The sequence below is a fragment of the Flavobacterium cheonanense genome (genome assembly GCF_039539185.1).
GTDB classification, from domain to species: Bacteria; Bacteroidota; Bacteroidia; order Flavobacteriales; family Flavobacteriaceae; genus Flavobacterium; species Flavobacterium cheonanense.
The window spans coordinates 519,043-576,713 of record NZ_BAABCT010000002.1; the positions used below are offsets into that span (position 1 = coordinate 519,043).

The window sequence follows — 57,671 nt, forward strand, 5'->3', positions numbered from 1 at the left end:
GTGATAAAATCATTATCAAAAATCTACTTTTTAAAGGTAGTTTAACGATTTTTGAAAATCCAGAAGAAGCAATAATCGAACTTGATAAAATTGTAACTTATCTAAATGAAAATCCCAACACAACTATCGAAATTCAAGGTCATGTTTGTTGCATAGGAAGCGCTCATAGCGATGCTCACGACCGATTTTCTGGCAAAAATAATTTATCGCATACAAGAGCTAAAAAAGTATTTGACTATCTAATTGAAAAAGGAATCTCGCCTAACCGAATGACTCACATGGGCTACGGAAGAAAGTTTCCTATTCCAGGCGGAATAGAATCTGATAATAAACGTGTGGAGATTTTAATTACAAAGATTTAATGCTCTCTTTTCATTTCAATATGCGGAATATCGTCTTCTAGATACATTTCGCTTGTTTGAACAAAATCATGGCTTTCGTAGAATTTCTTTAAATACAATTGTGCCGAAATAGTAATTTTGGTTTCGTTAAAATGAATTTTAATTCCTTCAATGGCTTGTTGCATCATTTCGTGTCCAAACTTTTTATCGCGCGCTTCCGGATGAACAATAACTCTTCCGATAGAAGCATTATCGAAATAGTCTCCTGCTTTAAACAATCTTGCGTAGGCTACAATTTTGCCTTGTAACTCGCCAAGTAAGTGTAATGCTTTTTCATCTTTACCATCAATGTCTTGATAAACGCAATTTTGCTCCACTACAAAGACAAGAGAGCGAAGTTGCAGTAAAGAATATAGTTCTTGAAGAGATAGTTCGTTAAATCGCTTTATTTTCCATTTTATACTTTCTGCCATTTTATTTCTTTTTTAAAAACTGAACCGATTTAATAATGGATTCCAATTCAAACATTAAATCTCTTTTTTGTTTTGATGGTGCGTAGCAAAATCCTTCAATTATTAAAATTCTGTTGTTGGTTTTGTCAATAATAGCATAATTGATGAATGGTCCGTTCATTGATTCGTGAAGTAATTCCCAATTTCCTTTGGTTTCAAATGTTTCTCTATTGAAAATTTTGGTTTTTGAAAAATAAGGAGAAAATGCTGGTTCTGTTATCATTCTAGTTTTTGGAACAGCTCCGTGAATATAAATTCTACCAATAGAATCACGAATTTGAATTATTCTGTTGACAGCTTTACCATTGTCTTTAATGCTATTAAGTGGTACTTGATAAAAAACCAAACTCATGTTACCACTTGTAATGTCTTTTTTGAACCAAATAAACTTTTTTCCATGCATTACCATTCGGTATTTGGAAGGAATGTTAATCTTGATGTTGAATTTCTCTACTACTTTTTTGAAATCTAAAACAGAGTCTTTTTTTATTCTATCTTGAAAAACTTTAATTTCTGAAGTTTTTATTCTGCTAATAATAAGCGAATCATTTGCTTGAATGGTATCTAAAATCTCTTGAACCGTTTTACCTGAAACATGAACAACTACTTGAGGATTAGCATATTCATTATTTTCAATTCTAAACTGACTTTTAGCTTCTTTTTTAACCACAATAATATTTCTACTATTGCTCATAAAACCTTCAAGTAGTTTTACTGGATATTGATTCAATGTAAAAATAGGTTCTTCTTGAGGCAAACCTACAACTGGAGAGGCAAATTTATTTCGCACGCTATCACCAATTTCTCCATTCCAAAGTTGGTCGTCGATAATAACGGCAACTTCGTTGGTTTTTCGAGAAGTTTCACTAGTATTTTTAACCTCTTTAGAATCGCAAGAAGTTAGAAAAATAGCTACAATAGAAAATAAAAAAAGGGCTTTATTCATGATTAGAAATAAAGCCCAAATTTATGTAAGATTTTTGTATTATCCGTTAATTTTTAATTTCATTCCAGGTTGGATACTTTCACCTTTGATATTATTCCATTTTTTAATGTCTGAAATGGTAACTCCAGGGAATTTTTGAGAAATACTAAATAAAGAATCTCCTTTTCTTACTTGGTACATTTTCTCTTTAGCTTTCTTCTGATTGGATGCATAATCGTTCTTCTTAGCTTTTTTATCTGCTATAGAAGCGATTTCTTCTTTACCAACTATTAGTTTGTCACCTTCTTTGATATTTGTGTCTGAAAGCGAATTTAATTCTAATAAATCATTAACTGTTGTATTATATTTTCTAGCAATAGTTCCAAGATATTCGCCTTTACCAACTACGTGTTCAATATTTTTTAGTTCAGCTTTAGAAGTTGGTTCTTCTTTGGCTTCTGCTAAACTTTCACCTGAAATAATTAACTGCGTTCCTACTTTTACATTGGTATCAATTAAATTATTCCATTCTTTAATGTTTTGAACTGTAATATTATTTTTTCTTGCAATAGCGCTCAGATTATCACCTTTAGCTACAACATAATAGTTTTCAGATTTTGAAGTTGTATCAACTTTTTCTTCTTTTTTCGCTTTAGAAATTTTTGGTTCAGCTGCAGCTATTTCTTCTTTTTTAGATGCAAAAGGTTGTTTAACTTCTTTCTTAACGGTTGTAACTACTTTCTCGTTTTTGATAATTTTTAGGTTATCGCCTAGACCAATATTGCTTCCTTTTATTTTGTTCCATTTCTTAATGTCGGCAACAGAAACTTCATATTTATCGGCAATTTCACCAAGTACATCACCTTTTTTAACTTTATGATATTTAGTAACATCTTTGTAAGTTACTACTTTTTCTGTCTTGAAAACTTTTTCAGCTTTTACTTCATTTGAAGCAATGCTGATGTTTTCATTAGAAATTACTTTAGGCAATTTGGTTGCAACTGAATCGGCTTTTGAATCTTTTTTGTCTTTGTAAGCTATTCTTTCTGTAGAGACAATTTTAAGATTTCTTCCCAAAGGTGCTTTGTTACTTCTTAATCCATTCCACTTTTTAATATCACCAATTGAAACTTGATATTTATCTGCAATTTCGCTAAGATTATCTCCTTTCCTTACTTTATGATATTTGGTTCTAGTGGTAAATTCTCTCTCGGCAAAAGCAACATTAGTAGAATCATTTTGTTTAACAGATGCTAGACGCTCATATGGACGTTCTCTTTTGTCTGCTTGATATTTTACATAGGCATAAACCTTGTCTTCGTTGGAAGCAAAAATTGCAATCTTATCTTTTGGTAATCTCAAGAAGTTTTTTTCACCAGAAATTGCTGGAATTTCATTTCTCTTAAAAGAAGGATTGAAAAACTGGATTTCAGCCACTGGAACATCTAACAAATCTGAAATTTGTTTAAAAGTCATGTGCTTTTTAATCAAAATTGTGTCAGTTGCAAAATGATTGGCAACAGCTTTATTCGGAACTATTCCGTGTTCTTTATGATATTCAAAAATATACATTGTTGCTAAAAAAGCCGGAAGATATCCTTGAGTTTCCTTTGGAAGATTTTTTCTAATGTTCCAATAGTTTTGTTGACCTCCTGAACGACGAATAGCTTTGGCAACATTTCCAGGACCAGAATTGTAAGACGCTAAAACTAAATCCCAATCACCAAAAATTTTGTACATATTGGTCATGTATTGGGTTGCCGCTTGACTTGCTCGTAAAGGATCGCTTCTTTCATCAACATAAGAAGTAATGTTCAAACCATATTGTTTTCCTGTTTGATACATAAATTGCCACAAACCTGTCGCGCCAACTCTAGAAACCGCTCTCGGATTTAAAGCAGATTCGACAACAGCAAGATATTTAATTTCTAATGGGATGTTTTGAACCGCTAAAGCTTCTTCAAATATTGGAAAATAAAACTGAGATATTCCCATCAAACGTTCAAATCCTTTTTTTCTGTTTTTTAAGAATGACTTAATAACATTTTCTAAACCAATGTTGTACTCAATATTGAAAGGTGATTTTTCGTCTAATATCTTTAAACGTTCTTTCAATAATTCTGTTGGCAATTCATAATCAACAGGTTTATCGATATCAATATTTTTTATATCTTCTAGAAGAGTGCTGTAAACGTCTAAAGAGGTTAATTCTTTCATCCAAAGACTATCAATACATGAAGCCATTTCGTCATTAACGAAAGTCGCTTTTATTGAATCTAAGTAGGAAATTTTGGTCTCTTTTTTTACAATCGAATCTTGTTGTGTTGCAACTTCTTGTCCGAAAACAACTGAAGAAGCTACCAAAAGAAACGCTGTTAATTTATTTTTTATAATCATATTTTGTATTCTCAAAAATTTGTTAATCAGCATTTTATGCTAAAATGCAAAGTTACTAACTATAACGCAACAATATGTTTAATTATTGTTAAAGTCTTTTTTTAGTCTAAAATTGCCTGAATACCTGGTAAAACTCTTCCTTCAAGCATTTCTAACATAGCTCCACCACCAGTAGAAACGTAACTCATTTTGTCTTCTAACCCGAACTGTTTTACGGCTGAAACAGAGTCGCCACCACCAACTAGTGAAAAAGCACCATTGGCAGTTGATTCTGCAATATATTCTCCTAAAGTAATGGTTCCGTGAGCAAATTTTTCCATTTCAAAAACACCTAACGGACCATTCCAAAGAATTGTTTTTGAATCCATTATAATTTTTTTGAAATTTTCTAATGATTTTGGTCCTGCATCAAGTCCTTGCCATCCGTCAGGAATTTCACGAACATCAACAATTTGTGTTGCTGCATCATTTGAAAAAGCATTGGCAGCTACAACATCAACTGGAATATGAATGTGAACACCTTTTTCTTTGGCTTTATGTAAAATTTCGATAGCTAAATCTAGTTTATCGTCTTCACAAATAGAATCTCCTACTTTTCCACCTAAAGCTTTGATGAATGTAAAAGTCATTCCACCACCAATAATCATGTGGTCTACCTTATCTAAAATATTTTCAATAACGGTAATTTTTGAAGAAACTTTAGAGCCGCCAAGAATAGCGGTAACTGGTTTGACAGAATTTTTTAAAACTCTATTCAAACTATCTATTTCTTTTGCCAAAAGCAAACCGAAACATTTTTGATTTGGGAAAAATTGTGCCACAATTGTTGTAGAAGCATGTGCTCTGTGGGCAGTTCCAAAAGCATCATTTACATAGATATCTCCAAGTTGAGAAAGTTCTCTAGCAAAATCTACATCTCCAGCTTCTTCTTCTGCATAAAAACGTAAATTTTCTAGTAGTAAAACTTGACCTGGTTTTAAATTTGCAGCAGTATTAAAAGCAAATTCACCTCTGCAATCTGAAGCAAATTCTACATTTGTTCCAAGAACTTCTGAAACTGTTTTAACGATATGTTTTAAAGAATATTTTTCTTCTTTTCCTTTTGGTCTTCCTAAATGCGACATTAGAATTACACTTCCGCCGTCTGCAAGAATTTTATCAATTGTTGGCTTTGCAGCTTCAATTCTGTTGGTATCTGTAACATTAAAATTTTCGTCTAACGGAACATTAAAATCTACTCTGATTAAAGCTTTTTTATCTTTGAAATTGAAATCGTTTAAGGTTTTCATTTGAATTGCAGTGTTAATTGATATTAATCTGCAAATATAAGTATTTTGTTTTTTATTGAAAATGAGAAATATCAGGTCTATTCATCATCTGATTCTTCGTCACGCACAGAGTGTATTTTTACTCCTTCTCGCCCGAAAATACTACATTTAAAATCAATTTCTTCAATAATTTTTGGAAACATATTTTTCTTTTCTACAATTGATTTATAGATTCCGTATATAAGTATATTAATCGTCATTGTCTGTAATTAGTGCGTTGTTATTGTTTACTGATAAAATCCAAAGTTTACCTTGATAGGTGTTGTTTATTTTAGAAAGATACAATGCTTGTGCTTCTTGTTCGTTATCGACCTTTTTTAAATAAACATATTTATAATTATTCATTGGATTAATTAACACCTTTGGTGTCAATCCTTTAGCTTTTAATGAATTAAAAAAGTTAACCGAATTTTCTGATACTGAAAACACATTGGCAACTATGTAATATCCTCTTGGTTCATTTGGTATAGAGACAATCTGAACATCAAAAAGTTCTTTTTTATTTGGTTCTTTTATTGCAACTTCTTGTTTGCTAGGCAGCTCTTTTTTACTTGCATCGGCAATCAAATCATTGTTGTTTTTGTTGATTGCCAAAATCTGAATTCTATCTTCGTAAGTATCGTCTAGTTTTGAAAGATATAGATCGACTATTTCATTTAAATCATTGTTTTTCTTAAGATAAACATATCGATAATTATTTAAAACATTAGTGAAAAAGTCGGCTTCGATATCTTTTGATTTTAGAAAAGTTACAAATTCTATTGCGCTTTGTTCTGTTTTAAAAATATTAGCAATAATATAATAACCTGAAGTTGCTGATGAGATTGATGCCGTTTGAACCTCAATAATATTGTTTTTACTATCAATAAAAGTGTTTTTTCTATTTCTGTTAATAGATGAACTTGTTCTATAATCTTCAATTAAAAAATCTTTGTTGGCTGGTATAAATTTTATCATATTATTTTTTGAAGCGACTTTCAATGGTTTATCATCTGTTGATGCATAATTAATTTCACCTGTTGATGGCGTTACTTCTACTCCAAATGCGGTAAAAAACATGAAACATCTATCGCCTACTGATTTTAATCTTAAAGTAGCTTCTTTGATATTATTTCCAATGATTGTATTATTCGGATTTGGTATTGTAAACAAACATGTGTCGTAACCTAGTGTGTTTTTACTATCAGGATATCTATTAATGAAATTCTGATTTTCTATAGTTATCGAACTATTAAAAAAGTTGTTGTCTTTTCTAATGTTTGTGCTTAATGGTGTAAAAAGTTTACTTTCGTTTGAACTAAAAAGTAATTGATCTCCCAAAAGGTTGTTATCACCTTCTAAAGCGGCACAAGCAATTTTTGCTCTAACATTTCCTTCTGGTAAAGTTTGAAATCCATTAAATACAATATCTGTTGACTTGTCTGTAACACCAGCGAAACCATCATAACTTGATACAAACTTTCCACTCATATTTTGGTCTTCATAGACAATAAAAATAGTCCATCCTGCAGAAACGCCACCTTCGATTATTCCTTGAGTTGCTTTTACATTAGCAACTGAATAAACACCCGAAGCATTTGATAATTCTTTTAAATAATCTGTGATATTAGAGTAAACTGCATAGGGAGCAATTTCATCAAACTCATTTTTGCCAGCTCCATCAAATATAACTTGACCCGAAACATCTATGTATTTCTCTTTATTAGGTAATTTTAATTTTACACTAGAAAAAGTTCCTCTTGAAGCGTCTGATGGAATAAACTTTTTTTCTGATTTTTGAATTCCTGCATTATAACGATAAGTTCCTGACCAATAAAGTCCTGCGTAAACTATCTTTTTTCTGTTAGAATTCTCAAGATATAACTCAGCACTACTTGAAGAAAAAGTAGATTCATCTTCATCAATATCAATATAAGCCATATCAAATTCATCATTCAATTTGGCATAAGAAGTAAGATTATAGTAAGGTTCGTTTGGACCGCTTGTAAAGTCAACTCTGTTTACGCTATTATTGGCAATTATAGTCATATCGCCTTTTACAAATCCTTGGTAACGAATTTTAAACGGAACCGAAAGTTGAGCATAATTGGTTGTGCTAACTATAAGCATAGTTAAAAAAACTATTTTTCGAAGAGTAATTTTAGCATTCATGATTCTAAGTTTTTTAGATTGGGGTCTTTAAAACATTTGAAATAATGGTTATTAACAATTCAAAATTATAAAAAATATCGATTAAATGCATTATTTAACCGATTAAATGCTGTTTTCTATTATTTTTGAATACTTTTTCCTGCTTATTAATTAAATTTATATGTTTTTTCTTACGTGTTTTTTAAAGTTATCAACATAATAAATACTATTTTTTATTATCTTTGCTTATGCAGTTTTCAGAAATTTTAGGTCAAGAACATATTAAGAACCACTTAATTAGAAGTGCAAGCCTTGGAAGAATTCCACATGCGCAACTATTTGTTGGTCAAGAAGGATGTGGAACTTTAGCAATGGCAATTGCCTATGCACAATATATCGTTTGCCAAAATTCTGGAAATGAAAATATTGGACAAAATGAAGCTTGTAACCTAAAATTCAATCACTTACAACATCCTGATTTACATTTTATATATCCTACAGTTTCTACAGAAGATATAAAAACAAAACCTAAAAGTTTAGATTTTATTCAAGAATGGCGCCAATTCATTACTGAAAATGTTTATGGTGGATTGTTTGATTGGTACAAAATATTAGGAGTTCAGAATAAGCAAGGGATGATTCGTGTTGAAGATGCCTCTGAAATATTAAAATCATTAGCACTGAAATCGCACGAAGGAGGATACAAAATAATGATTATTTGGATGGCAGATAAAATGAATTTAGAAGCGTCTAATAAACTTTTAAAACTACTTGAAGAACCAACAGACAAGACGGTTTTTATTTTAATTTCTGAAAATGAAGAAGATATAATTCAAACCATTCGTTCGCGTTGTCAAGTATTGCATTTTAACGGATTACCAGAAAATGTGATTTCTGAAGCTTTGGTTTCACGTGAAAAAATTGATGAAAAATTAGCATTCAAAATTGCGCATCAAGCTCAAGGAAATTATAACAAAGCAATGCACTTTTTAAAAGAAGACCATGAAGAATTGCCTTTTGAAAAATGGTTTGTCGACTGGATTCGAGCTGCATTTAGAGCCAAAGGAAATGCCGCAGCTATTCAAGATTTAATTGCTTGGAGTGATCAAATTGCAAGTTTAGGTCGTGAAGCACAGAAGAAATTTTTAAATTATTGTATCGATATGTTCCGCCAAGCATTATTGCTGAATTATCAAGCTGAAAAATTGGTTTATATGGAACCAACAGTTGATAAATTTAAACTAGAGAATTTTGCTCCTTTTGTAACAGGAAACAATATTACAGAAATTTTTAAAGAACTATCCGATGCATCTTACCACATTGAACGCAACGGAAATGCAAAAATTATATTGACCGATTTATCAATAAAACTTACTCGTTTAATTCACAAAAAATAAGCTATGAACAATACAGCATCAGTTTTGGTTTTGGTTTTTCTAACAATAACTTTCATAATGTCGGCGCACGATAAGCTTTTTCATTGGAATGATAATATGGCTTGGATGAAACCTCATTTTGAAAAAACTATTCTAAAAAACTTTGTTCCTCAAGCTCTTGGAGTTTTGGTCTTTTTTGAATTGATTGCCGGAATTTCTTGCGTTGTAGGAATCATAGAACTTTACATTAATGGTGGCAGAATGTTTGGTTTTTATGGTGCCGTTTTTTCTTGTATCTCACTACTAATGATGTTATTTGGTCAACGATTGGCAAAAGATTTTGACGGCGCTAGAACCATAGCCATTTACTTTGTTATAGCTATTTTAGGAGTTTTTTGGTTGAGTTAAACATTTAAACTCGCCTTAAACATTCTTAATTCTTCCCAAGAAAAATCGTCGCCTAATTGTTCTTTCATAGGTGTTAGGGACTCTTCTTTGTAGCCATAAAACGCTTTCGTTAAAATTTCAATTTTATCTTCTGGCATAATATCGTTGATGCTAACGGCTTTATCTTGAATAAGTTTTGTAAAATGTGATAAAATTGTTGCAACAGTAAGCTTTCTCAAATTGGCAATTTCTTCTATCGAATTTCTTTCTACCCAAAGTTCATAAGTGATTTGAGACGTTGGTTTTTTTGGCGTTTTTTCCGACTTCTTTTTCTTTGGCTCGTAATAACTAACGTCTTCTTTATCTTCTATCAAATTAAGGTTGTTTCGTTTGAAATCTTCAACAACTCTCTCAATTTTGTTTAATTTGTAATTCTTTATTTCTGAAGAATTTAAACTTTCTTTGCTAATGGTTTTTCTATTCATAATCGTTTCCATCAACAATTTGGCTTTCATTAATCTTAATACGGCCTTAGTTTGCAAATCTTCTAAATCTAGCAATTCGTCGTAAAATTGTTTGACTTGTTTGACTCTTTTTATTTCTTCAATTTTGTATAAAATTTCATATTCTAGCTTGTCTAATTTGTCAAAAAAATAACCGTAAGCTGCTTGAATTCTATCGTTAATAAACTGATAATCTGTAGTTTCTTGAGAAAATAATTTATTCAATTGAGAAATAAATTTCCTAGATGGATCAATAATTGAATCGCAAAGTTCTAATTGTTGCGCAGCCCAATTGGCAGATTTAGACTTTACAGATTTATCACTATCAAGATAACTAAATTTATGATTACGCCATTCTTGAGCAAGTTCAGTCCAATCAAAACTATTTATTAAATAATTATGAATAAAGTTCTTAGTTTCATTTTGTAAAGCACTTTCTAAGTGATCTTCAGATGCTTTATTCAAAGAATAATCCATTACATCTTGATCGTTAGAAATTCCGTTCATTCTTAACGGAGAAAGCAAAATTAAGCCGTTTAAAGAACGTAAACGAGAAAGTGCAACATACGCTTGTCCTGGAAGAAAAACTTGCGAAACATCAAGCGCTGCTTTGTCAAAAGTTAATCCTTGACTTTTATGAACGGTTATTGCCCAAGCTAATTTAATTGGATAATGAACAAATGTGCCCAAAACCTCTTCTTGAACCTCTTTTGTGTTCTCGTCTATGGAATATCTAATATTTTGCCATTCGTATTTTTCAACCTCAATGGTTTTATTTTCATCAGGAAAATGAATCATTATTTCTTTCTCAGAAATAGATTTTACAAAACCCATTTTACCATTAAAGAACTTCTTTTCAAAAGACAAATCATTTTTAATAAACATGATTTGAGCACCAACTTTAAGTTCTAGTTTTTCTTCAATTGGATAAATCTTATCTGGAAAATCACCTGTTATTTCTGCATAATAAGTTTTTGATCTTCCTTCCAAATCCTGGAGAGATTCTGAATTTATTGTATCTGCTTTTACGTTATGTGTTGTAAGTGTTATGTAACCTTTATTTGTTTTTAAATCAAAATCTGGTTTAACAAATTCATTTAAAATTTGGATGTCATTTTGCGTTATTCGATTGTTTCTCAAATTATTAAGCACCGAAATAAAACGATCATCGGTTTGTCTAAAGATTTTCGAAAGTTCAATATACAATGGCGGAAATTGTTCAATTACATGAGAATGAAAGAAGAATTTTCCTCGATAATATTGCTTTAAAGTTCGCCATTCTTCATCACGAATTACTGGCGGAAGCTGAAGTAAATCGCCAATAAAAAGTACTTGTACTCCACCAAATGGTTGTGTTTTTTTACGAACTGATTGCAGCATAAAATCCATAGCATCCAATAAATCGGAACGTAACATACTGACTTCGTCGATAATCAGTAACTCCATGTTTTTAATAACGGCTTTTTTTAATCCGCTCATTTTGAAGTGTCTACGAAGTGTAGCGCGGCTTTCAAACTTAGAATTATCTGCAAATTGTGGTGTAGAATTATCTGGAATAAATCCGCCAAAAGGCAGTTGAAACATAGAATGAATTGTTACGCCTCCTGAATTTAAAGCAGCAATTCCTGTGGGTGCAACAACTATACAATTCTTGTGAGTGGTTCTAATAATTTCTTTGAGAAGAGTGGTTTTTCCGGTTCCTGCTTTTCCTGTAAGGAATACAGAACGGTTGGTTTGGTTGATAAATTGCAAAACATATTTTGCTTCTGCTGATACAAATTCCATGGCTTATATTTTAAAAAGCAAATATAAAAGTTTGTTAATCAATATACAAAGAAAAAACGCCTTCTTTTGAAAGGCGTTTATCTAAAATTAAAAACTAAAATTATTTCTTAGCTTCTTCTTTTTTATCTGCAGGTTTTTCTTCTTTTTTACCCTCAGACTTGTATTTATCATTCACCAATTTGATTAATTCTTTAGTGATATCGTAACTGTCTTTAGCATACAATACGGTAGCAGCTTCACCTGTTCCAAAAACATAGTCGTATCCTTTGTCTTTTCCGTATTCTTTGAAAATTTTCTTGTATTTAGTTACTAAAGAATCCATTTCTTTTCCGCTTTCTGTTTGCAATTGTTGCAACATTCCTTGTTGAGCATATTGTAATTCTTGTTCTCTTTGTTGCAATTCTGCTCCTTTTTGTTGCGCCCAAGCTTGACCATTAGCCATAGCATTTTGTTTGAAACTAGCTGCTTCACTTTGAAATTTTTCTGCAGCGACTTTCAATCTTGAATCCATTACATCAGCTTTGGCTTTGTATTTTTCTTCAATATCTTTTTTCTCTATAGATTCATCCAAAAGTTTATTGGTATCAACATAAGCTGTTTTAAATTCTTTTGCGTCTGTAGTTTTGTTACATGATACAATTGCAACTGCCATTGCAAGACATACTATAATTTTTTTCATTTTAAAAGTGTTATTTTTTTCTATTTGCCAAAAGTATAAAATTTTAATCGTAAAAGATAAAAAGTTATAAAATTGGCCAAATTTTAATAATATAAGTGTTTGTTATTGTTTTATAAACTTAAATAGTAATCCTCTATTGAAAACGAGTCGAAATAAAGCCGTTTAAGAAACCTTCTCTTTTTTGATAACCAAAGTGATTGTTGTGTTGAAAATGATTAAAATTTCGCTTTTATTTTAGTTTTTAGCGTTTTTTATCACATAAATATGCGAAGAATACTCGGAATTTTGACTTCCTTTCCAATTTGATTTCAATCCGACGAAAAATGCTTTGATGAAATTCATTTTTCCAGATTTATATTTTTCAGATAAAAGACTAACATAAAAACTATCAAATTTCATTGGAAGCACTTTTACTAATTCTAAATTTTCTTTAGCAAATAATTTTTTAATTGCTGTTTTAGAAAAATGCCATAAATGAATTGGCACATCGTAAGCAGCCCAAAAAACTCCATAATGTTTTGCGTCAAATGATTTAAAATTTGGAACAGCTATTATAATCGTTCCGTTTGGTTTGATTAATCTTTTTAATTCTTTAATCTGGTGTTCTAAATCAGGAACGTGTTCTAATACATGCCACATTGTGATTACATCAAATGAATTACTTTCTAGTTCTGAAAGATGTTCTACGAATGAAACTCCTTTTTTGATTGCAATTGTTTTAGCTTTATCGCTTGGTTCAATTCCAATTGTTTCCCAACCATCATTTTTACAAACCGATAAAAAATCACCAACTCCTGCTCCAATATCTAAAATTCTTCCTTTTGCAGATTCTGTATTTATTAACTTTAATTTATTTTTTAAAGCAATTCCTTTTACAAACTGATACATTTTTTCAAACAACGATTTGTTTCCATCAGTGTGAGAAATGTAATCTACACTTTCATAATAACTAGGAAGTTTTTCTAAAGAAGGTTGTGGATGCGTAATCAACATATCCAAATCTTCTTCATAAAGCAATTCAAAAGTTTCTTTTGATACCGAATGATCTTTTACGTTTAAAAAATGTTTTGTCTTTTCAATATTCATTAAATTCTCTTTATTTATAGGTTTTAACAAAGTTAGTTTCACGTGGAACATTTCTAAGTTAAAAGTTAGAAATACAAAATACGAAGGTTAAAATTCAATATTTATTTTACGTCGTGTTCTAAACTTTATTAATCTTGTTTTGAATTATCTTCCCATGTAAATTAGCAATACTGAAATATCACTTGGAGAAACTCCGCTTATTCTTGAAGCTTGTGAAATTGTTACAGGACGAATTTTACTTAACTTTTGTCGTGCTTCAATTGACATCGATTTTATTTTATTGTAGTCGAAATCCTCCGGAATTTTCATATCCTCCAAACGTGTAAGTTTGTCGGCATTGTTTCTTTCTTTCTCAATATAGCCCGAATACTTAACATTGATTTCTGCTTGTTCGATAATTTCTTTATCTAAATTATTATCCTCAATGTATTGCTTTACTTTATCAAACTTAATAAAATCGTCTAAATCAATTTGTGGACGAGAAAAAACTTTAAACATTTTATCCGATTGAACCATTGGCGAACTTCCTTTGGCTTCTAAAACAGGATTTGCTTCTTCGATAGTTACACTGGTTTCTTTAAAGAAATTTACCATAGCATCACTTTTCGCAAACTTCTCTTCCATTCTACGCATTCTCTTTTCTGAAGCCAAACCAATCTCAAATGATTTAGGAGTTAAACGCGAATCGGCATTATCTTGTCTCAAAAGTGTTCTAAACTCAGCTCGAGAAGTAAACATTCTATAAGGCTCTTCTGTTCCTTTAGTGATTAAATCGTCTATTAAAACTCCAATATAAGCTTCATCTCTTTTAAGAATCATTGGCTCTTGCTCTTTTACTTTAAGAGCAGCATTAATACCAGCCATCATTCCTTGAGAAGCAGCTTCTTCATAACCTGTTGTTCCGTTTATTTGACCAGCAAAATATAAACCATTAACTAATTTAGTTTCTAATGTGTGCTTTAATTGTGTTGGTGGAAAATAATCATATTCTATGGCATATCCTGGTCTAAAGAATTTTACTTTTTCAAAACCTGCAACAGAACGTAAAGCTTTAAACTGAACATCTTCTGGTAAAGATGTTGAAAAGCCATTTACATAAACTTCGACTGTATCCCAACCTTCTGGTTCAACAAAAAGCTGATGTCTTTCTTTATCTGCAAAACGATTAATTTTATCTTCAATAGACGGACAATATCTTGGTCCGAGTGATTTAATTCTTCCATTAAACATTGGTGACCTATCAAAACCTTCTCTCAAAATATCATGAACTTCAAGTGAAGTATACGTCATGTGACAAGATCTTTGATGTATTAATGGTTTGGTTTCATCTGAATAAGAAAACTTATCTGGATTTACATCTCCAGCTTCTTCTTGCATTTTAGAATAATCTAATGAACGACCATCAACTCTTGGTGGAGTTCCGGTTTTCATTCTTCCTGATTCAAAACCTACTTTTAATAAATCTTCTGTTATTCCATAAGCAGCACTTTCACCAGCTCTTCCTCCTCCAAATTGTTTATCACCTATATGAATCAAACCATTTAGAAAAGTACCATTTGTTAGAACAACTGTTTTAGCTTTAATTTCAATTCCCAAAGAAGTTTTTATTCCTTCAATTTTTCCGTTTTTGATCATTAAACATGAAACCATTTCCTGATAAAAATCAACATTAGGAGTTCGCTCAAGCATTAATCGCCATTCTTCAGCAAAACGCATTCGATCTGATTGAACTCTTGGCGACCACATTGCTGGACCTTTTGATTTATTAAGCATCTTGAACTGAATTGCAGTTTTATCGGAAACAATCCCTGAATACCCACCTAGCGCATCAATTTCACGAACAATTTGTCCTTTAGCAATTCCGCCCATAGCAGGGTTGCAAGACATTTGAGCAATGTTCTGCAAACTCATTGTAACCAACAAGGTTGAACAGCCTAAATTGGCAGCGGCAGCAGCAGCTTCACAACCAGCATGACCAGCACCAACAACAATAACATCGTATTTTTCTAAAAACATTTTATTTTGATTCGAGACAACTATATGCTCGATTTATTTATTGTTCCACGTGGAACGTTTGTAAATTCAATTTATAAAAAACCAATTAATGTTCCACGTGAAACATTTTGATTTTCTCATCTTCTTTAGAGCGCATTAACAACTCTTCTTCTTCTGTTTTATCTTTATAACCACAATAGTGTAAAACACCATGAGCAAGAACCCTTTTAAGTTCTTCATCAAAAGTAACCTCAAATTCTAAGGCGTTTTCACGAACTCTTTCTATAGAAACAAAAATATCGCCGTGTAATTCGTTTCCTACAGAATAATCAAAGCTTATAATATCTGTATAATAGTCGTGATCTAAGTATTGCTTGTTAATTTCAAGGATGTATTCGTCATCACAAAAGATATAATTAATATCACCTTCTTTTTTATTTTCAGATGAAATAACATTTGAAATCCATGAAGAATATTGTTCTTCGTTTTCAAGTTGAAACTCTAATTCGTAATTGAAACTAATCATTTGTTTTGAAATATTCTTGAACCTTTTGGTTAAAATTGGAGCGCAAAGGTAAGGTTTGTCGGTTTAAAATTTCAACGCTATTCAAATATTCTTGCAAACGTTTAGGTAAAGCATTCGTTGAATTAGTAAATTCTTTTTTATTAGTCTCTGACTGACGTTTCTTTTCTTCGCCTTGTTGTTGAATTGCTTTTTCTAATTTGAGCATTTCATATTTTAGATTAAGCATCTTTTGAAGCACTTCATTATTAAAACCTTTGTTTAATAATTGTTTCTCTATTTGCTTCATTTGATTTAAAGCATTTTGACCTTGACCGCCTAAACCTTGTTTGTTAAGTTCATTTTGTAAAGCTTCTCTTAACTGTTGTTGCTCTTTATAAATCTCCATGATTGCTTTTGCATTACCTTCTCCATCTTCGCCGTTTTCTCCATCAGAATCACCTTGACTGTTTCCGCTACCGCCACTTTTTCCGTCTTTTCCAGATTTTCCTTTACCATCTTTACCTTCCTTCTGACCTTCTTTACCACTTCCTTGTTCACCTTCTTTTCCGTCTTTACCTTCACCAGGCTTTTGACCAGGTTTCATACCTTTCTTCATTTTTTCACCAAGACCTTCTTGCTTTTTAATTATGTCAGGTAATTGCATTCCGCTACCTTCACCAGGTTTTGGTTTTCCTTTTCCTGATCCAGACATTGACATAGACATCTGCATATTATTCATGGTGTCTGCTAACATGTCTGCCAATTTATTAGCCGAACTTGTAGCAAATTGTTGGTGAGAAATTCCTTTTGGTACATTTGCATCTGCTAAAGTTTCTAAAGATTTGTCAACGTTGTATTGAACATTACCAACCTCAGTAGTTACCTCTTCTGCAATTTTAGGATTACGTAATGAAAGCGCAAATAAACTATCATCTACATGTTTAAACTGTTGTTTTAAATCTTGTTGGATTTTAAGGTTTTTATTAAAACTCAAAGAACCTCTTTTTAAACCTCTAAACTCTTTCATAACGTTTTCTTGAGAAAAAGAATAAGCTAATAGATTATCAAGAATTTGGCGTAGCATTGCAATGTCTTCATCCATTTGTTCCATCTCGCCAGATTCCATACTTGCTTGCATGTCTTGACTCATTTGCTTCATTTTCTTTGAAGCACTTTTTTGTTTTGGTTTTGCAGCTGACTTAGAATCTTTCTTTAATTCATCTGAAGCTTTCTTTAAATCTTCATCAATACTTTTCTCTTTTGGAGCTGTATCTGGAAGTTCAACAGGCGTTTTTAATTCTTTATTTTCTTTTTCTAATTCATTAAGTTCTTCTTGAATTTTATCGAACTCTTTGTTTATTTCTTCTTGCTTTTCTGTAGAATTTTCCTTGTCATTATCTGATAATTTTTCTTGCTTTTCTGAAAGCTTGTCTAATTTATTTGCGATTTGTTCTGCTTTCTTTTCTACATAATATTTCTTAGTCAATTCAACTAATTGTTGAAGACTCTTTGTTTGATTTTTACTCTGCTGTTTGAGCTTATCCATCTTTTCAAACAACTCTTCTTTTTGAAGTTTTTCATTTAACTTTTGAAGTTCATCTAAAAGCTTTTTATTTTTTTCTAAATCTTTTTCAACTTTATCTAGACGTTCTTTTAAAACCTCTTTTACTTCATCTTTCTTTTCGGTTTTAACTTTGTCTAAATTCTCTTTCATCTTTTCAGCAAAATTTTTCATCAATTCATCTTGCTGCTTTTGTTTGTTCAAGAAATCATTAACCTTCTGTTGTTCTTTAAATTCAAGATTGTCTTTCTCTTTACCCATTTTTTGCAACTTCTCCATTTCGTTCAATTGCTTATCTTGAGTTTTTAAAGACTTTTCTAAAGAATTAATATTATCATTTTGCTGTTGTAAAACTTGGTCTTCCTTTTCAGATTCTGTAGCAATTCTGTTTGAAAAAACAGAAGACTTTGCGCTCTTAAAATTGTGTAAAGCATCATTATCAAAAATCTCGAAATAATATTCATACGAAACGCCTTCTTCTACTGCTAAATTACTTGGGAAAGCAAAAACAAATTGGTCATAAACATCTCTCTTTACAGCAATTGTTCCACGTTTGGCAAAATTTGGTTTATCTTTTGGATAATAAACTACTTGTAATTTTGAAAGTCCGTAATCATCAGAAACTTGCCCTAAAACATAGTTTTTTTCGATTTTAAGACTGTCTGGCGCATTTCCTACAGTAATTGTTGGAAATTGATCTTTAATCACGGAAATCTGATAATTCAACTTTTCGTAGTTTTGAACCTTATTATTTGAAGTAACAATTTGGTAATCTGTATTTTGAACAATATTTTTTGATAATAAAAATTGATTTTCTTGTTTTGTAAAAGCATACTTAGCTGAAGCATCCAACCATTCCACTTTTTGAGTAGCTAAGGTATTCATTCTCCAAGTTACACGAGTTCCTTCTGGAATGACAGCATTTCCTGTTCCTTTAATTACTTCTGCTTTTTTATTCAAATACCCAGGAAAATTCAAAACCATTTCGAAGTTTGCAATCGATGGAACTGTCACAACATTCAATTCATAATCATTAGACGAAACCTCATTTGCCTCAATATGAAATTCTAAATTCTCTTTTGGTTTAGGAATAACAAACTGAAATTCTCCTGGCTTAGTACTTTCCATAAAATAGCTTTCCTCACCAATAAAAATCATAGCATTTTCTGGAACTATTTTTCCGACTGTTTTAACTTTCAAAAGAAAATCTTGGTTTTGTTCGGTTTGTAAAGACTTATTCAAAAGTTGAAATTCAAATGGAGCTGGCGGTAAAAATTGTTGTTTGTAATTAACCACACGATTCAAACTTTGAGAAATAAAACTACTATTTCCTGACAAATAGAAAAACGCAAAAAACAAAATTGGAATAATTGCTAACGGTAAAAATTTCTTATTACTTCCAAAGTTAATTGCATTTCCAAAAGGAATGGGTTGTAGTGTATTCGCTTTCTGTTCGATTGAAGCAACTAATAATTCTGATTTGTTTTTATCTTGAGATAATTGTAAAAAATTGGTAAGCTTGTCACCTACTTCACTAAAATGATTTCCAATAATTTTGGAAGCGTCGTCATAATTAATTCCTTTTTGAAGTTTGAATAATTTAAAGAGAGGAAATAAAATGAAACGCAACAACAAGAAAAGTTCTACTGCGATGAATGTCCAAAATAAAATGGTTCTCGCTGTAGGTTTTAGCCAAAGAAAATATTCAACAAAAAGCGTAAAAAGAAAATAAAGCAAACCTATTCCGACGAAGAAAATGGTTCCACGTAGTAATTCGTTTGTGTAAAACTTCTTAATAAACTGTTCGAGTTTATCGAATATAATGTTTTGATGTTCCAAAATTGTTGATACTATGTTTATAACCGATAAAAATACAAATTTATACTTACGATAAAAGTTAAATCTTTGTAAAAAGGAATGTATATTAAGATTTGAGTATTAAGTATTAAGATTTTTTGAAGTTGATGTTGATTTTTGAAGTTGATTCTTGAAAACGTATCTTTGCATCAAATTATAACAAGATGTCTAAACAAGTTCGTGTGCGTTTTGCACCAAGTCCAACTGGACCTTTGCATATTGGCGGAGTAAGAACCGCTTTATTTAATTATTTATTTGCTAAAAAACATGGCGGTGTTTTCTATTTAAGAATTGAAGATACCGACCAAAACCGATTTGTTCCAGGAGCAGAAGAATACATAATGGAAGCTCTGGAATGGTTAGGAATTGCACCAAGTGAAACCGTTGGGAAAAACGAAAAATTTGGACCTTATCGTCAGTCTGAAAGAAAAGATTTATACAAACAATATGCTGACCAATTAATTAATTCGGGTTGGGCTTATTATGCTTTTGACACAGCAGAAGCTTTGGATGCGCATAGAAAACAGCACGAAGCAGAAGGAAAAACCTTTATTTACAACTGGCATAATCGTGAAAAATTAGATACTTCATTAGTAATTTCTAAAGAAGAAACTGATAAGCGAATTGCATCAGGTGCTGATTATGTTATCCGATTTAAAACTCCTGTGAATGAAACGTTGCAATTACATGACATCATTCGTGGCGACATAAAATTTGAAACTAATTTGCTAGATGATAAAGTATTATTCAAATCTGACGGAATGCCAACTTATCATTTAGCTAATATTGTTGATGATCATTTAATGGAAACATCTCACGTTATTCGTGGTGAAGAATGGTTACCAAGTATGCCATTACACGTTTTATTATACAAAGCGTTTGGTTGGGAAGCTCCAGAATTTGCACATTTACCATTGATTTTAAAACCAATTGGAAACGGAAAATTATCAAAACGTGATGGCGATAAAATGGGATTTCCTGTATTTCCTTTAGAATGGAAAACCGAAGAAGGAATTTCATCTGGATATAGAGAAAAAGGATTCTTTCCTGAAGCCGTAATTAACTTTTTAGCGCTTTTAGGTTGGAATGACGGAACAGATCAAGAATTGTTTTCATTAGAAGAATTGGCTGAAAAATTTGATTTAAATAGAGTTCATAAAGCTGGAGCCAAGTTTGATCCTGAGAAAAATAAATGGTTCAATCATCAGTATTTGCAAAAGCAAAGTGATGAAAGTTTGGCTAAAAATTTTAGAAAAGAATTAGAAAAAAACAGCACTTCGACTGCGCTCAGTGTGACAGACGATAAGTTGATAAAGATAGTTTCGTTAATAAAAGAACGAGCCAATTTTGTTTCTGAATTTTTGGAAATGAGTGACTTCTTTTTTGTTGCACCAACATCTTACGATGAAAAAGCAGCTAAAAACTGGAAAGAAGAAACACCAAATTTAATGCAACAATTAATTTCTGTTTTAGAAAATATTGGCGATTTCACTTCAGTAAATATAGAAACGATTGTAAAAGATTGGATGACAAAAAACGAAATTGGTATGGGTAAAGTGATGCAACCTTTCCGATTGAGTTTGGTTGGTGCTTTAAAAGGGCCGCATCTTTTTGATATTGTAGAGTTGATTGGAAAAGACGAAACAATCAAACGATTAGAAAAAGCAATTGCTATATTATAGAAAAAGAAAAGCCCTGAAATTCAGGGCTTTTCTTTTATAAGTTATTGTTTGATTTTTAATAATATAGAATTATTTTCTATTATAAAACCTATAACTCAAAGTCAAACTTAGACTACTTATTTTTCCTGAATAAGGTTTATCATCATTACCTGAGCCCGGCGTAGACACTTGACTTATTGCGCCTAAAACATTTGATAATCCTAAATTATAACGCATATTTATTCTAAACCTATTATAACCGCCTGTTAAACCAAAACCTGTACCATAATTAAATTCTCTTGTATTAGTTAAATCAATACCACTTAATCCACTAGGTGCAAAAAACTCTTGATTGTCAAAACCTTCTTTAGAAGTTGTAGATCCATAAGATGTATACAATCCAAATTGTGGTCCAAAATAAAATTTATCCTCATTTGGTTTTATTAAATAATAGTTTAAATACACTCCAAATTGAATAACGCCTCCCAGTCCAAACTTTTTATTATTCAATTGTGTGTTTTTTAAATTGATATTGTTTTGAACATAAGCAAGTTCAATCTGATAGTTATAAGTTTCATGGTAGCCAGCATTATATCCAACACCTAAAAAAACACCCATTCCTCCTTTTGACGCAATAAAGTCGTTAGTTTTAAAGTCTGCTGAGTTTGTTCCAACTAAAAAGTTCCAACCTTGTGGTTCCTGTGCAAAACAACTCTGTAAAGAGGTAAAAAATAAGATTCCTAAAATAATTTTCTTCATAAATTTTAATTTTAATTTTGATTTATTAGTTAATTTTCATCACATTTTGTGAAAATTGGATTATAGAAAAATCCAGTTATTGAAATAAGGTTGTTTTCACTTGGAGAATCATATTGATTTAAAATCTCCAATAGTTTTGGACAATCTGAAAAGTGATTTCTAATCATGGGCGCCAATTTAACTCTATCGTCAACCTCTCCATCTTTTATTTTAGAGGTAAAACCTACACTCTCAATAATATTATCATCATTATCTATAACGTGCATTTGGTAAAAAGTTCTAGAAAGTGTAATATTATAAGCGGTTGATGTAACAGTCCAAGAGAGACCAATTAATTTTTTATCTTTTTTTTCAGCAAAAACATAATAAATTTCAGGTTTTTTTTTGTTATTTAATTTGAAAGCCTTTAGTGTTGTATTTCCTATACGAGCATAATCTAAATCTTCAAATTTTATATATTTTTCCCATGTCTTTCCAACAAGTGTGTATGAAATTCTTTTATCAATTAAAATTATTTCTGCATTATCATCTCTAATAATAGTTTTATTTCCTTTCTTATCAACTATAAAATTTGTTTGAGAATATGTTGATACAGAAAATAATAATAATAATAAATAAAAACTTTTATTAGTTAAAAAAGAATACTTCATAACGTTTTTGTGTTTAACATAAAAAATTTCCCAAATATTTTATATTTGGGAAATTTTTTACATTTTTTTTTAGTTTTTTTACAAATTAAAAATTATCTGTCCATTAATTGTTCCCAGATTTCCTTTAATACTTTGGTTTCCTGTTAGTATTTTAAAATCATCATTCTTATTCAATTTACTGAAGATATTAGTAAATCCGTATTCATAAAAAATCACTGCACGAACTACTTTACCTCCAGCTGAAAAGCCAGCATAAAAATTTCCGTTGATAGTAGAAACTTCTTCTATTTGTTTTGCTGTAAGTGCTGTACCGTTTAAAATATTATTTTGATCTCTTTCGTTAACAGAAAGCTTGCCATTTATTTGTAAAACAGGACCAAAATCAAAAGACACATGGTTTTCAACAACATTATAACTTAACAATAATCGAACTTGAACGCCTTGTAAATTGAATTCTGTTTCTTTAGCTAATGAAGTTAACGAAGTTGATTCAAGACTAAAATTATTGCTGAAAAATTGCATTCCGTAAATCATGCTCCAATTATTGTAATAATTTCCTCTAACAGAAAGTCCACCTGCAAAACCCATTCCTGGTTTGGCATCAAAATCTGATGTAAATAAACTCGTTTGAGAAACTCCGGCCGACAACCCTATTCTATTTCCATCTCTATTTCTATATTGAGAGAAAGCTAAATTTGTGAAAGCACAAAAAATAAGGATAAAAAATAATTTCTTCATTATTAAAATATTTATTTGTAACAAACATACATTATTCTCGTATAATAACTGTATTAACAAACTAAATATTACACATGGGACCATTTTTGATTGTTTTAGTAGTCTTCGGATTAATTATTTTATTTTCTTCTTTCTTTACAGTAAAGCAACAAACGGCAGTAGTTATTGAACGTTTTGGAAAATTTACAAGTATTAGAAACTCAGGTTTACAACTTAAAATTCCAATTATTGACAGAGTTGCTGGAAGAGTAAACTTAAGAATTCAACAACTTGATGTATTAATTGAAACCAAAACTAAAGATAACGTGTTTATCAAAATGAAAGTTTCGGTTCAGTTTAAAGTAATTCAAGATAAGGTTTATGAAGCATTTTATAAATTAGAATATCCTCACGATCAGATTACGGCTTATGTTTTTGACGTAGTTCGTGCTGAAGTTCCTAAATTAATTTTGGACGACGTTTTCGTTAGAAAAGATGATATTGCTATTGCTGTAAAACGTGAATTGAACGAAGCAATGACAACTTACGGATATGATATTATCAATACATTGGTAACCGATATTGATCCAGATATTCAAGTAAAAAATGCGATGAACAGAATCAACGCTGCAGATAGAGAAAAAACAGCTGCAGAATTTGAATCGGAAGCACAAAGAATTAGAATTGTGGCTAAAGCAAAAGCTGAAGCTGAAAGTAAAAAATTGCAAGGTCAAGGTATTGCTGACCAAAGAAGAGAAATTGCTCGTGGATTGGTAGAAAGTGTTGAAGTGTTAAATTCTGTTGGAATTAACTCACAAGAAGCTTCGGCATTGATTGTGGTTACACAACATTATGATACTTTACAAGCTATTGGTGCTGATACTAACTCTAATTTGATTTTATTACCAAATTCACCACAAGCTGGAAGTGACATGTTAAACAATATGGTAGCAAGTTTTTCTGCTAGTAACCAAATTGGTGAAACAATGAAAAACCAACCAAAACGTGTGAAAACAAAAAATGATCACACTTCAACAGATTTTAATCCAAGTGATACTTCAAATCCAACTGACGAAGTTTAATGAAATTATTCAGATAAAAAAAGAGGCTTAATCGCCTCTTTTTCTGTTTATATACCAATTAATAATATATGGAATTGCTATTTTTAAAAGCGTTCCGTAAGTTCCTGAAAATACCTTTTGATACAGATTTCCAATAAAAGAAACTGATTTTGAAGGTAGAATACTTTCTTTAGTTTTTTCAACGCTTAAAAGCATCTTTTGATAATAGAGTTCTTTTTCAACCTTCAGAATTTCTAACTCTTGCTCAATTTCGGCATAGGACGAATATTTCTTATTTTCCATAATCTAGTCGTTAAAAAATATTTCTGAAAATTTCTCTAAAATTGGTCCTTCTACAATTTTATCTTTTACTAAAAATAATAACAAAGCCAAAATCAAATAGATTCCTGCAACAGCAAGAAATCCTAGTGGATAACTTTGAAATAATTGTCCTAAGGCCATTGCTCCGGCAATAGAAACAAAAAGTAAAACAATCATTAAACACAATGCTATCAAGAAAAACTTGAGCATTAGAGTTGTTGATTTCATAGCCACTTTGAAACCCCAAAGTTTGTAGTAAGCTAAACTGCTTTCTACATAAGCTTTGGCATTTTCTTGAATTGCTTCAGTATTTTCTTTTAATTCTTCAAAAGCCATTATTTCTGAAGTTTTGCGTTTTGCTTTTTTAACTCAGCCAATTTTTCTTCAAGAAAAGTAATTGCTTCTTCTGCTTTGTAACTTGAACTAGAAAGTAAATCCTCAACGGTTTCTTTTAACTCATCTTTAGTTTTAGAAAATTTCTCTTTGGTGTCTTCTTCAAGTGCATCCCATTTTGTTTTGGCTTCTCCTTTTAAGTCATCAAAACCTTCTTTTATTTTTTCTCTAGTTTTTGAACCTTTGTCTGGTGCAAATAAAATTCCTAATCCAACTCCGATTGCAGCACCTGCTAAAATTGCTAAAATGCTATTTCCATTTTTACTTGACATAACTTTTAAATTTTGTTAATAATAAAGTTACGAAATTTTATCGTGTCGTAGTGTTAAATCGTCGTTAAAGAAGTAAAAACCATTTTAAAGCCAAATAACCAACGTTTATTGATGGTTTGGTGAATTATGTTGGTGAATTTTTAAAAATTGATTAAAATTAAAATATAAAAGCCGATTTTGATAGTAAAAAAATATACTTTTTGTTTTATGATAAGTTTTTTCAATAATAGAAAAACCCAACATTTCTATTGGGTTTTATAATAAAAAACTATTTTATTTTTAAAATAGTTTTTGAGATTTAGCTTCGCTGAACTTACGTTTCTCCTTTGTCGAAAAGACAAAATTGGATTATTCTTTACTTTCAACTTTTGCCCAAGTATCTCTTAAGCCAACTGTTTTGTTAAAAACTAATTTTTCTGAAGAAGAATCTTTATCAACACAATAATATCCTAAACGTTGAAATTGAAATCGGTCTCCATCTTTTGCAGAAGCCAAACTTGGTTCAAGATATCCTGTAATAACTTCTAAAGAGTTTGGATTAATGTATTCTTTAAAATCTACTTCTTTATCACCATCAGGATTTTCATGTGTAAAAAGTCTGTCATATAATCGAACTTCAGCTTCAATAGCGTGATTAATTGAAACCCAATGAATCGTTCCTTTTACTTTTCTTTGGCTTGCTTCTGTCCCACTTCCACTTCTAGAATCTTCATCATAAGTACAATGAATTTCAGTAATATTTCCTTCCGAATCTTTTACAACTGATTCACCTTTAATGATATAAGCGTTTTTAAGACGAACTTCTGTTCCTAAAGTTAAACGGAAAAATTTCTTATTAGCTTCCTCTTGAAAATCTTCTCTTTCAATATATAATTCTCTAGAAAAAGGTACTTGACGAAAACCTAAACTTGCATCTTCTTGACTATTTTCTGCTTCTAAACTTTCTTCTTTTCCTTCTGGATAATTAGTAATTACTAATTTCACAGGATTTAAAACCGCCATAACTCTTGGAGCAGTTTTATTTAAATCTTCTCTAACACAGAATTCTAAAAGCGAAACATCAATTAAATTTGTACGCTTTGCAATTCCAATAGTATTAGCAAAATTTCTTATCGATGCTGGCGTATAACCACGTCTTCTCATTCCTGAAATAGTACTCATTCTTGGATCATCCCAAGCGGTAACATGCCTTTCTTGAACTAATTGCAATAATTTTCTTTTAGAAACAACCGTATGCGAAAGATTTCTACGAGCAAATTCACGTTGTTTTGGACGTACTTTAGTACTATCATAAATTTGGTCTAAAAACCAATCATACAATTCTCTGTGAGGTAAAAATTCAAGTGTACAAAACGAATGAGAAATTTGTTCTAAATAATCACTTTCACCATGTGCCCAATCATACATTGGATAAATACACCAATCATTTCCTGTTCTATGATGGTGTTTTTTTAGAATTCGATACATAATTGGATCGCGCATCAACATATTATTAGAAGCCATGTCAATTTTGGCTCTTAAAATATGAGAACCTTCTTCAAATTCGCCATTTTTCATTCGTTCGAATAAATCTAAATTTTCTTCAACTGAACGATTTCTGTATGGAGAATCGGTTCCTGGAGTTGTTGGAGTTCCTTTTTGTTTGGCCATTTCTTCAGACGTTTGGCTGTCTACATACGCTTTTCCATCTTTTATAAACTGAACTGCCCAATCATATAATTCTTGAAAATAATCAGAGGCATAACATTCTTTATCCCATTTAAATCCAAGCCATTCGACATCTCTTTTGATTGCGTCAACAAATTCCTGTTCTTCTTTGGCAGGATTAGTATCATCAAAACGCAAATTAACTGGCGCTTGATAATCAATTCCTAAACCAAAATTTAAACAAATAGCACTCGCATGACCAACGTGTAAATAACCATTTGGCTCAGGCGGAAAACGAAAACGAAGTTTATCTTGTGATAATCCGTTTTTTAAATCTTCTTCTATGATTTGTTCAATAAAATTCAGAGACTTTTCTTCTGTTGACATAATTATTTCGTAATTTTAGCAAAGATAAAAAAGTTTACAGTTTTCGGTTTACAGTTTACAGATTTCTTTTAGAAACTTGTAAATGCGACTGAAAACTGCGACTGAAAACTAAAAAAAATGGGAACAATTAAATTACAGAATATTAGAACTTTTTCCTTTCATGGATGTCTTGAAGAAGAGGGAAAAATTGGTTCAGATTATAGAGTTGACCTCGAAATCAAAACTGATTTACGAAAATCTTCACTAACTGATGAATTGAAAGATACTGTTGATTACGTGCTTTTAAATCAAATTGTAGTGGAAGAAATGGATATTAGAGCCAAACTTTTAGAACATGTAGCGCACAGAATCATCACAAGAATCTTTAAAGAAATCCCTTCTGTTTCTAGAATTGTGTTAGCAGTTTCTAAACTAAACCCTCCTATTGGTGGTGATGTTGAAGCTGTTACTATTGAAATGGAAGAATACAGAAATTAGAAATTCCAATAGTAGAAATTCCAAATTCCAAGTATAAGAAGTATATTTTTTTATTTGGAATTTGGAATTTGCTTTTTGGGATTTTTGTTTTATATTTGCAATCCAATAAATAATTGGCGTCGTGGCCGAGCGGCTAGGCTGGGCTCTGCAAAAGCTCCTACTCCGGTTCGAATCCGGACGATGCCTCAAGAAGAGATACAGAAATGTGTCTCTTTTTTTTATTTTAAATTTTTAGAAAAAATTAATTAAAGTTGTGTTCGAATCCAGACGATGCCACTGAAACCTCCAAGTTTCCTTGAAGGTTTTTTTATTGTAAATTTTTAGAAAAATTAATAAATCTCAATTATTATTGGATTAATTTTACAAATGTTTGCATTAATATTTGCAGTAAATCTTATATCACTTATAACAATTTCATCACCTATCTTAACTCTATTAATTATTTTATTATAATCAATCTCTTTAATACTATTTCCATCAATATGCATTGAACTATATCCTGGTATTTTTAGCTGAAAACTTTTAATACTTAGCCTGATACCAATATTTTTATCTGGAAAACCTAATTTAATATGCATTTAAAAGATTGTTTTTTTGCATTCTGACTTCAAATCCATCAAGATTATTAATTCTTGCTTCGACATTAGTCACATTACGAATTTCAAAAATATGTTTTTCATAAAACTTTTTACCACTTTTTAAAATACCTTTAATACTGATTACAAGTTCTTTACCAGATGAAGGATTAATACTGTAAATATTTTTCTCTTTTTTTATAACACCAATTCCTTCAACTTCAAAAGATTTTGAATTTGGAACATCAATAAAAACTTCATTAAAAATACCTCTGTAAACTAATTTTTTGGTTTTTGGAATAACAAAATCATTATCTGTATGATATATAACTGAAATCGTATCATTTTGACTATAAAATGAAAGTGTGAAAAGGAGAAAAATTACATTAATTATACTTTTCATTTACAACTGGTTCTTTGATTCCGAACTTCTCTTTTATCATTTCTTTTTCTTTTGGGAAGAAACCTTGCGCCATTAAGAAACCACCAAAAATCATTAGAATAATACTTATAACTCTTTTTATCTTGTAAATATTGTGCGGTGTCATTCTTGATTTTAGTTGTTTGGCAACCATAATTTTTATGATATCAACAGCGAAATAAGTAAGGATAATACAAGCTATAAAAAGTATAATTCTATTGGTTTCCATGTTAAGTTTTGGACCAAAAACAATGATGATTCCCATCCAAAAAGCAAGTACTCCAATATTGATAAAATTTAGTAGAAATCCTTTAAAAAATAAACCTAAGTAGTTGTTTTTTTGAATATTATCATCTTCAAGTTCTTCATCAAGTTGTTTTTTGTAACTCTTTTTTTCTTTTACATAAGAAATGATTCCGTAAGCCAACATTACAGCGCCACCAAAGATAAATAAACCTGGATCGTCTTTAAGTTTTTCAAGTATTTGATTGGTAGAAAAATAAGCAATAAGTATGAATACGAAATCGGCAAAAACTACTCCAAAATCAAAAACCATTGCTGCTCTAAATCCTTTTGTAATACTAGTTTCAAGAAGTACAAAAAAAACTGGACCAACAGTAAATGCAAGTAAAATTCCCCAAGGTATGGCAGATAATATATCGTTTATCATTTAAAAAGTTTATGGATTTGAAGTTTAAAAGAATAAACTTTGCTTCATCAAATATCTAACTTTTATTCTGAAAAACAAAAAGTACTAATCATTTCCTTCTTTAATCGTTCCGCCAGCAACAATTTTTTGATTGATTTGTTTTGGTTTACCGTAGATTCTAATATCACCGCCAGCACGAACTTTAGCATCAACCAAATCAGTTGCATAAACATCGGCATCGCCACCAGCATTTGCAGTAATTATAGTTTGACTAGTTTTAAGTCTTTCAGCTTCATAGATTCCACCAGAATTGATTAAAACATCTTGATTTTTAGCAGTTCCAGAGATTGAAATAGTAGAACCATTAGCAACTCTAACAGTTAATCTATCTACATTAATTTTGATTTTAATTTGCGATCCTTCTTTTGCAATGATATCAAAAGTGGTGGATTTAAATGTAGATTCAGAAGAAATTCTTGAACCTTCATTTGCTTCTAATGCATCTATATTTTTATAATAAACCGTTGCCGAAATATTATCACCTGAAAGCATTTTTGTTAAACGCATTCTGATTTTCAACTCTCCATTTTTATTTACAATTTCAACATCTTCTGAACCTGAACCGTCAACAACTACTTTATTTTCATCAGAAGGAATTAGTAAAACTTCAATTTGATCAAAAGAAGTTACTTTATTAAAATCACCAACACTTTTTTCTGTTTGTGAAAACGCGATTGAACTAATCAATAAGAAACTACAAATTATTTTTTTCATGATGTTTTTTAATTAAAGACAACAATAAAATAGAATTGTTACAGTAAAAGATAAAAAAAAATTACTGAACACTGGAAACTGAAAACTGAATACTAATTTTACTCATTCTTTCTTAAAAAAGTAAAGTCTAATTGTTTTTTAACCAAATCAGCATTCTTTACTTTAACGTAAACTTCGTCGCCTAATTGTAGTAAACTCTTAGAAATTTCACCAACTAAAGCATATTGTTTTTCATCAAATGTGTAATAATCATCTTTAATTTCACGAATTCTACACATTCCTTCGCATTTATTAGAAATGATTTCTACATAAATTCCCCATTCGGTTACACCAGAAATTACACCCAAAAACTCTTCGTCTTTGTGATCTTGCATGTATTTAATCTGCATGTATTTAATCGAATCGCGTTCTGCATTTGTAGCTAAACTTTCCATATTACTAGAATGTTCGCATTTTTCTTCAAATTCTTCTGCAGAAACCGATTTTCCGCCATCTAAATAATATTGAAGTAATCTATGTACCATAACGTCAGGATAACGTCTAATTGGTGATGTAAAATGACTGTAATAATCGAAAGCTAATCCGTAGTGACCAATATTTTCTGTTGAATATTTAGCTTTACTCATTGTTCGAATAGCTAACGTATCAATTAGATTTTGCTCTTTTTTACCATTTACATCTTCCATTAATTGATTTAAAGATTTAGAAATGTTTTTGTTATCACGTAAATCCAATTTATAACCAAATTTCATAATCAAAGCTTGCATTGCAAAAAGCTTGTCTTCATTAGGTTCATCATGAATTCTATACACAAAAGTTTTCTTTTGTTTTCCAATAAATTCTGCCACTTTTCTATTAGCTAGAAGCATGAATTCTTCAATTAAATGATTAGCATCTTTCGAAACTTTAAAGTAAACACCTTCTGGTTCGCCTTTTTCATCTAAATTAAATTTTACTTCTACTTTATCAAATGAAATGGCTCCGGCGCTCATTCTTTTTCTACGAAGAATTTTTGCTAATTCATCTAATTTTAAAGTAGCTTCTGTAATTTCATCGGAAGCTTTGTATTCCTTTCCAGTTAATGAAATTTCAGCTGGAATTGTAGAAGATTTGGTTTCAATAATCACTTGCGTTTCTTCATAAGCAAAACGTTGGTCGGAATTGATAACCGTTCTACCAAACCATTGATTTAAAACAGTTGCTTTATTATCAATTTCAAAAATGGCTGAAAACGTATATTTTTCTTCATTTGGACGAAGTGAACAAGCAAAATTGGATAAAACTTCGGGTAACATTGGCACTACTCTATCAACTAAATACACCGAAGTTGCTCTGTTATAAGCTTCATCATCAAGAATAGTTCCTTCTTGCAAATAATGTGAAACATCGGCAATATGAATACCAATTTCATAATTTCCGTTTTCTAATTTTTTGAACGATAAAGCATCGTCAAAATCTTTTGCATCTTTTGGATCAATTGTATAAGTTAAAGTATCGCGCATATCACGACGCTTTGCAATTTCTTCTGGATGAATCGCAGTGTCTAATTTTTGTGCAAAAACTTCTACTTCTACAGGAAAATCATAAGGTAAACCATATTCAGCAAGAATCGCGTGAATTTCGGTATCGTGTTCTCCTGGTTTTCCTAAAACATTGATTACTGAACCAAAAGGTGAATCGGCTTTCTTTGGCCAATCTTCAATTTTAACCACAACAACATCACCTTGTTCAGCTCCATTATATTTATCTTTTGGAATAAAAATATCAGTGTACATTTTAGCATTGGCAGTAGTTACAAAAGCAAAATTCTTTTGAATATCAATAACTCCAACGAATTCTGTTTTAGCTCTTTCTAAAACTTCAATTACTTCGCCTTCTGGTTTTTTACCACGACGACGGTTGTAAACATAAACCTTAACTTTATCTTTATCTAAAGCGTGATTCAAATTATTTGTTGGAATAAAAACATCATCTTCAAATTCATCGCAAATAAAATAAGCGGTTCGTCGAGAAGTCATATCGATCGTTCCTTCGTAGTAATCTTGCGAAACAGCTTTTACTAAATATTTTCCTAGTTCACTTTCAATAATTACTTTTTGAGCAGCTAGAATTTTTAAATCTTTAATAATTTCGTTTCTACTTTTAGTATCGTTTAATTCAAGAACAGCACATATTTGCTTGTAATTGAATGGTTTATTGGCATTTTGTGATAGTATTTTTAAAATCTTTTCAGAGAAGGTTTTCTCTTTTTTTCCAAACTTTTTGGGGAATTTACTCATAATCTTTTTCTTAATAAGGTTTAAAATTAGTGAATAGTAATTAGTAAATAGTAATTAGTAGAGAGATTTATCGAAAATATAACTTTTGTATCTTTATAAAAAAATAGAAATGTCTGAATTTATAACTGTTGCTACATTTAATTTTGCTCACGAAATCATAGTTCTAAAATCAATTTTAGAACATGAAGGAATTCCGTATTTATTTCAAAATGAAAATTTAATAGCTGTCGATCCATTAGCAAGTTATGCCTACGGCGGAATTGATTTAAAAGTACATCCTAACGATGTAGAAAAAGTAAAAGAGATTTTAAATAATTTAAATACCAATTTAGAAATAGTATAGTCTATTCTCTATATTCTATTTTCTTTTCTCTAAAAATTTGAAAGTTTTCAACACATATTAAAAACAACAAAAAGAAAATTTAAATTTAAATTAATTTATGATGGTTATTATAGCGTGTTAATTTGTACAATAACTTTAAATTTTAAAAGTTGATTTTCAAGTTATATTTTTTTATACCGATTTATCAACATAGTTTTAAGAAAGTAAATCATTCATTTTGAAGTAATTTTTAGATTTCATTAACAGTTGTTAACAAGTAAAAAAGCAAACATTTTGTAGATAACTTTGATTGTTAATTTCTGTTGAAAAAGTACTTTCTTATATTGATAACTTTTCTAAAAATTCACGAAACTAAATTTGGATTTTTAATACCAATTTTTGATTACAATTAATTTACATACAACCAAGAAAAACTTCTAAATTTCTATTCAAAGTTGTTAACAATTGATGTTAACTTAACGTTAACTGATTATCAACGAATTACAAATCACTATTAACAATGTAAAATTTTAACATTTGAATTAAATAAAATGTAATGATTTACAGCTACTTATAAATATGTCTTATTAACAATATTTGCTTAACGTAAGCAAATCAAGCAGTTATATTTTTATAAAAATGAAATGGAAATACAAATAAGAATGACTAAATTTGTTTCCACAACTACAACTCAAATTAATATGAAAATCTCAATCGGAAACGATCACGCAGGACCAGATTACAAAAAAGCAATTGTTCATTATTTGATATCAAAAGGACACGAAATTTTAAACCATGGAACCGATACTTTTGATAGTGTAGATTATCCAGATTTTGGTCATCCTGTTGCTACAGATGTTGAATCAGGAAAAGCCGATTTAGGAATAGTAATTTGCGGAAGCGGTAACGGAATTGCAATGACTGCTAATAAACATCAAGGAATTAGAGCAGCTCTTTGTTGGACCAAAGAAATTTCGGCGCTTGCGCGCCAACACAATGATGCAAATGTGGTAAGTATTCCGGCGCGATTTACCTCTATTCAACAAGCAATAGAAATTGTTGATACTTTTTTGAATACTGATTTTGAAGGAGGAAGACACGCTACAAGAGTTGATAAAATTAGTTGTTCTTAAATGAATAAAATTGAAAAATTAACTGATGAACAATTAATTAGTTTATTCCAAAATCAGAATATTGATAAGGAATTAAAAAAATCAATAATAACTGAAATTGACAGAAGAGATTTAGAGAAAATAACTTCTGTTAATAAAGAAATTGATTTTGAAACTAAAATTTCAATAATGTTTACAAGTTATTTTTCTTTTAAAAAACATTTAGAAAAATCATCACAATTATTAAGTCAAGGAAATAAAAAAGCATACAAACAATATTGGAGATTTTTTATTTTTGGAATTCTATTTTACACGATAATGCTACTCATTGCAGCAAAGTATTTTATAAAACATTGAAAGATAATTTAATTCATATAAATCAAACCATTTCTAACTCTAAAAAAGTTGCTTTTTTAACTTTTTTGGTTGCCTCTATTTTGTTGCTAATATTTTATTTCACAGAGTTTAACGGAATGATTTATTTTAGTTTACTCTTTATTGTTGCGGCATTTTTTGTTAATACTTATCAGTTTGTTACATTATTTTTTCAATTAAAACAAAAACAAATAACAAATCAAATTCTTCTAACTCTTGGAATTATGTTATTAAACATTCCTATAGGATATCTATATGTAGAAATTGGTTTAAAAATATATTCACATTCCAATCCAAATTAATAAATTTTATTGATGACTAACATTCAATTCATTCAAAGCCAAGTAAACACAACTCCTAAAAACATTGAAGCAACTTTAAAATTGCTTTCAGAAGATTGTACCATTCCATTTATTTCTCGTTATCGAAAAGATCAAACCGGAAATCTTGATGAGGTTCAAGTGGAAAATATTGCCAAACTTTCTAAGCAATACGACGAAATTGTAAAGCGAAAAGAAAGCATCTTAAAAACGATTGAAGAACAAGGACAACTTTCGCCAGAATTAAAATCTAAAATTGAAAAATCTTTTGATTTACAAGAAGTTGAAGATTTGTATTTGCCTTATAAAAAGAAGAAAAAAACACGTGCCGATGTCGCGCGTGAAAACGGATTAGAACCACTAGCAACTTTGATTTTAGCTCAAAGAAATGATGATGTAGATTTTCTTTCAACACAATATATCAATAAAAATGTTGAAAACGAAGAAGAAGCGTTGCAAGGCGCAAGAGATATCGTTGCCGAATGGATAAACGAAAATATTGCCGTGCGTCAAAGTTTGCGTCGTTTGTATAATAGAAAAGCTGTAATTGAAACTAAAGTTGTAAAAAAGAAAGCCGAAGAAGAAGACGCTCAAAAATTCAAACAATATTTTGATTGGGCAGAACCTTTGTCAAAAGCACCTTCACATAGATTATTAGCAATGCTTCGTGCAGAAAATGAAGGTTTTATAAAACTAAAAATAGAAACCGATATTGATGAAACTTACAATTTGATTGATGAAATCATAATCAAAAACGGTAATAGTCCATCTATTAATCACGTTCAATTGGCAATCGAAGACAGTTTCAAAAGATTACTTCATCCTGCCATTTCAAATGAAACGTTACAAGAAGCCAAAGCTAAAGCCGACATAAAAGCGATAGATGTTTTCGCAGGAAACTTGAGTCAGCTTTTACTTGCGCCACCTTTAGGAGAAAAACGAATTTTAGCTATCGATCCAGGTTACAGAAGTGGCTGTAAAGTGGTTTGCTTAGATGAAAAAGGTGATTTATTATACAACGAAACCATTTATCCACATCAGCCGCAAAATGAAACTGCAATGGCTATGAAAAAGATAAAATCGATGGTAAATGCTTACAATATCGAAGCAATTTCCATAGGAAACGGAACAGCAAGTCGCGAAACCGAATTCTTTATCAAGAAAATTGCTTTCGATAAACCAGTGCAGGTTTTTGTAGTTTCAGAAGCTGGAGCATCAATTTATTCAGCAAGTAAAATTGCTCGCGAGGAATTTCCAAATTATGATGTAACGGTTCGAGGTTCGGTTTCCATTGGAAGACGACTTTCAGATCCGTTGGCTGAATTGGTAAAAATCGATGCAAAATCCATTGGAGTTGGGCAATATCAGCACGATGTAGATCAAACAAAATTGAAAGAAGAATTGGATAACACGGTGATTAGATGTGTGAATTCGGTTGGAATTAACATCAATACAGCAAGTAAATCATTGTTGAGTTATGTCAGTGGAATAGGAGAGAAGATGGCCGAAAATATTATTGCTTATCGTCAAGAAAATGGTCCATTTGAAGATAGAAAACAAATTAAAAAGGTGCCAAGACTTGGTGAAAAAGCGTATCAACAAGCTGCAGCTTTCGTTAGAATTCACAACGGAAAAAATCCTTTAGATAATTCTGCGGTACATCCAGAAGCTTATCCAATTGTGGAGAAAATGGCAAAAGATTTAAAAATTTCGGTTAACGAATTAATAGCCAACAAAGAAAAAATAGCCTTAATAAAACCAGAAAGTTACACCAATGAAACCATCGGAATTCTTGGTATAAAAGACATTCTGAAAGAATTAGAAAAACCAGGATTAGACCCAAGAAAAGCCGCTAAAATTTTCGAATTTGACCCAAATGTAAAAACCATAAAAGACGTTCGCACCGGAATGATTTTACCAGGAATTGTTAACAACATCACCGATTTTGGCTGTTTTGTAGATATTGGTGTAAAAGAAAGTGGTTTGGTTCACATTTCCCAACTAAAAGCAGGATTTGTTAGTGATGTAAATGAAGTCGTAAAACTCCACCAACACGTTCAAGTAAAAGTTGTTGAGGTTGATGAAGACAGAAAGCGTATTCAGTTAACGATGGTATTATAAAACAAAAAAATTCCAAATTCCAATAAATCAATTGGAATTTGGAATTTTTAATATTGAAATTTCGAAACTATTTAGTTTCTTCTTTTTTAGAATCAGCAGGTTGATCTTCACCTTTTGAGGCTTTTTTAAATTCGTTTATTCCAGAGCCTAAACCTTTCATTAGTTCGGGAATTTTTTTACCTCCAAAAAGTAACAATACCACTACAATGATAAGTATCCACTCAGATCCTCCTGGCATAAACCCTAAAAATATAGTTAAAAAATTCATTTTTTTATTTATTAAAAATTAAATTCAGTTATTTACAATATGCAAATGTAAAAATAAAATGGTCGTGAATTGTGATTACTAAAAATTTTTACAATTAATTTAAGTTTAATACAGTATTTAGTTATTCATTTTATTTTTTTAAAAAGCAAAAACCTTAATAAATATAGCAATTCAACAAATTTTCTATATTTGTATAATAATAAAAAAACATGTCTGAAAAGCGCCTCAAAAAGCAAAAATTAAAGAAACATCTTTTCACTAAAAATCGTTTAGTAATTTTAAATGATGAGACTTTTGAAGAAGTTTTTTCATTGAGATTAACCTTGATGAATGTCTTTGTTTTTGCCTCAATTGGAGCTATTTTAATCATTTTTGTGACTACTTTTATTATTGCTTTTACTCCTTTAAGAGAATATATTCCAGGTTACACTTCAACAAAACTCAAAAAAGACGCTACAGAATTAGCTCTAAAATCAGATTCATTAGAATTTGCTATTAAGAAAAACGAAGCATATCTCGAGTCTATTAAAAAAGTTTTAAATGGAAATTTAGAATACGCTAAAGTCAACAAAGATTCCATTTTAGCAATATCTGTTGATACATTACCCGATTTACAATTAACAGCTACTGAAGCCGAAATGAATCTGAGAAAACAAGTTGCCGAAGAAGAGAAAAAGAAAATAGAGAAAAGAAAATAGAGAAAATATTATGTTCAACTTAGATAATATTATGCATTTGTCTGCTTTTGTTAGCATTGTTTTTTTAATTACAGGATTTATCATGTATAAATTTCCACCTAAAAAAATTAACTATTTGTATGGATATCGCACAAATGCTTCCATGAAATCTCAAGAAAGATGGGATTTTTCTCAAAAATATTCTTCTATTCAAATGATTTTTACAGCAATTAAATTATTTATAGTTTCATTGATTTTACCTTGGTTTAATGAAAGTTTCAAAACAAATATTTTTTTACAAATAGTTATCGTGATTGTAGCTGCGGGATTTATGTTTTACAAAATAGAAAAAGCGATTAAAATTAATTTTCCTAACGAATAAATATGTCGATAAAATCAATTGCAGCCAAGCTATTTGCTAAATCCATTCATAAAAAAACTCAAAAATGGGCTTCAAATCCTGTTGAAACACAACAAAAAGTTTTTAATGATTTAATTCGTCAAGCAAAAGAAACGCAGTTTGGAAAAGATCACAAATTCAATGAAATTAAAACTTTTGAAGATTTTGCCAAGCAAGTTCCAATAAGAGATTATGAAGAATTAAAACATTATGTTGACCGAGTTGTAAAAGGCGATGAAAATATTCTTTGGAAAGGAAAGCCTCTTTATTTTGCCAAAACATCGGGCACAACTTCTGGCGCAAAATACATTCCACTGACTAAAGAATCGATGCCTTTTCACATTCAAGCGGCGCGAAATGCGATTTTGAGTTACATTCACGAAACAGGAAAAGCCGATTTTGTTGATGGTAAAATGATTTTTCTACAAGGAAGTCCGATATTGGAAGAAAAAAACGGAATTAAATTAGGTCGTCTTTCCGGAATTGTTGCGCATTTTGTTCCAAAATATTTACAAAAAAACCGAATGCCAAGTTGGGAAACCAATTGCATTGAAGATTGGGAAACTAAAGTTGATGCTATTGTTGAAGAAACTTTCAATGAAGACATGGCGGTGATTTCAGGAATTCCTTCTTGGGTGCAAATGTATTTCGAAAAATTACATCAAAAAGCTCAAAAGCCAGTTGGAGAACTCTTCAAAAACTTCAATTTATTTATTTATGGTGGAGTAAATTATGAACCCTATCGTGCCAAATTCGAAAATTTAATTGGAAGAAAAGTAGATTCTATTGAATTGTTTCCGGCTTCTGAAGGATTTTTTGCTTACCAAGATTCTCAAAAAGAAAAAGGAATGTTGTTGCTATTGAATTCTGGAATTTTCTATGAATTTGTAAAAGCCGACGAATTTTTCACAGAAAATCCCAAACGATATACAATCGGTGAAGTAGAATTGAATGTGAATTACGTTTTAATTCTTTCTACAAACGCTGGACTTTGGGCTTATAATATTGGCGACACAATTCAATTTACAAGTTTAAAACCTTATCGAGTTATCGTTTCGGGTCGAATTAAACATTATATCTCTGCGTTTGGCGAACACGTTATTGGTAAAGAAGTCGAACACGCTTTACAAGAAGCTATGGAAAATACAGATATCCGCGTGAATGAGTTTACAGTTGCACCACAAATTGCGCCAAAGGATGGATTACCATATCACGAATGGTTTATTGAATTTGATTCCGAAATTTCGGAGGAACCCAATAATCTCGAAGAATTTGCGTTAAAAATTGACAACGCAATGCGCAAGCAAAATGTCTATTACGATGATTTAATAGTTGGAAAAGTATTGCGAACATTAGTAATAACAAAAGTTTCTAAAAATGGATTCCAAGAATATATGAAATCTATAGGAAAATTAGGTGGTCAAAATAAGTTACCAAGACTTTCTAACGATAGAAAAATTGCTAATTTTTTGAGTAAATAGAAAAAAGATGATAGAAAAAAGACTGGTTTGGGTTTTACTTTTAATTTCACAGTTTACTTTTTCACAAATTCGTGGTGTTGTAAAAGATAGCTTAACCGGAAATCCTATTCCTTATGTAAATATTTGGGTTGAAAACGAAAATATTGGAACTACATCTGAAGAAGACGGAACATTTGAATTAAAAACTTCAAAAGAAAAAAAGCTTGTTTTTTCGGTGCTTGGTTTTGAAACTAAGATTTGTAAATTATCTGAAACAGCCGAAATTATTCTAAATCCAATTGTATATCAGTTGGATAACGTAGAAATTACCAAACTTAAAAACACTAAAGAATTAGAAATTGGTGATTCCAAAAAAATTCACCACAAACATTTATCAGGAGATAAGCCATGGATTTATGGCAAGTTATTTACTTACGAACCAAAATATTCTGAAACACCCTATTTAAAAAATATAGTATTTTTATCAGATAGTGAAAAAAAAGATGCAAAATTAAAAATCAGAATATTTCAACTAAAAGACTCTTTACCTGATGAAGATATGTTATTCGAAGACGTCTTTGTTACTGTTAAAAAAGGAATGAGAAAAAACATTGTAGACATTTCAAAATATAAAATTAAAATGCCAAACAATGGAATTGTCATTGGATTGGAATGGCTTATTATTGAAGAAAATAAATATCTTTACGAATATACTTATAACAAAACAAAACAGAGTACTGTAAATTATGCACCTTCTTTGGTTATTAATTATTCAGAAGCAGAAAATTCCTTTCGCTATTCGGGAGGAAGATGGATAAAATCAAAAATTAATAAAATCAAAATTAAAGAAACAAAACCGTGGGATAATAAAGTTATGGTGCCTGCAATAAACCTCATTTTAACCAATTAATGAATAAAATTTACCTTTTACTTATACTAATTTCTGGTTCTCTTTCAGCTCAAATCAAAGGAGTAGTAAAAGATAGTTTGACAGGAAATCCTATTCCTTATGTAAATATTTGGGTTGAGAATAAGAATATTGGAACTACATCTGAAGAAAACGGAAGTTTTTCGATAGATTTAAAAAATGATTCAGTCTTGTTTTTTTCAGCTTTGGGATATGAGACAAAAAGACTTTTTTCCATAAAGGAAATTGTTTTTTTAAAACCAAAATTTTTTGAATTGAATGAAGTAATAATAGAAAACCCCAAGTTTAAGGAAGAAATAGAAGTTGGTAATTATGAAACTAGTGGTTTTAGGATTGGTATAGGTAATATTAATTCAGCGGTTTTTTTTAAACCAGATTCTATAATGTTAGCGCATCCATTTGTAAAGGAAATAAAGTTTCTAACAAAGTCAGATATTGAAAACGCTAAAATAAGAATTAAAATTTTAAGCGTTAATACTGATTATTCACCAGGAGAAAGTTTACTCGATGATGAAATCATTGTAACAGTAAAAAAAGGGAAAAACAAAAATACGGTCAACTTTAGTAACTATAAATTTAAGATTCCTGTTGAAGGATTTTTCGTTTCATTTGAAAAGTTACTTATAGAAGAAAACAAATATTTTTTCGAATTTAATTATAAAGATAAAAACGGAAAAAAAGTAAATCATAAGTCAATGTCAATTGAACCAGAACTTTGTTTTGTTCCCGAAGAAAAAGATATTGTTTGGCAATCTTCAATTAATGGCAGCTGGAAAAAAACTTCTAAACAAATTTTAGACAAACCAAAGAGTTATGAAAATCTACTTATGAGAAAGTATCATGATAAATATTTAATACCATCGATGTTAATTACTCTTACCAACTAATGAAAGCAATACTGTTACTTTTTTTATTTTCTATTTCTCTTTCAGCTCAAGTAAAAGGAGTAGTAAAAGATAGTTTGACAGGAAATCCAATTCCTTATGTAAATATTTGGGTTGAGAATGAGAATATTGGCGCTAGCTCAGAAGAAAATGGAACTTTTGAAATCTATACTACAGAAAAAAGTAAAAACTTGATTTTTACAGCAATAGGTTTTGAGAAAAAAATTGTAAAAATATCAGAAAGTAAAGAAGTAAAATTAAAGTCGGTAGAATATTTACTAGATGAAATAGTGCTTTCTAATAGTAAAGAAACCAAGCAAATTGAAATAGGCAAAACCAAAAATTCAATTTCACAAGCATTTGATAATGGCCCCAAAATTGTAGCCAAATTTTTCCCATACAAATCGTCCTATAAAGCAACAAAGTACATAAAAAAAGTTACTGTTTTAACCGATAGCAAAATAGAAAATGCTACTATAAAATTACATTTTTATGCTGTTGATTCCTTAGGTTTTCCATCAAAAGAGTTATTAAAAAAAGATTTGATACTAACTATTAAAAAAGGTGTAAACAATCATGCTTTTGATATTTCAGATTTGAATCTTACTATGCCAAAATCAGGACTTTTTGTGGGCTTTGAAAAATTACTTATCGAGAAAAATAAACTTGAAACTACAATTACAGATTTTAATTCGAACACAACAAAAACCCAAAAAAAATATTACCCATTCTTACTATATAATTTTGTTGAAAAAGATTTTCAATTTGAATATTCTGGAGGAAAATGGAACAAACAACAAAAATTCAATCTCGATGGTTCAGTGAGTAAAATGATGATAAATGAGCCGGCAATTAACCTTATCCTAACCAACTAAAGCATAAAATCAGTATATTTGCAGGTTAGAAAATAAAATTTAATGAAAGAAATTAAAAACATTTCGCGCTCAAGAGCGCAAGAATCGTCGGCAGCTATCGAACGATTGTACATTACCATGAGACATTTATTTAACAGAGGTTTTTACAAACCAATGGGTGTTTCAGGAGAAACTTTAAGAGAAGCATTATTAGAGCTTCGACCAGAAATTTACGGAAGCATTGCAGAAGAAAAAGTAGAACTTAACGGTTTACTTTATGTAATAGAAAGGCTTCCAGTAGGAATTGAAGAATGCCGTTACATCAACTTAACTTCAGATGAAGGGTATTCAAAATCACATTTTCAAGCCATCGTTCCACCAAAACGTAGAAGAAATTGCTACCGAATTGATGAAGAACAAATGAATGTAGAAATTACTCGCGGACGTTCAGACATTTATGATATTTTGACGCATTTGACTTTCATTTTCATCGAATCTCACAAAATTAAAGACAGAGTTTTAATTGATGATGAAGGAAGAATTTCACGCGATTGGCAAAAATTAGAACAAGCCGCTTTACAAACCAAAAAACTAACTCAAATTGAAAAGGAGAAAGCCATTTCTCACGCCGCAAATGTGTTGGGAAGAACGTTTGTTGAGGTTTTAGATATTTATGATTCTTTTGGAACCAAAGAAAAACCAGACAGATTTCTTCACTTAATTTACTGGTTAGGAAAACTTGCCATTGAAGAAGTGGTTGACAATAACAAAAGAACAATTACTTTCAGTCCAATTTTAAGAGAACGTCTTGGACACCACATTCACGGTGAAATTTGGGCAACCAATATCAAAGAAGTTTTAAAAGAAAATAATTTACTAGGAAGACCAATTCATATTATTAGTGCAAACATGCACAGTGTTATGAATTCAATTTTTGCAACGCATGTTCTAGGACCAAAATTCAAAGGAAAATCAGATTTCGATATTTTTGAAGAATTGAGTCGTCAAGGTGCGCATGATGTTCGTGATAAAGTAGAAGAATTTGCTCTAAAACACGGAATGATTTCGCTTCCAGATCAATCTGGAACTAATATTGACGTTCAAATATTCGATACCTCAAAAATTGATTGGATAAAATCGGCATTTCCAAATGCAAAAGTCGGAAAAGATAATCCGGTGATTATTGTAATGGATTATGCTTTTGGAGAACAAGCTTACGAAACTATTGACGAATTGTTGAAACCATACAAAAACGGAAAAGAGAAAACATTATTGAATGTAGAATCGGTTTCTATTATGGGTAAAGCAGGAATTCTAGAAGGTGGAAAAGGAGATATCATGATTCCAAACGCTCATATTAACGAAGGAACAGCAGACAATTATTTCTTTGAAAATGAACTAACTGCCGAAATGCTTGAAGGAAACGGAATTCCAGTTTTTGCCGGACCAATGATTACAGTTCTTGGAACATCACTTCAAAATAAAGATTTATTGAAGTTCTTTCACGAATCAACTTGGAGTGTAATCGGTTTAGAAATGGAAGGAGCTTATTATCAAAAAGCCATTCAATCGGCATCTAAAATTAGAAAAAGCATCAGTCCAAATGTAAAAGTTCGTTATGCTTATTATGCTTCAGATAATCCACTAGAAACAGGAAGTACATTAGCTTCTGGAGGACTTGGAACAACAGGAGTAAAACCAACGTATTTGATTACAATCAAAATATTAGAACAAATTTTCAACGTAAAATAACATATTTCTATGAGTACAAATTCTCAAAATAATGACAATCAAGAAATTGATTTATCTGATATTTCAAAAAAAATTGGTGGATTATATGACGCTGTTTTAATGTCAATTTTTAATATGATTTTGTTTTTTAAAAGAAAAGCCTTAATCCTAGGATTATTATTTATAATTGGAGCTGTACTAGGTTTCTTTTTAGATTCAAATAAAAATTATAATAGTCAAATAATTGTTGCGCCAAGTGGAGGTGTTGATTATTTATACTCAAAAGTAGATTTGATTAAATCAAGATTATCTGAAAAAGACGAGACATTTTTTAAAAGTATTGGAATCATCAATTCAGATAAAATACAAAATATAAAAATTGAACCAATTGTTGATCTTTATAATTTTGTAAATAACAATACCGCAATCGCTTCAAATGCTCAAAATACTCAAAACTTTGAAGTAATAAAATTACTTGCAGAAAGTAATGATATTAATAAAGTAATTGAAGATGAACTTACAAGTAAAAACTATCCATATCATTCTTTGCTTATATCATCAAACGGTAGAATAGAGTCAGATGATATTATTAAACCTTTATTAAAATATTTGAATACTGATGATTACATGAGTCAGATTTCGAAAATTAATAAGGAGAATATATTAATAAAAATGAAGAAGAACGAAGAAGAAATCGTTCAAATAGATTCGCTTATTAGTGTAATATCTAAAAACATTTCTAACAACAACAAGAGTAATAATCTAATATACAATAACGAAAACAGCGAGATAAACGCAATGTTTGAGTTAAAAAACAAACTTATTAGTGAAATTGCTTCTCAAAAAATGCAATTAGTAAAAATAGAAACTTTTATAAAAGACATTAGTATAACTCCAAATATTATAAATAATAAAGGGACAAATGGGAAAATGAAATTGATTTTACCGATACTATTTATTTCTTTATTTGTGTTTATTTCTCTATTTCTGGCTTTTTATAAAAATCAATCAACTAAAACAAAATAGAAATTTATGAAATCGCCATTAACATAAAGTTTGCGCAACAAACATCAATAAAAAAGGCGATACAATATTCAACCAATGATAAATAAAATTTAAACATATGAAAGGAATTATCTTAGCTGGTGGCTCAGGAACTAGATTGCATCCATTAACATTGGCAGTAAGTAAGCAATTGATGCCAATTTATGATAAACCAATGATTTACTATCCACTTTCAACGCTTATGTGGGCAGGAATTAATGAAATACTTATCATTTCAACACCACACGATTTGCCTTTATTTAGACAATTATTAGGCGATGGAAAAAAATTTGGTTGTCGTTTTGAATATGCAGTTCAAGAAAACCCTAATGGTCTTGCGGAAGCATTTATTATTGGAAAAGAATTTATTGGAAATGATAAAGCTGCTTTAATTCTAGGAGATAATATTTTTTACGGAACAGGTTTAGCCGAATTGTTACAAGCCAATAGCAATCCTGATGGTGGAATTATTTATGCATATCACGTTTATGATCCAGAAAGATATGGAGTGGTTGATTTTGATAAAGAAGGAAACGTTCTTTCGATAGAAGAAAAACCTGAAAAACCTAAATCAAATTATGCAGTTCCTGGAATTTATTTCTATGATAATTCCATTATTGAAGTGGCGGCAAATATAAAACCAAGTCATCGAGGTGAACTTGAAATCACAGACGTTAATAAAGAATATTTAAAAAGAGGAAATCTAAAAGTTAGTATTCTCGATAGAGGAACCGCGTGGTTAGACACAGGAACTTTTCAATCATTAATGCAAGCAGGACAGTTTGTACAAGTAATCGAAGAGCGCCAAGGATTGAAAATTGGAGCAATAGAAGAAGCGGCATACAAAATGGGATTTATAGATGCTAAACAATTAAAAGAACTTGCAACACCATTACTTAAAAGCGGTTACGGATTACATTTAATGAGTTTATTAGAAGAATAAAGAGAAGAGAATAAAGAAAATAGACAAGAGAATACACATAAACTTAAATGTACAATTACTTTTTGACCCGAGAGCTATGCTCGAACAGACGAAGTAATTTGACATTGAATTTGACATTTGACATGATTTTTACAGAAACTAAACTCAAAGGTTGTTTTATTATAGAACCCAAAATCATAAAAGACGAAAGAGGTTTTTTTATGGAAAGCTTTAATGAACAAACTTTTGAAAAAGGAACAGGAGAAAAAGTACATTTTGTTCAAGATAATCAATCCTATTCTTCGAGAGGAGTAATTAGAGGATTGCATTATCAAACAGGAGAACATGCTCAAGCAAAACTTGTAAGAGTTTTAAATGGTGAAGTGCTTGATGTTGCAGTAGACATAAGACCAGATTCTGAAACTTTTGGGCAGCATATCGCTATTTTACTTTCAGGCGATAACCAAAAACAGTTTTTTATTCCAAGAGGATTTGCTCATGGATTTTTGGTTTTGAGTGAAAAAGCCGCCTTCTTTTATAAATGTGATAATTTTTATAACAAAGAAAGCGAAGGCGGAATAAAATATAACGATTCAGATATCAATATTGATTGGCAATTTGATGTTGATGAACTAATTATATCTGAGAAAGACCAACAGCTTCCCAATTTAAAAAACGCTAAAAAAGTATGGTAGTTTTAGTAACAGGAGCAAACGGACAACTAGGACAAGCGTTACAATCTATTTCAGGAAATTATCCAGAAATAGATTTTGTTTTTTGTGATTCAACTCGTTTAGATATAACGGATTTAAACAATATTAAACAAAGTTTTAAACAATTTAAACCAGACTATTGCATAAACGCAGCAGCTTACACAGCAGTTGATAAAGCTGAAAGCGAACCTGAAAAAGCACAATTAATAAATGTTATTGGCGCAAAAAATCTAGCTGAGGTTTGTAAAGAATACGACACTATTTTACTTCACATTTCTACTGATTTTGTTTTCGATGGCACTAATAAAACGGCTTATAAAGAGGAAGACACACCAAATCCAACAGGAGTTTATGGTTTGACAAAATTACAAGGAGAAAAAGCGATTCAAGAAACATTTGATAATTATTTCATTATAAGAACCTCTTGGGTTTATTCGCAATTCGCAAATAACTTCATGAAAACCATGCTTCGTTTAGCTTCCGAAAGAGATAGTTTATCAGTAGTAAATGACCAAATTGGAACACCAACAAACGCAGTAGATTTAGCCGAAGTTTTGATTTCAATTATAATAAAAACCCAAAACTCGCAACCCGAAACTCGCAATATTTTCGGAATCTATAACTTCTCAAACGAAGGAAGATGTTCATGGTATGATTTTGCTAAGGAAATATTTGAAATAAATAATGTCAATATAAATTTAAGCGCTATACCAACAACAAGTTTTCCAACACCAGCAAAACGCCCAGCTTATAGTGTTTTAGATAAAACTAAAATAAAAAAGTTTTTTCAAGTTGAAATTAAGGATTGGAAAGAAAGTTTAAAAGCATGTAAAATTTAAATTTTATTTAGGAGTTTATGAATTCATAAAATATAATTTTACCAACAAAACAGTACTTTTGAAAAAGACGATATTTATACTGAGTTTTCTAATGATGAACATTGCATTTGTATTTGCCCAAAAAGCAAAAACAATTGTTATTGAACATACTGATTACTCAGACATTAATCAATATGAAGTTCCAGACGCTGTACTTTTAACAGGTAATGTGAGACTTAGTCATGATGGAGCAACAATGACTTGCAACAAAGCCTATTATTATCAAAAAGAAAACTACATAAAAGCATTTGGAGATGTTCAAATGGTGCAAGGCGACACACTTTATTTAAACAGTAAATATGCCGAGTATAATGGAAATATCAAAAAAGCATTTGCAGCAGGAAATGTAGTTATGACTTCACCAGAGTCAACAATGACAACCGATACTATTCACTTTGACCGAAACACTCAAGAAGCTTATTTTAATTCAAACGGAACCATTGTAAATAAAAATAACACTTTAAAAAGTAAAGCAGGACGTTATTATTTAAAGGAAAAAAAATACCAATTTTTATCTGCTGTTGAGTTAAAAAACCCAGAATATACTATAAAGACAAATCATTTAGATTACAAAACAACCCAAGGCAATTCCGATTTAAAAGGACCGTCAACTATTGTAAGTAAAGAAACCTTTATTTATACAGAAAACGGACATTATAACAGCAAGAACAATACAGGACATTTTCTCCAAAAATCGTATATAAAATACAAAGACAGATTGATAGAAGGAGACAGTTTATATTACGATAGAAAAATTGAATATGCCTCTGGAACTAATAATGTAAAAATTACAGATTCCATTAATAAAGCCATCATCAAAGGACATTATGGCGAAGTTTTTAAACAAAAGGACTCTGTTTACATGACTAAGCACGCTTCAATACGCTATAAAGTTGAAAACGATTCGATGTTTGTTCACGCTAAAAAGTTGTATTTAACCGGAAAAACAGGCGAACGAATTGTGAGAGGACAAAAAAACGTTAGATTTTTCAAAACAGATTTAAGTGGTAAATGTGATTCTATTCATTCCGACCAAAAGAGAGCTTTAACGCAACTTATTGGAAAACCAATTCTTTGGAATTTTGAAAACCAACTTACAGGTGATGTAATGCATTTGATAGGTGATAATAAAACAGAAAAACTAGATTCACTTAAAGTGTTAAACAATACTTTTATTATTTCAAAAGATACTATTGGTGATGGTTTTAACCAGATAAAAGGTTTAAATCTTTATGGAAAATTTTTAGAAAATAAGCTTCATGAAGTCGATGTAATTAAGAATACAGAGGTTGTTTATTACATGCGAAATGACAAAAACGAACTAATAGGAATCAATAAAAACGTTAGTAGCAAGATTAATATGATAATGGATGATAAAAGTAAAGTAGAAACAATTACTTTTTTCAATAATGTAGATGGTGATATTTATCCAGAAAAAGATTTACCCGAAAACGCAAGAAAACTTCGAGGTTTTGTATGGCGAGGTGATGAACGAATAAAGACAAAAGAAGATATTTTCCCAGAAGATGAGGTAGAATTGGATAAAAAAATAGTGGAGGAAAGTAGGGAAAAGTATAAAAAAGAGAGTTCAAATGTAAATGAAATATTAAGTAAAGAAAGTGAAGAACTCGCTAAATATAAAGTTTTAGATTATGTTTTAGACACTAATTTTAGACCAAATTATAATAACACAAACAATAAAATAATATTAGATGTTGTTGTTCAAAACGACGATCAGTTTCAGTTATTTTACACTATTGATAATACATTTAACTTTACCGAAGGAAATTCGGAAAAAGTAAATATAATAGGAAATCTCACAAAACAAAAAGTTGTTTTTTATTTACCTGAAAATTTAAATTTTACTAATTTAAGGCTTGACTTAGGTGAAAATCCTCATCAAAAAGAAATCAATATTAAAAGTATAACAATAGAAAAAAACGACAAAAAAATCATAATAAATAGCAAGGAAATATTAGATTATTTTGTTATAAATAATGATTTGATATACAATGAAAATAATCAAACCTTTATTCATAAAAGTAAAGATAAATCAAAAAAAGTTGACCCTAATTTAAATTGCAGTTTAAAGATGGTTAAAGCGCTTAAAAATTTTAAAAAATAATAAGATAACATTCGCTTTTATATAGCAGTCTTTTTTAGTTGAATAAAAATTAAATTTAAAAATAATGAAAATAGTTATAACAGGTGGAGCAGGATTTGTTGGTTCAACGCTTTGTATTCAACTAAAAAAAAAATACCCTGGATATGAAATTGTTGCTTTTGATAATTTGAAGCGAAGAGGTTCTGAATTAAATTTAATTGATTTTCAAAAACAAGGTATAGAGTTTATTCACGGTGATATTCGTAACAATGAAGATATTCTTGCCATAGGAAATTTTGATGTTTTAATTGAAGCATCTGCCGAACCATCGGTTACAGCTGGTTTAGATTCTGATCCTACATATGTGATTAATAACAATCTTTACGGTTCAATAAATTGTTTTAACGCTTGTGTAAAATACAAATCCAAACTTATTTTTCTTTCTACAAGTAGAGTTTATCCTATTGAAATAATAGAAGAAGCAACTTTTACTGAAAACGATACTCGATTTATATTTAATGAAAACCAAAAAAGTGATGGAATTTCTCCAAAAGGGATTTCCGAAAGATTATCGTTAGATGGCGCGCGATCTTTTTATGGAACAACAAAATTATCTTCAGAATTATTTATTCAGGAATATGCTGCTTTTTATGGTTTAAAAGCTGCAATTACAAGATTTGGTGTTATTGCTGGACCAAGACAAATGGGTAAAACAGACCAAGGAGTTGTAACTCTCTGGATGGCAAAACACTATTGGAATCAATCGTTGAAATATATTGGATATGGCGGAACAGGAAAACAAGTTCGTGATATTCTTCACGTTGATGATTTAGTAGATTTAGTAGATTTACAAATCCATAATATAGAAAAATTTGAAGGCAAAATTTACAATGTTGGTGGCGGAATAGAAAATAGTGCATCATTAAAAGAAATGACCGTTATTTGTGAAAAAATATCAGGAAACACAATTCAAATTGATGAAATTCCTGAAACACGAACTGCCGATTTAAGAATTTTCGTAACAGATAATTCTAAAATTGAATCTGAAATTGGTTGGAAACCAAAAAAATCGGTTGAAACAACATTTCAAGATATTTATAATTGGATTAAAGAAAACGAAAAGCAATTGGAATCAATATTAAAATAGTATGGAAAAAATAAAACAACTATTAAATGACAAAATAAAAATAACAGGATTCGTATTTTCATTAATTTGTGCATACTTATTGTTTCCATCATTTTTGGCATTAGATATTTATCCTGTTTCCGAAGGAGCTTCTCTTGACCCATCTTGGGCTGTAACTTTAAACTATGCTAACTTTCAAAATTTGAATTGGGGAAATGATATAGCATTTACCTATGGTCCGTTATCATATTTAGCGATAAAAATGGGTTGGAATTGTAAAGCTATTTATTTCTTGTTATTTGATTTATTTTATGCTATAAATTTATTTTTTTTATTTAATGATAATTTTTCAAAAAGTAAAAACAAAATTATAGTTGCTGTTTTTATTGCTCTAGTTGTCTTGTTTTTACCAAATTATTTGGGTGGTGGAAATGCGCTTGTATTTTACTTTTTTCTTCTTTTTTGGATAAAAAAAAATACAGATAAAGTAGCTTTAATAAATTATGTTTTCCAAATATTAATTGTTGTACTATTATTTTTTATAAAATTTAATACAGGACTAGTTTGCTTTTTATTATTTGTTTTCTCTCTTATTTATTTAGGATTTTTCAAACTTGAAAAAATCACTCTATTACTATTTTATTTGATATCACCAATCATATTAATAGTTCTATTTTCACAAATTTTAAATGTATCAATTTTAAATTACATTAAAGTAGGATTAGAAATGGTTAGTGGTTATAACGAAATAATGTATCTTAGAGCTGAGGATTATGAAAAATTACACCCAACATCATTATTATTGATTATTATCACAGTAATATTTTTTGTTTATAAAATGTACATAGAAAAAGGAAAATTGTTTAAAAACATTTTTGTTTTTGTATTATTTCTTTCAGGACTATTTATTTTATATAAACAAGCCTTTTTAAGAGCAGATTTACCTCATATTATGGAATTTTTTAAATTCTTTCCACTTTTAGTATTAGGTTTGAGTTGTTTTTTCGAATTTTCTTTTAAGAATAAAATTAATTTACTTCTTATACCGATTTTTGTAATTCCTGTTTATGTTGTGGCAAATAATGAACCAAATCTTTTTGTCAGTATTAAAGATAAAACTAGTAAAAAAGGATACATAGATAGTTATTCAAGTTATACACCTACATCAACTTTTAAATTATTTCCAAACAATAATCAATTACCACAATCAGTTTTAAATAAAGTAAAAGATAACACTATCGATATTTTTCCTTGGAACATTCAGTTATTATATGAAAATAAACTTAATTATTTACCAAGACCTGTAATTCAATCATATACTGCATATACTCCATATCTTGAAGATTTAAATTTTAATCATTACAATTCATCAAAAGCGCCAAAATTTGTTTTGTTTGATTATAAATCAATCAATGCGACTTATCCTTTGCTCGACGAATCAAAAGTTCATTTAGTTTTGTTTAAAAATTATCAACTAGTAGAATCCTTCATTTTCCAAGAAAGAAAGTTATTACTTTTGGAACGAAAAAGTGATTTTAAACCAATTAGTTTAATATTGCAAAATGAGTATGCTTTATTATTAAATTCGCCTTTAGTAATAAAAGAAAATTGTTTTTATGAAGTTGAATTGTATAATTCAGTTAATGGAAAAATAAAGTCTTTTATGGAATATGCACCTGAAGTTGTGCTAAATATAAAAACGAGCAACAATAGATTAATTGATTTTAAAAGTTCTAAAGCGCAATTAAAAACAGGTCTTTTCTTTACTCATTTTATTGAAAGCACTGATGATTTTGAAAAGGTTTTAAAAAACGATAGTTTAGATGCAACAAATCAAATAAAAAGTTTTAGTTTTAAAGTAAAAGACCATTATTTTAAAGAAAAGATCAGAGTAAAAGAATATAAAATAAAACAATAATGAAAATTTGTATAATCACAGGCTCATCAGGCTTAATAGGTAGTGAATCAGTTGGTTTTTTTGCTGATAAATTTGATAAAATAATTGGTGTAGATAATAATATGCGCCAAGTTTTTTTTGGTGAAAATGCCTCTACCGAATGGAATACCAGAAAATTAATTAACGATGTGCCAAATTTTGAACATCACGCTATTGATATAAGAAATATTGAAGAGCTTGAAAAATTGTTTTCTAAACATAAATCGGATATAAAGTTAATAGTTCATACAGCAGCACAGCCAAGTCATGATTGGGCAGCACGCGAACCATTAACAGACTTCACCGTAAATGCAAACGGAACATTAAACATGTTAGAAATGACTCGTTTACACGCTCCAGAAGCGACTTTCATTTTTACTTCAACTAACAAAGTATATGGAGACACTCCTAATTATTTACCATTAGTTGAATTAGATAAGCGATGGGAAATAGATGAATCTCATTCTTATTTCAAAGATGGTATCGACGAAACAATGAGTATTGATCAAACGAAACATTCTCTATTTGGAGCTTCAAAAGTTGCTGCTGATGTTTTAGTGCAAGAATATGGAAAATATTTTGGAATGAATACAGGTGTTTTTCGCGGAGGATGTTTAACAGGACCAAATCACTCAGGTACACAACTCCACGGTTTTCTCTCTTATTTAATGAAATGTGCAATAACAGGCGACAAATACACCGTTTTTGGTTACCAAGGAAAACAAGTTCGAGATAACATTCATAGTTGGGATTTAGTAAATATGTTTTGGCATTTTTATCAAAATCCTCGTCAAGGTGAAGTATATAATGCTGGTGGTGGAAGACATTCAAATTGTTCTATGTCAGAAGCAATTGAAATGTGTGAAAAAATTACAGGTAAGCCAATGAATTATGAATATTCTGAAACAAATAGAATAGGGGATCATATTTGGTGGATTAGTGACGTTTCAAAGTTTAAAACACATTATCCAGATTGGACATGGAAATATAACATTAATGATATTTTAACTCAAATATTTGAAGCAACAACTAATAAACAATAATGAAGTTAAGTATAGTAATTCCAGCTTATAATGAAGAAGAATCAATTTCAGAAACAATTGATCAAATAGAAGAAGCGCTGTCTAAAGTAAATATTAATCATGAGATATTTGTAGTTAATGATAACTCAAAAGATGGAACATTGAAGGTTCTTGAAATGTTAGCTCAAAAATATCCAACTTTAAAATACGAAACTAATTCAGGACCTAATGGCTTTGGATACGCTGTTAGATATGGGTTAGAAAGATATTCTGGAGATTGTGTAGCAGTAATGATGGCTGATTTATCTGATTCGCCTTATGATTTAATTCGATATTACACCACAATGATTGAGGGAAATTATGATTGTGTTTTTGGTAGTAGATTTATAAAAGGTGGAAAAGTAATAGACTATCCTTGGTTAAAAAAGATTATTAATAGAATCGCAAATTTTATAATCAGATTTGTAATGAGAATAAAATACAACGATACAACAAATGCATTTAAATTATATAAAAGAGAAGTCATTAATGGTGTAAAACCAATCCTCTCTCCACATTTTAACTTAACAATAGAATTGCCATTAAAAGCAATTATAAGAGGATTTAGCTATACTGTTGTTCCAAACTCTTGGACAAATAGAAAATATGGAGAATCAAAATTAAAAATAAAAGAAATGGGAAGTCGCTATTTTTTCATTTTAGTATATTGCTTTGTTGAAAAATATTTTTCACGAGGTGATTTTAAAATAAAAAAATTATAAATTTGCAAAAAATAAAAAAATGAAAGCAAGAGTAAAATTCCTATTAGTATTGGTGTCAATTTCAATTTTATCGTGTAAAAATGAAAAATCTGTTGATGATTTAAAAGTTGAAACACCTCAAGTGGTTGAGAGTAAAGTTAAAGTTACAATTGATATGGTAGTTAAGACAGACGACACTTTTCAATTATTTTATACTGAAGATGGAACATTAAATTTTAATGACAAATTTTCTGTAAGAACACCTGTAAAAGGAAGTGAAAACAGTCAAAAAGTTGTTTTTGAGTTACCAGAGGATGTGAAGTTTACTTTTTTGCGAATTGATATGGGAGAAAACAACAAACAAAACGAAATAAAAATAAACAATTTTTTAGTCAATTACTTTGATAAAAAATGGGAAGCAAAAGGTAATTTGTTTTTTCAATTTTTTGGACCAAATGACCAAATGACTTTAAATTATGATTTATCAACATTAACACCAGTTGTTAAAGAAGGTGTTGTTTATGATCCAATACTATATCCAATGGAACCAGTTGGTGTTGAATTACAAAAATTATTAAAATAATTTTCACAATAGAATAGGTTAAAAAGTTATCTCAGCAAGATAACTTTTTCTTTTTTAAGAAACATTGATAACAATAATTATTAATTCTTTCAAGCATAGATAAAGGATATTATCAGTAAAAATAAAAGTATAAACTACAAAAAACAGCGATTTATTTACATTATAAAAAGAGTTAAATAAGTTTAAACGATTATAGTAAAAAGGACTTAAAAAGTAATATCAAACAATAGTGAAATCAAATCTTACAATAGCTTTTCTAACTTCTACAGATCCAAATGATAAAAGATCATGGTCAGGAATTCATTATTGTATGTATAACTCCTTGAAAAATAATTTTGTAACCGTTGATGTTATTGGTCCAATCGATGGTTTTTTATTAAAATCAATAGGAATTGTAAATAAAATTTCTCGTTTTTTATTTAATAAAGGTTATAATCACAATAACTCCATCGTTAGAAGTTACCTTTTATCATTAACCATCAATAAGAGAATTAATAAAAAAAAATACGATATAATTTTTGCTCCAGCATCTTCTTCAGAAGTAGCATTTATAAAAACTAATGCAAAAATTATTTACCTTTCAGATTCTTCCTTTGGACAATTAAATGGTTATTATGATGTTTTTTCTAATTTATTTAAATTTTCTAGTAAAGAGTCTAATTACATAGAACAAAAAGCAATTGATAAATCAGATTATTTTATTTATCCTTCAAAATGGGCGGCAAATTATATTGTTCAAAATTATGGTGTTGATGAACAAAATGTAAGCGTTATTCCATTTGGTGCCAATATAAATAATGAAGATATTGTATATTTAGAAAAAGAAATTTCTAATAAAACACCAATAACATTACTTTTTTTAGGAGTCGAATGGTTAAGAAAAGGAGGCGATTTAGTATTTAAAACTTTTGAAATGTTACTAGAAAATGGATGCGATATAAACTTAATTGTATGTGGATGTGTTCCGCCAGTTTCACATCCTAAAATGACGGTTTACCCTTTTTTGAATAAAAATAATAAAGAAGATTTTGCAACTTTTAATACCATACTTTCACAAACACACTTTTTGTTTTTACCAAGTAAAGCAGAATGTTTTGGCATAGTTTTTTGCGAAGCAAGTGCTTATGGAATCCCAAGTATAACGACAAATACTGGAGGAATACCTAATGCTGTTTATGATGGTATTAATGGTTATTGCTTAGATGTTAATGCAAGTCCAAAAGAATATTACAATACAATAGTTCAACTAATTGAAGATAAAGAAAAGTACAAAGCCTTAAGTAAATCATCAAGAGCGTTGTATTTAAATAAATTAAATTGGGAAAATTGGGCTAATGAAGTGGCCGAAATAATTTCCAAAATTAGTAATAATAACAAATCCTAGACTTGAACATTAAAACACTACTTCCATTAGATACTTCAAATATAAAATTCCTTTTGGGAAAAGGAGGTATTTCTTTTTTGTTTAGAATGTTCGGCATGGGGCTAAGTTTTTACATTATAGATTTAGTTTCTAATGCTTATAATGTAGATACTTATGGAAATTTTTCGCTTGTTCAATCAACGATTTTAGTATTAACCATGATTTTTACACTTGGTATTCAAAATGTATTAATCATAAATGTTGCTACTACAAATCCAGATGATTATTCGGCTCAATTAAATATTTTATTCAAAGCCATAAAGCTAATTTTGTTTACTTCAATAATTCCAATTATTGTAATTTACTTTTTTTCAAAATTTATAGCTTTAAACATATTTTCAAAGGAAATCTTACAACATGATTTCAAAAATATTGCTCTCTTTTTATTGCCTTTTTTGCTTCATGAAATTATACTATACTTTTTTATTGCGAGAAAAAAATTCATCAGCTTTGGGCTATTTATGTTTGTTTTACCAAACACTTTTTTTATTCTATTAGTACTAATTTGTAAAAAAATTCTAATACAAAATATAAATGTCACCTTGCTTTATGGCTTGTCTTTTTTAATAACTTTTTTAATAGAAATTATATACATATACAAGCCATTTAAAATTATAAGTAATGTTATTTCATATAAAGAGATTATCAAAAATGCTTTACCAATGATGACAAGTGGATTATTATTACTTCTATTGAACACAACAAATGTTTTTATGTTAGGAATAATGTCAACATCAAAAAGCGTTGGAATTTATAATGCTTCATATAAAATTGGACTTTTAGTTTTACTTGTCCTAGCTTCTGTAAATGTTATTATTGGTCCAAAAATCGCTGAACTCTTTCATAAAAATAAAATTGCTGAACTTAAAAAAATAATACATCAATCAACTTACTTTACAGCAATTATAACGCTACCGATAGTTTTGTTTTTATTAGTTTTCAACAAAGATTTATTGGCAATTTTAGGAAGTAATTATCAAGAAGGATCAACCGTTTTGACAATAACAATTTTTGCTTCTTTTTTTAGTGCAATATCAGGAAATGTCGATCAAATTTTAAACATGTCAAACAATCAAAACACACTATTAAGAATAAATTTGATTTGTTTAGTAATAAATATTCTACTTTGCTACATTTTAATACCGAAATATGATATTGTAGGAGCTGCAATTGCAAGTATGTTTTCAACCGTCTTAATGAATCTAATTTGTAATATTTACATTAAAAAGAAATTAGGATTTTTTACCTTTTTTTAAATGAAAGTTGAGTTATCAGTTATAATAGTTAATTATAATGGGCAAATTTATTTTAAAGATTG

56 protein-coding genes and 1 tRNA gene (2 of these 57 only partly in view) are annotated in these 57,671 nt (G+C 29.8%); 32 read left to right on the top strand and 25 right to left on the bottom strand.

The genetic code is table 11. The features are described from left to right. Positions 1 to 362, top strand: partial view of an OmpA family protein gene (locus ABD766_RS05790; RefSeq protein ID WP_344815778.1) — the 3' end only. It extends 472 nt beyond the left edge of the window; only the last 362 of its 834 coding nucleotides appear in the window; the start codon falls outside the window, past its left edge; the stop codon is at positions 360 to 362. Here the strand turns inward: ABD766_RS05790 and ABD766_RS05795 are convergent. The 6 genes from ABD766_RS05795 to ABD766_RS05820 all read right to left on the bottom strand — a co-directional run bounded on the left by ABD766_RS05795 (position 359) and on the right by ABD766_RS05820 (position 7,654). After that, positions 359 to 814 (bottom strand): GNAT family N-acetyltransferase, encoded by a 456-nt coding sequence (locus ABD766_RS05795; protein ID WP_344815779.1) that lies wholly within the window; start codon positions 812 to 814, stop codon positions 359 to 361. The genes ABD766_RS05790 and ABD766_RS05795 overlap by 4 nt on opposite strands. A 1-nt stretch (position 815) precedes the next feature. Further along, on the bottom strand, positions 816 to 1,799 hold the full coding sequence (locus tag ABD766_RS05800) for a DUF4837 family protein (RefSeq protein ID WP_344815780.1): 984 nt from the start codon (positions 1,797 to 1,799) through the stop codon (positions 816 to 818). Positions 1,800 to 1,838: 39 nt separating this feature from the next. Beyond that, positions 1,839 to 4,175 carry a LysM peptidoglycan-binding domain-containing protein gene (locus tag ABD766_RS05805; RefSeq protein WP_344815781.1) on the bottom strand — a complete coding sequence of 779 codons (2,337 nt, stop codon included), beginning with the start codon at positions 4,173 to 4,175 and terminating at the stop codon, positions 1,839 to 1,841. Positions 4,176 to 4,276: 101 nt separating this feature from the next. Next, positions 4,277 to 5,464 carry a phosphoglycerate kinase gene (locus tag ABD766_RS05810; protein WP_344815782.1) on the bottom strand — a complete coding sequence of 396 codons (1,188 nt, stop codon included), beginning with the start codon at positions 5,462 to 5,464 and terminating at the stop codon, positions 4,277 to 4,279. A 77-nt stretch (positions 5,465 to 5,541) separates the two neighbouring features. Further along, entirely contained in the window at positions 5,542 to 5,703 is a 162-nt protein-coding gene (locus tag ABD766_RS05815) for a hypothetical protein (RefSeq protein ID WP_344815783.1), read from the bottom strand. Next, the gene (locus ABD766_RS05820) at positions 5,693 to 7,654 is read right to left on the bottom strand and encodes a hypothetical protein (protein ID WP_344815784.1); all 1,962 of its coding nucleotides are present in this window, start codon (positions 7,652 to 7,654) and stop codon (positions 5,693 to 5,695) included. Before ABD766_RS05820 ends, ABD766_RS05815 begins: the two co-directional genes overlap by 11 nt. A 227-nt stretch (positions 7,655 to 7,881) precedes the next feature. Here ABD766_RS05820 and ABD766_RS05825 point away from each other — a divergent pair, with 227 nt between their 5' ends. Beyond that, positions 7,882 to 9,030, top strand: a complete 1,149-nt coding sequence (locus ABD766_RS05825) for a DNA polymerase III subunit (RefSeq protein WP_344815785.1) — start codon at positions 7,882 to 7,884, stop codon at positions 9,028 to 9,030. A gap of 3 nt (positions 9,031 to 9,033) precedes the next feature. After that, positions 9,034 to 9,417: a DoxX family protein gene (locus ABD766_RS05830; protein ID WP_344815786.1), complete on the top strand. Its 384-nt coding sequence runs from the start codon at positions 9,034 to 9,036 to the stop codon at positions 9,415 to 9,417. On the opposite strand, the gene ABD766_RS05835 is transcribed toward ABD766_RS05830, so the two are convergent. The 6 genes from ABD766_RS05835 to ABD766_RS05860 form a co-directional block, all read right to left on the bottom strand. Continuing rightward, a complete protein-coding gene (locus tag ABD766_RS05835) occupies positions 9,414 to 11,684 on the bottom strand; it encodes a helix-turn-helix domain-containing protein (protein WP_344815787.1) in 2,271 nt (756 codons plus the stop codon). The genes ABD766_RS05830 and ABD766_RS05835 overlap by 4 nt on opposite strands. A 100-nt stretch (positions 11,685 to 11,784) precedes the next feature. After that, entirely contained in the window at positions 11,785 to 12,363 is a 579-nt protein-coding gene (locus tag ABD766_RS05840; protein WP_344815788.1) for an OmpH/Skp family outer membrane protein, read from the bottom strand. A 234-nt stretch (positions 12,364 to 12,597) separates the two neighbouring features. After that, positions 12,598 to 13,449 carry a class I SAM-dependent methyltransferase gene (locus ABD766_RS05845; RefSeq protein ID WP_344815789.1) on the bottom strand — a complete coding sequence of 284 codons (852 nt, stop codon included), beginning with the start codon at positions 13,447 to 13,449 and terminating at the stop codon, positions 12,598 to 12,600. Between the two features lie 144 nt (positions 13,450 to 13,593). Beyond that, positions 13,594 to 15,465, bottom strand: coding sequence for a tRNA uridine-5-carboxymethylaminomethyl(34) synthesis enzyme MnmG (gene mnmG, locus ABD766_RS05850; RefSeq protein WP_344815790.1), 1,872 nt, complete (start codon positions 15,463 to 15,465; stop codon positions 13,594 to 13,596). A gap of 85 nt (positions 15,466 to 15,550) precedes the next feature. Then, positions 15,551 to 15,970, bottom strand: a complete 420-nt coding sequence (gene ybeY / locus ABD766_RS05855) for an rRNA maturation RNase YbeY (RefSeq protein ID WP_344815791.1) — start codon at positions 15,968 to 15,970, stop codon at positions 15,551 to 15,553. Then, entirely contained in the window at positions 15,963 to 19,349 is a 3,387-nt protein-coding gene (locus tag ABD766_RS05860) for a hypothetical protein (protein WP_344815792.1), read from the bottom strand. Before ABD766_RS05860 ends, ybeY begins: the two co-directional genes overlap by 8 nt. A 182-nt stretch (positions 19,350 to 19,531) precedes the next feature. Here ABD766_RS05860 and gltX point away from each other — a divergent pair, with 182 nt between their 5' ends. Beyond that, positions 19,532 to 21,049 (top strand): glutamate--tRNA ligase, encoded by a 1,518-nt coding sequence (gene gltX / locus ABD766_RS05865; protein WP_344815793.1) that lies wholly within the window; start codon positions 19,532 to 19,534, stop codon positions 21,047 to 21,049. Positions 21,050 to 21,118: 69 nt separating this feature from the next. Here the strand turns inward: gltX and ABD766_RS05870 are convergent, their stop codons facing one another. From ABD766_RS05870 to ABD766_RS05880, 3 genes are all read right to left on the bottom strand, one after another. Next, positions 21,119 to 21,787: a porin family protein gene (locus tag ABD766_RS05870; RefSeq protein ID WP_344815794.1), complete on the bottom strand. Its 669-nt coding sequence runs from the start codon at positions 21,785 to 21,787 to the stop codon at positions 21,119 to 21,121. A 29-nt stretch (positions 21,788 to 21,816) separates the two neighbouring features. Further along, positions 21,817 to 22,437, bottom strand: a complete 621-nt coding sequence (locus tag ABD766_RS05875; protein WP_344815795.1) for a hypothetical protein — start codon at positions 22,435 to 22,437, stop codon at positions 21,817 to 21,819. Positions 22,438 to 22,515: 78 nt separating this feature from the next. Further along, complete coding sequence (locus ABD766_RS05880; protein ID WP_344815796.1) at positions 22,516 to 23,175, bottom strand: PorT family protein; 660 nt, start codon at positions 23,173 to 23,175, stop codon at positions 22,516 to 22,518. 74 nt (positions 23,176 to 23,249) lie between these two features. On the opposite strand from ABD766_RS05880, the gene ABD766_RS05885 reads away from it, so the two are divergent. Further along, positions 23,250 to 24,236 carry an SPFH domain-containing protein gene (locus ABD766_RS05885; protein ID WP_298303302.1) on the top strand — a complete coding sequence of 329 codons (987 nt, stop codon included), beginning with the start codon at positions 23,250 to 23,252 and terminating at the stop codon, positions 24,234 to 24,236. 27 nt (positions 24,237 to 24,263) lie between these two features. Here ABD766_RS05885 and ABD766_RS05890 read toward each other — a convergent pair whose 3' ends face one another. From ABD766_RS05890 to ABD766_RS05905, 4 genes are all read right to left on the bottom strand, one after another. Beyond that, a complete protein-coding gene (locus ABD766_RS05890) occupies positions 24,264 to 24,518 on the bottom strand; it encodes a DUF6327 family protein (RefSeq protein WP_298303300.1) in 255 nt (84 codons plus the stop codon). Positions 24,519 to 24,521: 3 nt separating this feature from the next. Continuing rightward, positions 24,522 to 24,872 carry a competence protein gene (locus tag ABD766_RS05895; protein ID WP_344815797.1) on the bottom strand — a complete coding sequence of 117 codons (351 nt, stop codon included), beginning with the start codon at positions 24,870 to 24,872 and terminating at the stop codon, positions 24,522 to 24,524. Then, positions 24,872 to 25,201, bottom strand: coding sequence for a YtxH domain-containing protein (locus tag ABD766_RS05900; protein WP_298303296.1), 330 nt, complete (start codon positions 25,199 to 25,201; stop codon positions 24,872 to 24,874). Before ABD766_RS05900 ends, ABD766_RS05895 begins: the two co-directional genes overlap by 1 nt. Before the next feature lie 348 nt (positions 25,202 to 25,549). Next, complete coding sequence (locus tag ABD766_RS05905) at positions 25,550 to 27,235, bottom strand: glutamine--tRNA ligase/YqeY domain fusion protein (RefSeq protein ID WP_344815798.1); 1,686 nt, start codon at positions 27,233 to 27,235, stop codon at positions 25,550 to 25,552. A gap of 117 nt (positions 27,236 to 27,352) precedes the next feature. Here ABD766_RS05905 and folB point away from each other — a divergent pair, with 117 nt between their 5' ends. Further along, entirely contained in the window at positions 27,353 to 27,712 is a 360-nt protein-coding gene (gene folB, locus ABD766_RS05910; protein WP_344815799.1) for a dihydroneopterin aldolase, read from the top strand. A gap of 115 nt (positions 27,713 to 27,827) precedes the next feature. Continuing rightward, positions 27,828 to 27,898 (top strand) — tRNA-Cys (locus tag ABD766_RS05915). A gap of 143 nt (positions 27,899 to 28,041) precedes the next feature. On the opposite strand, the gene ABD766_RS05920 is transcribed toward ABD766_RS05915, so the two are convergent. The 5 genes from ABD766_RS05920 to rnr all read right to left on the bottom strand — a co-directional run bounded on the left by ABD766_RS05920 (position 28,042) and on the right by rnr (position 32,410). After that, a complete protein-coding gene (locus ABD766_RS05920; RefSeq protein ID WP_344815800.1) occupies positions 28,042 to 28,290 on the bottom strand; it encodes a GldM family protein in 249 nt (82 codons plus the stop codon). After that, on the bottom strand, positions 28,280 to 28,690 hold the full coding sequence (locus ABD766_RS05925) for a hypothetical protein (RefSeq protein WP_344815802.1): 411 nt from the start codon (positions 28,688 to 28,690) through the stop codon (positions 28,280 to 28,282). Before ABD766_RS05925 ends, ABD766_RS05920 begins: the two co-directional genes overlap by 11 nt. Continuing rightward, positions 28,674 to 29,378 carry a LysE family translocator gene (locus ABD766_RS05930; RefSeq protein WP_344815803.1) on the bottom strand — a complete coding sequence of 235 codons (705 nt, stop codon included), beginning with the start codon at positions 29,376 to 29,378 and terminating at the stop codon, positions 28,674 to 28,676. Before ABD766_RS05930 ends, ABD766_RS05925 begins: the two co-directional genes overlap by 17 nt. Before the next feature lie 84 nt (positions 29,379 to 29,462). After that, a complete protein-coding gene (locus tag ABD766_RS05935) occupies positions 29,463 to 30,131 on the bottom strand; it encodes a head GIN domain-containing protein (protein ID WP_344815804.1) in 669 nt (222 codons plus the stop codon). A 98-nt stretch (positions 30,132 to 30,229) separates the two neighbouring features. Beyond that, positions 30,230 to 32,410: a ribonuclease R gene (gene rnr / locus ABD766_RS05940; RefSeq protein WP_344815805.1), complete on the bottom strand. Its 2,181-nt coding sequence runs from the start codon at positions 32,408 to 32,410 to the stop codon at positions 30,230 to 30,232. Between the two features lie 109 nt (positions 32,411 to 32,519). Here rnr and ABD766_RS05945 point away from each other — a divergent pair, with 109 nt between their 5' ends. The 5 genes from ABD766_RS05945 (at position 32,520) to ABD766_RS05965 (ending at position 36,660) form a co-directional block, all read left to right on the top strand. After that, positions 32,520 to 32,753, top strand: coding sequence for a DUF2007 domain-containing protein (locus ABD766_RS05945; protein WP_344815806.1), 234 nt, complete (start codon positions 32,520 to 32,522; stop codon positions 32,751 to 32,753). Between the two features lie 680 nt (positions 32,754 to 33,433). Further along, a complete protein-coding gene (gene rpiB / locus ABD766_RS05950) occupies positions 33,434 to 33,865 on the top strand; it encodes a ribose 5-phosphate isomerase B (protein WP_344815984.1) in 432 nt (143 codons plus the stop codon). After that, a complete protein-coding gene (locus ABD766_RS05955; protein ID WP_344815807.1) occupies positions 33,866 to 34,201 on the top strand; it encodes a hypothetical protein in 336 nt (111 codons plus the stop codon). Further along, entirely contained in the window at positions 34,198 to 34,521 is a 324-nt protein-coding gene (locus ABD766_RS05960; RefSeq protein WP_344815808.1) for a hypothetical protein, read from the top strand. Before ABD766_RS05955 ends, ABD766_RS05960 begins: the two co-directional genes overlap by 4 nt. Positions 34,522 to 34,533: 12 nt before the next feature. Then, complete coding sequence (locus ABD766_RS05965) at positions 34,534 to 36,660, top strand: Tex family protein (RefSeq protein ID WP_344815809.1); 2,127 nt, start codon at positions 34,534 to 34,536, stop codon at positions 36,658 to 36,660. A 67-nt stretch (positions 36,661 to 36,727) separates the two neighbouring features. On the opposite strand, the gene tatA is transcribed toward ABD766_RS05965, so the two are convergent. Further along, positions 36,728 to 36,928 carry a twin-arginine translocase TatA/TatE family subunit gene (tatA, locus tag ABD766_RS05970; RefSeq protein ID WP_298305120.1) on the bottom strand — a complete coding sequence of 67 codons (201 nt, stop codon included), beginning with the start codon at positions 36,926 to 36,928 and terminating at the stop codon, positions 36,728 to 36,730. Positions 36,929 to 37,137: 209 nt separating this feature from the next. Here tatA and ABD766_RS05975 point away from each other — a divergent pair, with 209 nt between their 5' ends. From ABD766_RS05975 to ABD766_RS06070, 20 genes are all read left to right on the top strand, one after another. Then, on the top strand, positions 37,138 to 37,626 hold the full coding sequence (locus ABD766_RS05975; RefSeq protein WP_344815810.1) for a peptidase: 489 nt from the start codon (positions 37,138 to 37,140) through the stop codon (positions 37,624 to 37,626). A gap of 82 nt (positions 37,627 to 37,708) precedes the next feature. Next, the gene (locus ABD766_RS05980; RefSeq protein ID WP_344815811.1) at positions 37,709 to 37,987 is read left to right on the top strand and encodes an SdpI family protein; all 279 of its coding nucleotides are present in this window, start codon (positions 37,709 to 37,711) and stop codon (positions 37,985 to 37,987) included. 2 nt (positions 37,988 to 37,989) lie between these two features. After that, positions 37,990 to 39,486, top strand: a complete 1,497-nt coding sequence (locus ABD766_RS05985; protein ID WP_344815812.1) for a GH3 auxin-responsive promoter family protein — start codon at positions 37,990 to 37,992, stop codon at positions 39,484 to 39,486. Positions 39,487 to 39,493: 7 nt separating this feature from the next. Then, the gene (locus tag ABD766_RS05990) at positions 39,494 to 40,375 is read left to right on the top strand and encodes a carboxypeptidase-like regulatory domain-containing protein (protein ID WP_344815813.1); all 882 of its coding nucleotides are present in this window, start codon (positions 39,494 to 39,496) and stop codon (positions 40,373 to 40,375) included. Then, positions 40,375 to 41,280 (top strand): carboxypeptidase-like regulatory domain-containing protein, encoded by a 906-nt coding sequence (locus ABD766_RS05995; protein WP_344815814.1) that lies wholly within the window; start codon positions 40,375 to 40,377, stop codon positions 41,278 to 41,280. Before ABD766_RS05990 ends, ABD766_RS05995 begins: the two co-directional genes overlap by 1 nt. Next, entirely contained in the window at positions 41,280 to 42,152 is an 873-nt protein-coding gene (locus ABD766_RS06000; protein ID WP_344815815.1) for a carboxypeptidase-like regulatory domain-containing protein, read from the top strand. Before ABD766_RS05995 ends, ABD766_RS06000 begins: the two co-directional genes overlap by 1 nt. Positions 42,153 to 42,194: 42 nt before the next feature. Then, a complete protein-coding gene (locus ABD766_RS06005; RefSeq protein WP_344815816.1) occupies positions 42,195 to 43,883 on the top strand; it encodes a DUF6909 family protein in 1,689 nt (562 codons plus the stop codon). 9 nt (positions 43,884 to 43,892) lie between these two features. Then, the gene (locus tag ABD766_RS06010; RefSeq protein WP_344815817.1) at positions 43,893 to 44,888 is read left to right on the top strand and encodes a hypothetical protein; all 996 of its coding nucleotides are present in this window, start codon (positions 43,893 to 43,895) and stop codon (positions 44,886 to 44,888) included. Between the two features lie 97 nt (positions 44,889 to 44,985). Then, positions 44,986 to 45,849 (top strand): glucose-1-phosphate thymidylyltransferase RfbA, encoded by an 864-nt coding sequence (gene rfbA / locus ABD766_RS06015; RefSeq protein ID WP_344815818.1) that lies wholly within the window; start codon positions 44,986 to 44,988, stop codon positions 45,847 to 45,849. Between the two features lie 122 nt (positions 45,850 to 45,971). After that, on the top strand, positions 45,972 to 46,523 hold the full coding sequence (gene rfbC / locus ABD766_RS06020; RefSeq protein ID WP_344815819.1) for a dTDP-4-dehydrorhamnose 3,5-epimerase: 552 nt from the start codon (positions 45,972 to 45,974) through the stop codon (positions 46,521 to 46,523). Further along, complete coding sequence (gene rfbD, locus ABD766_RS06025; protein WP_344815820.1) at positions 46,517 to 47,380, top strand: dTDP-4-dehydrorhamnose reductase; 864 nt, start codon at positions 46,517 to 46,519, stop codon at positions 47,378 to 47,380. Before rfbC ends, rfbD begins: the two co-directional genes overlap by 7 nt. A 91-nt stretch (positions 47,381 to 47,471) precedes the next feature. Next, positions 47,472 to 49,544, top strand: a complete 2,073-nt coding sequence (locus ABD766_RS06030) for an OstA-like protein (protein ID WP_344815821.1) — start codon at positions 47,472 to 47,474, stop codon at positions 49,542 to 49,544. A gap of 64 nt (positions 49,545 to 49,608) precedes the next feature. Further along, positions 49,609 to 50,670, top strand: coding sequence for an NAD-dependent epimerase/dehydratase family protein (locus tag ABD766_RS06035; protein ID WP_344815822.1), 1,062 nt, complete (start codon positions 49,609 to 49,611; stop codon positions 50,668 to 50,670). Between the two features lies 1 nt (position 50,671). Next, positions 50,672 to 52,567: an LTA synthase family protein gene (locus ABD766_RS06040; protein ID WP_344815823.1), complete on the top strand. Its 1,896-nt coding sequence runs from the start codon at positions 50,672 to 50,674 to the stop codon at positions 52,565 to 52,567. Continuing rightward, a complete protein-coding gene (locus ABD766_RS06045; protein WP_344815824.1) occupies positions 52,567 to 53,628 on the top strand; it encodes an NAD-dependent epimerase/dehydratase family protein in 1,062 nt (353 codons plus the stop codon). The genes ABD766_RS06040 and ABD766_RS06045 overlap by 1 nt, the downstream gene beginning before the upstream one ends. Next, entirely contained in the window at positions 53,628 to 54,368 is a 741-nt protein-coding gene (locus tag ABD766_RS06050; RefSeq protein ID WP_344815825.1) for a glycosyltransferase family 2 protein, read from the top strand. The genes ABD766_RS06045 and ABD766_RS06050 overlap by 1 nt, the downstream gene beginning before the upstream one ends. Before the next feature lie 19 nt (positions 54,369 to 54,387). After that, positions 54,388 to 54,930, top strand: a complete 543-nt coding sequence (locus tag ABD766_RS06055) for a hypothetical protein (RefSeq protein ID WP_344815826.1) — start codon at positions 54,388 to 54,390, stop codon at positions 54,928 to 54,930. 229 nt (positions 54,931 to 55,159) lie between these two features. Next, positions 55,160 to 56,314, top strand: a complete 1,155-nt coding sequence (locus ABD766_RS06060) for a glycosyltransferase family 4 protein (RefSeq protein ID WP_344815827.1) — start codon at positions 55,160 to 55,162, stop codon at positions 56,312 to 56,314. Between the two features lie 2 nt (positions 56,315 to 56,316). Next, positions 56,317 to 57,609 carry an oligosaccharide flippase family protein gene (locus ABD766_RS06065; protein WP_344815828.1) on the top strand — a complete coding sequence of 431 codons (1,293 nt, stop codon included), beginning with the start codon at positions 56,317 to 56,319 and terminating at the stop codon, positions 57,607 to 57,609. Next, on the top strand, positions 57,610 to 57,671 hold the 5' end (the start) of the coding sequence (locus tag ABD766_RS06070) for a glycosyltransferase family 2 protein (RefSeq protein WP_344815829.1). The gene runs 751 nt beyond the window's last position; only the first 62 of its 813 coding nucleotides appear in the window; the start codon lies at positions 57,610 to 57,612; its stop codon lies beyond the right edge, outside the window.

What these genes read in the sequence shown, in the direction of transcription:
- ABD766_RS05795 (WP_344815779.1), bottom strand. Translation starts at nt 814, where the DNA reads ATGGCAGAAAGTATAAAATGGAAAATAAAGCGATTTAACGAACTATCT.
- ABD766_RS05800 (WP_344815780.1), bottom strand. Translation starts at nt 1,799, where the DNA reads ATGAATAAAGCCCTTTTTTTATTTTCTATTGTAGCTATTTTTCTAACT.
- ABD766_RS05805 (WP_344815781.1), bottom strand. Translation starts at nt 4,175, where the DNA reads ATGATTATAAAAAATAAATTAACAGCGTTTCTTTTGGTAGCTTCTTCA.
- ABD766_RS05810 (WP_344815782.1), bottom strand. Translation starts at nt 5,464, where the DNA reads ATGAAAACCTTAAACGATTTCAATTTCAAAGATAAAAAAGCTTTAATC.
- ABD766_RS05815 (WP_344815783.1), bottom strand. Translation starts at nt 5,703, where the DNA reads ATGACGATTAATATACTTATATACGGAATCTATAAATCAATTGTAGAA.
- ABD766_RS05820 (WP_344815784.1), bottom strand. Translation starts at nt 7,654, where the DNA reads ATGAATGCTAAAATTACTCTTCGAAAAATAGTTTTTTTAACTATGCTT.
- ABD766_RS05825 (WP_344815785.1), top strand. Translation starts at nt 7,882, where the DNA reads ATGCAGTTTTCAGAAATTTTAGGTCAAGAACATATTAAGAACCACTTA.
- ABD766_RS05830 (WP_344815786.1), top strand. Translation starts at nt 9,034, where the DNA reads ATGAACAATACAGCATCAGTTTTGGTTTTGGTTTTTCTAACAATAACT.
- ABD766_RS05835 (WP_344815787.1), bottom strand. Translation starts at nt 11,684, where the DNA reads ATGGAATTTGTATCAGCAGAAGCAAAATATGTTTTGCAATTTATCAAC.
- ABD766_RS05840 (WP_344815788.1), bottom strand. Translation starts at nt 12,363, where the DNA reads ATGAAAAAAATTATAGTATGTCTTGCAATGGCAGTTGCAATTGTATCA.
- ABD766_RS05845 (WP_344815789.1), bottom strand. Translation starts at nt 13,449, where the DNA reads ATGAATATTGAAAAGACAAAACATTTTTTAAACGTAAAAGATCATTCG.
- mnmG (WP_344815790.1), bottom strand. Translation starts at nt 15,465, where the DNA reads ATGTTTTTAGAAAAATACGATGTTATTGTTGTTGGTGCTGGTCATGCT.
- ybeY (WP_344815791.1), bottom strand. Translation starts at nt 15,970, where the DNA reads ATGATTAGTTTCAATTACGAATTAGAGTTTCAACTTGAAAACGAAGAA.
- gltX (WP_344815793.1), top strand. Translation starts at nt 19,532, where the DNA reads ATGTCTAAACAAGTTCGTGTGCGTTTTGCACCAAGTCCAACTGGACCT.
- ABD766_RS05870 (WP_344815794.1), bottom strand. Translation starts at nt 21,787, where the DNA reads ATGAAGAAAATTATTTTAGGAATCTTATTTTTTACCTCTTTACAGAGT.
- ABD766_RS05875 (WP_344815795.1), bottom strand. Translation starts at nt 22,437, where the DNA reads ATGAAGTATTCTTTTTTAACTAATAAAAGTTTTTATTTATTATTATTA.
- ABD766_RS05880 (WP_344815796.1), bottom strand. Translation starts at nt 23,175, where the DNA reads ATGAAGAAATTATTTTTTATCCTTATTTTTTGTGCTTTCACAAATTTA.
- ABD766_RS05885 (WP_298303302.1), top strand. Translation starts at nt 23,250, where the DNA reads ATGGGACCATTTTTGATTGTTTTAGTAGTCTTCGGATTAATTATTTTA.
- ABD766_RS05890 (WP_298303300.1), bottom strand. Translation starts at nt 24,518, where the DNA reads ATGGAAAATAAGAAATATTCGTCCTATGCCGAAATTGAGCAAGAGTTA.
- ABD766_RS05895 (WP_344815797.1), bottom strand. Translation starts at nt 24,872, where the DNA reads ATGGCTTTTGAAGAATTAAAAGAAAATACTGAAGCAATTCAAGAAAAT.
- ABD766_RS05900 (WP_298303296.1), bottom strand. Translation starts at nt 25,201, where the DNA reads ATGTCAAGTAAAAATGGAAATAGCATTTTAGCAATTTTAGCAGGTGCT.
- ABD766_RS05905 (WP_344815798.1), bottom strand. Translation starts at nt 27,235, where the DNA reads ATGTCAACAGAAGAAAAGTCTCTGAATTTTATTGAACAAATCATAGAA.
- folB (WP_344815799.1), top strand. Translation starts at nt 27,353, where the DNA reads ATGGGAACAATTAAATTACAGAATATTAGAACTTTTTCCTTTCATGGA.
- ABD766_RS05920 (WP_344815800.1), bottom strand. Translation starts at nt 28,290, where the DNA reads ATGCATATTAAATTAGGTTTTCCAGATAAAAATATTGGTATCAGGCTA.
- ABD766_RS05925 (WP_344815802.1), bottom strand. Translation starts at nt 28,690, where the DNA reads ATGAAAAGTATAATTAATGTAATTTTTCTCCTTTTCACACTTTCATTT.
- ABD766_RS05930 (WP_344815803.1), bottom strand. Translation starts at nt 29,378, where the DNA reads ATGATAAACGATATATTATCTGCCATACCTTGGGGAATTTTACTTGCA.
- ABD766_RS05935 (WP_344815804.1), bottom strand. Translation starts at nt 30,131, where the DNA reads ATGAAAAAAATAATTTGTAGTTTCTTATTGATTAGTTCAATCGCGTTT.
- rnr (WP_344815805.1), bottom strand. Translation starts at nt 32,410, where the DNA reads ATGAGTAAATTCCCCAAAAAGTTTGGAAAAAAAGAGAAAACCTTCTCT.
- ABD766_RS05945 (WP_344815806.1), top strand. Translation starts at nt 32,520, where the DNA reads ATGTCTGAATTTATAACTGTTGCTACATTTAATTTTGCTCACGAAATC.
- rpiB (WP_344815984.1), top strand. Translation starts at nt 33,434, where the DNA reads ATGAAAATCTCAATCGGAAACGATCACGCAGGACCAGATTACAAAAAA.
- ABD766_RS05955 (WP_344815807.1), top strand. Translation starts at nt 33,866, where the DNA reads ATGAATAAAATTGAAAAATTAACTGATGAACAATTAATTAGTTTATTC.
- ABD766_RS05965 (WP_344815809.1), top strand. Translation starts at nt 34,534, where the DNA reads ATGACTAACATTCAATTCATTCAAAGCCAAGTAAACACAACTCCTAAA.
- tatA (WP_298305120.1), bottom strand. Translation starts at nt 36,928, where the DNA reads ATGAATTTTTTAACTATATTTTTAGGGTTTATGCCAGGAGGATCTGAG.
- ABD766_RS05975 (WP_344815810.1), top strand. Translation starts at nt 37,138, where the DNA reads ATGTCTGAAAAGCGCCTCAAAAAGCAAAAATTAAAGAAACATCTTTTC.
- ABD766_RS05980 (WP_344815811.1), top strand. Translation starts at nt 37,709, where the DNA reads ATGTATAAATTTCCACCTAAAAAAATTAACTATTTGTATGGATATCGC.
- ABD766_RS05985 (WP_344815812.1), top strand. Translation starts at nt 37,990, where the DNA reads ATGTCGATAAAATCAATTGCAGCCAAGCTATTTGCTAAATCCATTCAT.
- ABD766_RS05990 (WP_344815813.1), top strand. Translation starts at nt 39,494, where the DNA reads ATGATAGAAAAAAGACTGGTTTGGGTTTTACTTTTAATTTCACAGTTT.
- ABD766_RS05995 (WP_344815814.1), top strand. Translation starts at nt 40,375, where the DNA reads ATGAATAAAATTTACCTTTTACTTATACTAATTTCTGGTTCTCTTTCA.
- ABD766_RS06000 (WP_344815815.1), top strand. Translation starts at nt 41,280, where the DNA reads ATGAAAGCAATACTGTTACTTTTTTTATTTTCTATTTCTCTTTCAGCT.
- ABD766_RS06005 (WP_344815816.1), top strand. Translation starts at nt 42,195, where the DNA reads ATGAAAGAAATTAAAAACATTTCGCGCTCAAGAGCGCAAGAATCGTCG.
- ABD766_RS06010 (WP_344815817.1), top strand. Translation starts at nt 43,893, where the DNA reads ATGAGTACAAATTCTCAAAATAATGACAATCAAGAAATTGATTTATCT.
- rfbA (WP_344815818.1), top strand. Translation starts at nt 44,986, where the DNA reads ATGAAAGGAATTATCTTAGCTGGTGGCTCAGGAACTAGATTGCATCCA.
- rfbC (WP_344815819.1), top strand. Translation starts at nt 45,972, where the DNA reads ATGATTTTTACAGAAACTAAACTCAAAGGTTGTTTTATTATAGAACCC.
- rfbD (WP_344815820.1), top strand. Translation starts at nt 46,517, where the DNA reads ATGGTAGTTTTAGTAACAGGAGCAAACGGACAACTAGGACAAGCGTTA.
- ABD766_RS06030 (WP_344815821.1), top strand. Translation starts at nt 47,472, where the DNA reads ATGATGAACATTGCATTTGTATTTGCCCAAAAAGCAAAAACAATTGTT.
- ABD766_RS06035 (WP_344815822.1), top strand. Translation starts at nt 49,609, where the DNA reads ATGAAAATAGTTATAACAGGTGGAGCAGGATTTGTTGGTTCAACGCTT.
- ABD766_RS06040 (WP_344815823.1), top strand. Translation starts at nt 50,672, where the DNA reads ATGGAAAAAATAAAACAACTATTAAATGACAAAATAAAAATAACAGGA.
- ABD766_RS06045 (WP_344815824.1), top strand. Translation starts at nt 52,567, where the DNA reads ATGAAAATTTGTATAATCACAGGCTCATCAGGCTTAATAGGTAGTGAA.
- ABD766_RS06050 (WP_344815825.1), top strand. Translation starts at nt 53,628, where the DNA reads ATGAAGTTAAGTATAGTAATTCCAGCTTATAATGAAGAAGAATCAATT.
- ABD766_RS06055 (WP_344815826.1), top strand. Translation starts at nt 54,388, where the DNA reads ATGAAAGCAAGAGTAAAATTCCTATTAGTATTGGTGTCAATTTCAATT.